The organism is Mycobacterium sp. E787, from assembly GCF_001668725.1.
In the GTDB taxonomy this organism is placed as follows: domain Bacteria; phylum Actinomycetota; class Actinomycetes; order Mycobacteriales; family Mycobacteriaceae; genus Mycobacterium.
The window spans coordinates 1-55,786 of the sequence record NZ_LZKL01000132.1; the positions used below are offsets into that span (position 1 = coordinate 1).

The window sequence follows — 55,786 nt, forward strand, 5'->3', positions numbered from 1 at the left end:
CCGCACCAACGCCCGCGGCGAAACCGAATGGATCCCGCCCCCGCACCTGGACCGCGGGCAGCCACGCACCAACAGCTTCCACCACCCCGAACGATTCCTCCGCGATGGGGACGACGACGAACCCGATTGACGTCAGGAGCCGGTCAACACGTCGGCGCCGTCGTCCGTGATGTGGACGGTGTCGCGGCGGAACACGGTCCCGATGCCCTCTTGCCACACGTAACCGCTGATCGCCAGCACCATTCCCGCCTCGAGCTGGTCGTCTTCGGCTGCGGCAGAAAGGGTTTCGGACACAACGGGCGGATCGAAGCCGAGTCCCAACCCGTGCGCCACGGGCATGGGCGGCAGCGGCTCGCCGGCTTCCTCGTAGGCGCCGAGCAACCCCGCCGCCGGCGCGCCGGGCCGACAGGCGGCGATCATCCTGTCGTACAGCGCATCCGAGCGATCGAAGAGCTCCCGGAGCGCGCCGTTAGACGCATCGCCCGCCGGCCAGGTCCTCGCGACCTCGGCGACATACCCGTCGGCCAGCGCGCCGGTGGCGAGCGCCACCAGATCGCCGGCGCGAACGTCGGTGTGGCAGCGTCGCCACGGGTGATCCCGTGAGGTGACCCACGCGACGTCCTGGGTGGCCGGCGTGCTCACCCCGCCGGCGGCCATGGCCTCCAGGGCGGCCCCGGCCAGTTCCTGCTCGGAGACCCCGGGACGGAGCTCGGCAACGGCGGCGGCCAGCCCGCGCGCCGCCACGCGAAGCGCCGGGCCCATCGCGCTGATCTCATCGGGCGTCTTGATGCGGCGCGCCGTCCGCAAGGCCGGCTCGCCGTCGACGAGTTCGGCGCCGGGGAAGGCCTCGGGCAGCAACGCCGCGAAAGTCGGTGTGATGGCGTCGGTTCCGACCCGGCGAGCCGTCGCCGCACCGTCGATGTTCTTGAGCACCTCGATCAGCGTCATCGGGTTCCAGGCCAGCGCATAGAGGTGATCGCGGCCGATCTCGTCGGGGACGCCCTCGTCGTCGGTGCTGTTCAGGTAGATCTCGCCGGTGGCGCGCACCATCACGCACATCGGGCCGAACGGCCGCGTCCCGGCGATCCACAGCTGCGGCGCCCCGGTGACGTAACGAATGTTGGCCTGCCGCCCGAGCACCAAGATGTCGAGGTCATACGCGTCCATCTGCGCCAGCGCGCGCTCCCGACGCCCCGTCCGCAAGGGCAGAGGGTCGGGCAGGACCTCAGTCGCCATAGGGGGAGTAGGGGTAGTCGGTGATCGGCGTGTAGCCGTCCTCGGTGATCACCACGATCTCCTCACTGCGGTAGCCGCCCGTGCCGTCCTCCCACACCACCGGCTCGAGCACGAGCACCATGCCGGGCGGGAAGACGAAGTTGTCGTCGAACTCCTCGCCGAGATCCGTTCCGATCATCGGGGCCTCGGCGGGGTAGGTGCCGATGCCGTGGCCGAGATAGAAGTGCGGCAGCCACGGCTTGCGTCCACCGTCGGCGGCGATCGCCGCCCGCGCCAGATCGCCGGACGTCACACCGGCTTTCGTGACGGCGAGCACCTCGTCGAGAATGGCTCGCCACCGGCGGAACTGGTCCTGCTGCCGCGGCGAAGGCCGGTCGCCGACCAGCCAGGTTCGCCCGAAGTCCGAGCAGTATCCGGCGTAGCTGATGCTGATGTCGGTCCACAGCACGTCGCCGGCGGCCAATTCGCGAGCGGTGGGGAGCAGGGGCAACGCGAGATCGCCGTGGGTCGTCCACACACCGGCTTCCCGCGAGCTGGGCATCACCTGCCAGATGGCCTCCAGCATGTTGGTGGTGGCGCCCAGCTCGAAGGCGCGCCGAACCAGCTTGGCCGAGAGGTCGATCTGCCGCACCCCCGGTGCCAACGCCTCCTGCACGTCGGCCATGGCCTGCTCGGTGATACGGCAGGCGCGGCGAAGGCAGGAAATCTCGTCGCGCGTCTTGACCAACTGCGCCGCGCCCACCACGATCGCCGCATCCGACGGCGGGCCGGACGGAAACAGGGTGCCGCCCGCCCGGCGCATCGCGCCCGTGAGTTCGTCGACGGCCACGCTCGCGTTCCGCGGGATCAGGTCGGCCAGCTCGCGGGCGCAATCCCGCACGCCCTGGTCGAATTCGAGATAGACCGGGCCGTGCAGGTGGCCATCCGGCAGTGGTGGGGCGGAGGTTTCGGGGAACGCCCCGCGCCCAAACGGCAGGAACAGGTGCGGGTGTTCGTCGTCGGCCAGCACCACCGCCACCGGGCGCTCCACGTGTGACAGGCCCGCGTCGAGTAGCGGCCAACTGGTGCCCGTCGCGTACCCGACGTACCCGTTCATCAGCAGGATGAGCGCGTCGACGCCGTGGTCCGTCATCGCGGCTCGCAGCCGTGCGCCGGTCTCGGCGCGCATGCGCGCGAAGTCCGGCACGTCGGGGATGTCGAAGACCGAGCCGCGGGCGGTGAGTGAGTTCGTCATCTAAACGCCCAGAAACCTCTTGATGTTGCCGCTGACGACAAGGGCGGCGTCGTCGGGCCCGACGCGTCGACCACCGCCGCCAGCGACCGCTCGGAGTAGCCGAAGGTGCTCTCGTTGTGTGGGTAATCCGACGACCACATCACCTTGTCGATCCCGATCTCCTCGAGCTGGCCGAGCCCCAGACCGTCGACCATGAACGACGCGCACATGTGCTGCTCCCAGTAGTAGCGGATGTCGTGCTCCGGGTGGCCCTTGAGCATGTGCCGGTAGGAGGCCAGCACGTGCTCGGCGTCCTGCAGAGCCGTTGGCACCCAGGCGATTCCGCCCTCGAACCAGCCGACCCGCAGCCCGGGATGCCGGTCGAGGATGCCGCCGCCGTCCTCGTACCAGATCCGCGGTGCGTAGTCCTTCAGGTCGTCCGGGAAGCGCTCGTAGAAGATGTCGTCGGCGACCGAGATGTGGTTGTCGGCCGAGAACACCTCCGTGCCCGCGGGCAGGCCCGTGACGGATTCCGCTGCGCGGCCGCGGCGGTGCTTGGGTGCGCCGATGACGCCCTCGGGGTACAGGGTGCGGGCTCGGCCTGACATCGTCATCCCTGCGCTCCGGTCGAGGGGTACACAACGCCGGTGAGCCGTTCGGACAGTTGCCACAGGCGCCGCATGTCCGCCTCACTACGGGCCAACCGCGGGACGCCCGCGAATGTGACTCCGCCGCCGGCGGTTTCGTAGAACCCGCGCGGCCCGTAGTACGCGCCGCCCCGGGCATCCGGCGACGCCGCCGCATAGAGCGCCGGCTTGATGCCCTCGTCGACGTCGAGCCACATGAAGGGCAGCAGGCGCCAGGTAAGCCGGGTGAGCCGGGCCTGCAGCGTCGGCCTGTCCCGGCCGTACGAGGCGCCGCTGAGCAGGTTCGTCTTGCTCAACCCGGGGTGCGCCGCGCTGGACGTGACGGCCCAGCCGCCTGCGCGACTGCGCCGATCCAGCTCGATTGCGAACATCAGTTGCGCCAGCTTTGCCATTCCGTAGGAGCGCATGGGTTTGTAGCCATGTTGCGCGTTGGGATCGGTGAAGTCGAGACCGCGCTGCGTCGCGGCGATGCTGCTGACGGTCACCACGCGCGCACCCCTCGCCGCGCGCAGCAGGGGCAGCAGGCGCCCGGTCAGCGCGAAGTGGCCCAGATGGTTTGTGCCGAACTGCAATTCGAAGCCGTCCCGGGTTTCCAGGCGCTGCGGCGGTGTCATGACGCCGGCGTTGTTGATCAGGATGTCGATCGGGCGGCCCTGCGCGGTCAGCTCGTCACCGAGCGCCGCCACGCTTTTCAGCGACGACAGGTCGAGATGCCTGATGGCCAGCTTGGCCGCCGGCGCCGCCCGGCGGATCTCGGCGATCGCGGCTTCGCCCTTCGTCCGGCAACGGACCGCCAGGACGACGTCGGCGCCCGCGGTCGCCAACCGTTTCGCCAAGCCAAGGCCGAGGCCGCTGTTGGCGCCGGTCACGACCGCGAACCGGCCCGACAGGTCCGGTACCTCGAGGGTCAGATCGGGCTTCACCATGTCACGGGAAGCTCGTAGAGCCCGTAGGCCAGCGAGTCGTGTTTGAACGGCAGCTCGGCCAGCGGGACCGCGAGCCGCAGCGTCGGGATGCGGCGCAGCAGGGTGGGCAGCACGATCTGCAGTTCCATCCGGGCCAGCTGCTGGCCCACGCACTGGTGGCGGCCGTAGCCGAAGCCGACGTGCGGGCCGTCCTCGCGCCGCAGGTCAAGCCGGTCCGGCTCGCGGAATTGGCGGGCGTCCCAGTTCGCCGGCGCGACGTCGAGGATGATGCCCTCGCCGGCCCGGATGGTCTCGCCGCCGACCTCGATGTCCTCCACGGCGATGCGGCGCTGCCCGGTCTGGATGATGCTCAGGTAGCGCATCAATTCCTCGACCGCGGTGGCGATCGTCTTCGGGTCGTCGGCGTCGCACAGCACCGCCCGCTGACCGGGGTGCTCCAGCAGCGCCGCCACGCTCAGGCTCAGCATGTTCGCGGTGGTTTCGTGCCCGGCGATCAGCACGCCGAGGGCCAGCTGGGTGGCCTCGCGCACGCTGAGCTCTTCGGCGTTGACCCGCTCCGCCAGATCGGACACCAAATCCTCCGAGGGATCTTCGATCTTGGCGCGGACCAACTTGGCGATGTATTTGGCCAACGAGGCGGCGCCCTGGGCCGTGTCCTCCTCGGTCGCGTAGCGGCCGGTGCCGCGCTGCGCCTGCTCCTGGAAGAAATCCGCGTCCTCGTACGGCACGCCCAGCAGTTGACTGATGACCAGCGAGGGGACGGGCAACGCCACGGTGCTCACGACGTCACCGGGGTCGGGGCCGGCCAGCAGGGCGTCGATGCGATCGTCGGCGATCTGCTGCACGGCCGGCCGCAGCCCTTCGACGCGCTTGAAGGTGAACGGCTTGGACAGCATCCGACGGAATCGGGTGTGCTCTTCGGCGTCGGACGTGAACACGGAGCGCGGCCTTTTATGAACAGTCGCCAGCATCCCCTCGTTCCAGTGCGGATAACCCGGCAGGCGGTCGTCGACGCTGGTGCGCGCGTCCGTGAACAGTGCCCGTATCGCGTCATAGCCGTGAATCAGCCAGGGCGTGCTGCCGTCCCAGATCCGGACCCTGCTGAGCTGCTTGTCGGCGTTGAGCTCCAACACCTTTGGCGGCGGGGCGAAGGGGCAACCCGGCGCCCGCGTCATCGGAAAGTCGGGAACATCGGTGGCCGTCGAGGTCTGGGTCATCGGACTCCCCGGTTTTCCTTTGCCGGGCCCACATGGACCGGCGCGCGCCACAGACCGACGATCGCGTCGATCAGTCCCTCGCCGGCAACGGGCCAGCTCGACCGCGACCGCGGCCCGTGCTCGGCCAGCGCGCCCTCGTGCTCGGCGCAGGTGTGCATCAGGAGGTTGCGGACCATCGCGATGCGCTCGAAACGCACCCGCTTGGGCAGCTCGGGAAGGCAGCGGGTGATGCCGTCGATCGTCTGCACCAGCCGCGGCGAAGTGAGCGCGTCCTTGGTGACGACGTGCCGATAGGTGGGGTCGGCCATCGCCTGTGCGGCGAACCGTGCATACCAGCTGGGGGTGCCCAGGGCGGCCAGGTGGTCGGTGAGGGGGCGCACCAGCGCACCCACCCAGTCCCGTAGCTCGGTCGAATCGCCCACGTCGGCCAGCATCTGCGCGCGCAGCTCCTCGATCGGCTCGCGGTGCTTGCTCTCGATCGCCCGGAGCAACTCGGTCCTCGTCCCGAAGTGGTAGCACGCCGCGGCGTTGTTACCCTGCCCCGCGGCCTCGCTGATCTGCCGGTTGGACACCGCGTACATGCCGCGCTCTGCGAACAGCACCTCGGCGGCGGACAGGATCGCCTCCCGGGTGCCCATCGACCTCACCGAGCGTGCCATCCGGTCGGCGTTCACCGCCTCAGTGAACACCGCGCCCCGAGTTAAATCAAGCAATTTATTTAATGTCGCCCGGCCTGACGCGCTTCCTTGCCCGCACTTCGTCCGCAGATTCACCGGGTCGCCACCGCGGCCGCGCCGAAACGGCTGGCGCGGAATAGGGTACGGATGTGAATCCGCTTCAGCGGGTGGCGCGCAACCCGACCGCCTACCGCTGGCTGGTGTTGCGCGGCCGACCGGTCGCCGAAGGAGCCGAGGCGTTGCTCCGGTTCGCCAGCAAGGGACGCCTCGGCGTCCTGGACCTGACCGGCCTGCCCAACGTGCAGGTCACCACCTCAGGGCGCAAGACGGGCCTGGCCCGCACGGCCACCGTGCAGTGCGTGCCCACCGGCGACGGGCTGATAGTCGTCGGCTCCAACTGGGGTCTTCCCCGCCACCCGTCCTGGTCGGCGAATCTCAAAGCGACAGAACGGGTCACGGTGCGCATGCGCGGTCACCGGTTCACCGCGACCGTGCGGTTGCTCACCGGGGAGGAGCGCGACGAGGCCTGGGCCACGGTGGTGCGGCACTGGCCGAACTATCAGATCGCGCAGGACCGCGCCGAGCGCCGCCGGTTTCGGCTCTTCCTTCTCACGCCGACGCCATAGCTGTTCAGCCGGCGAGGGCGGCGCGACACCCCATCAATCCGCCGACCTGTGCGGGCCCGTCGACCCGGGAACGATCCGGTGATGTCGCCGACGGCATGCGGAAGCGTGACAATGAACGCCATGACGCCGACCACGGCATCGTGGGGTAAACGCGATGACATGATCGTGCGCACACACCATCCCTACAACGCCGAACCTCCTCCCGCGGTTCTGGCCGGCAGCGACATCACCCCGATCGACGCGTTCTACGCCCGCAATCACGGGCGGTTTCCCGACATCGCGCCGCAGCAGTGGCGGCTGGCAGTCGACGGGCGGGTGGAAAGGCCGCTCGTCGTGACGTACGAACAGTTGATCAGCGAATTCGATCAACACGATCTGGTGGCCACGCTGGCATGCGCCGGCAACCGGCGCGACGAGTTGCTGAGGGTGCGGCCCATACCGGGGAAAGAGCCCTGGGCGCACGGGGCGATCTCCACCGCCCAGTGGCGCGGGGTCCGGCTGGCCGACGTCCTGGCGGCCGCGGGAGCGCATCGCGAAGACGGGCTGCACGTCGCCTTCCAGGCGTCGGACATCGCCGAGGAGGCGAGGCCCGTCCAGCCGTACGGCGGCTCCATTCCGCTGACCAAGGCCATGTCGCACGAAGTGCTGCTCGCCTGGCGGATGAATGCCGAACCCCTTCCGCGCGCCCACGGCGGACCGGTGCGGGTGGTGGTTCCCGGCTACATCGGTGCGCGCAGCGTCAAGTGGGTCTCCGCGATCACTGTGCGGCGCGGGCCTTCGGAGAACTACTTTCAGGCGCACGACTACCGCATCCTGCCGGCGGAGGCCGACACCGACAGCGTCGCCGCGGGGGAGGGCATTTCGCTGTCGTCCCTGGCGCTCAACTGCGACATTTTGGACCCGACCGACGGCGACCGGGTGCCGCGGGGCCGGCTGACCATCCGCGGTTACGGGATCGCCGGGGACGGCCGCCGCGTCGAGCGGGTCGACGTATCGCTCGACGAGGGACTCACCTGGCGGCAAGCCGTGCTGCACCCCGCAACCGGCAGATGGTCGTGGCGGCCGTGGTCGCTCGTCGCCGACGTCGCGCCGGGACCGTTGCACATCACCGCCCGCGCCTGGGACGAGACCGGTGCCGCGCAGCCGGAATGGCCCGCACCGCTGTGGAACCCGCGCGGGTACGGCAACAACGCGTGGGCGCGCGTCGCGTGCCGCGTGATCTGAGGCGGTCGCTAGGTGCCGTTGGACTTTTCGAGGTGCGCGATCTCGCCGCCCCACACCGATTGGGCACCCGCGTCGCCGGTGCGGTAGACCTGGACCATGGACGAAACGCTGACGGCCACAACGATTATCGCGACGATGACCCGGGTGGCCGTCCTGCGGTTGTCGGAGCGTCGTTCGATGAAGCGCAGCAAGACGAGCCCGACCGCCACGACCAGCAGCGCGGCGGCGAAGTAGACCATCGTGCCGCCGCGTTCGGCGTGTTCTTGCAGGATGGGGCTGGGCTTTTTCCTCAGGTCGTAGAGCCATTCGCCGGCGTTGATGGTGATGGGCGTTATCACCATCGTGGCAATGGCCAGCACCAGCGTCAGCCACAGCAGCTGTCCCCGTCGGGCGGCGGGCCACAAACCGCAGACAATGTCGAGCAGGGCGGTCAGCGGTACGAGCACCACTACGAGATGCAGCCACAGGGCGTGCGCCGGCAGGCCGTTTACGACGTTCATAAACCCCCTCGGATTGTCGTGGCAGCCACGGGGCTCAGCCGCCGAGCCCCTTCTTGACGGCCGCATCTTGCTTCTGCGCCACGTCGGTGACGAAGTCCTGTGGCGGAAGCGAGTCCACCGGGCCGTCGAACTCCAGCGTGACGAACGCCCGGCCCTCGGTGAACATCAAGACCAAGACGCCCTTGGAGTTGTCCGGCGAGTTCCCGGTCAGCGTCGTTCCGCCGGTCCCGACGTTGAACGGATCCGTTTTAGGGTTTTTGACGTTGCCGCCTTGTGCACCCTTTGCCGCGTTCAGCGCGTTCGTGGCGGCTGCCGGGTCCGGGAGCACCTGGATGGTGTCCTTGATGACGTGGCTGCCGTCGTCGGTCTTGAACGTGGTCGCGACGCCCGGCTGACCGTTGGGGTTGTTGGTCGGCGGGCTGCCGGTGAACTGGATCGGAGCGTCGATGTCCGTCGCCTGGATCAACAGGCCGGAGTACTCACCCGGCTGCCCCGGCGCCGGGGATTTCGCCGCCGGGCTGCTGCCATTCGTCGCCGCGCCGGACGAGCCGGGCTGCGACGTCTGTGACGTCGAAGTGGTCGGCTTGCCGCCGCAGCCGGCCAGCGCCACGGTCAGCGCCGTCGCCGCCGCGAGACCCGCGACAAACGTCCGAGAAACCCTCATGGCATCGCGCTCCTTCCAGGCTGACGCCGGCGACGCAGTCGACTCGTTTCCGAATCGCACAGTACATCGCCGGGCCTGGCCGAAGGCGCCGCCGGGCCGGGGGCGGCGACCGAACGGCTATTCCAGCTGATCGCGCAGGCAGCGCAGCGTGTTGGCAAGGATGCGAGAGACTTGCATCTGCGACACGCCGATGCGCTCGGCAATCTGGCTTTGGGTCATCGATTCGAAGAACCGCATATGCAGCACCTGGCGCTCGCGCTCGGGGAGCGCGCCCACCAGGGCCCGCACCGCCTCACGGTTGGTGATGTGCTCGATTTGCGGATCGATGGCGCCCACCGCGTCGGCCACCAGCCGGGATTTGCCCGAGCCGTCCGCGCCCAGGGGTGCGTCCAGGGAGTCGAGCCGGTAGGCGTCGCCTGCGACGAGGCATTCGACGATTTCCTCGCGCGGGACTTCGAGCACCTGGGACAGCTCCCCGGCGGTGGGGGCGCGACCCAGCTTTTGCGCCAAATCGCTTGTGGTCCTGCTGATTTGGACGTGCAGCTCGCGCAACCGCCGCGGCACCCGCATGCCCCAGCTGTAGTCGCGGAAGTAACGCCGAACTTCGCCCATCATCGTGGGCACGGCGAACCCGATGAAGCTGGGTCCTTTGTCCGGGTCGAACCGGTTGACGGCATTCATCAGGCCCAGGCGCGCGACCTGTATCAGGTCGTCGAGACCTTCGCCGCGGCGGGCGAAGTGGCTGGCCACATGGTCCGCCAGAGGCAGGCACCGCGCGACGATGCGCTCGCGCTGCCGGCAGTACTCGTGGGACTCGCCCGGCAATTGGCGCAGCACGATGAACATCTCGACAACGTCGTCGTAGGAATCGTCCGTGCTGGCTGATCTTGCTGGGCGGGGGGCGGTTGCGACGTCGGTCATCGGCTGAATCGCGTCGCGGCGACGCAACTCGCAGTGAAAAGCTGCGTGTACGAAGGGATTTTCATCTCGGCCCACTTCCTATGGGTCACGTGCAGCGGGGCATCGCAACTATGCGCACAGTCGCCTCCGCCGCACTTCTATCCGCGGGACGAGTCGATGATCAGCGCACGTGGCTACAACGGGAGGGGTAGACGGTGCCGAAATCGCCGGCGCCACGTCAAGCCCAACAGCCGTGCGGGCTGATGACCGCTTTGAGCTAAACGGCGACCTGTCCAAAACGGACTTCACTGTCGACTATACGCCCCCCGAAGACTCTGCGAGTTCGCGCGCATCACGGCGGCGAAGGCGAATGGTCGGTTTCTGCCGAGCGGGCCGACGAGTGGGCCGCGACCAGGTTGCCGCCGGTCCGGCGCGGTTCCTCGGTTTCGTGTCGCTGGGTACTGTTCGCCCCATGTCTGTGACCACCACGGCCGACGCCGATGGGTAGCCCGAACCTGCTGGCCGGCCGCGGTGTGGTGGTATCCGGCGGCAGCCGCGGCATCGGACGCGCCGTCACCGAACTGCTGTGCGAACTGGGAGCCGGTGTCGTCGTCAACGGCCGCGATGCCGAGGCGGTGGCAGAGACGGTCGCCGCGGTCAAGGACGCCGGGGGCCGCGTCCGCCCGGTCATCGGGGCCGCCAACGACGAGGGCGTGGCCGCCGCGCTCATCGGCGAATGCCTGAATTCCTTCGGCCGACTGGACGCCCTGGTCAATTGCGCCGGCATCGCCGAGCCCGCCGGCTCGTCGATCCTGAATGTCACGCCGGCGGAATTCGACGGCCTGATCGGCGCGCACCTCGGCACGGTGTTTCACACCTGCCGGGCCGCCGCGCCCGTCATGGCCGCCCAAGGGCACGGGACGATCATCAACACCGGCTCGGTGGCGTTTCTCGGTGACTACGGCGGAACCGGCTACCCCGCGGGCAAAGGCGCCGTCAACGGACTGACGATGGCCATCGCGGCGGAGCTGAAGCCGCATGGTGTGCGGGCCAACGTGGTGTGTCCCGGCGCGCGGACGCGCCTGTCGACCGGCTCCGAGTACGAAAAGCACATCGCCGATCTGCACCGGCGCGGACTGCTGGACGAGATGACGATGCGAGCCTCGTTGGACAGCGCTCCGGCCGCGTTCGTGGCCCCGCTCTACGCGTACCTCGCCAGCGACCTGTCGCGCGGCGTGACGGGCCAAATCTACGTCGCCGCGGGCGGATTCGTCGGCAGCTTCGACCGGCCGGCGCCGCGCGTGCTCGCGTACCGCGACCATCACGACGCCCAGCCGTGGTCGGTCGAGGAGCTGCACGGGATGCTCGGCTCGCCGGCGACCGCCTGAGCCGCGCATGGCGGCGTGAACCGACCGGCCGCCGCCTACGTATCCACTTAAGTGACGAGCGGCGGGGCCTTCGCGTCCGGCTACCGGGGTCCGGAGCCATCGGGGCGGGTTACGAAGAGGACGGCGACCGCACTGCGGGTCGTGGTCATCGGCGCCGGCGTCAGCGGCATCTCCGTCGCCCGGGGGCTGCTGCGCGACGGCCATGACGTCACGGTCTTCGATCGGCGCAACGACATCCGCCCGGGCGGCGGCGCCGTGACGATCTGGTCCAACGGCGACGCGGTGCTGCGCCAGCTGGGCGTCGACATGGACGGGGCCGGCCAACTGCTTTCCCGCGTGCGGGTGGTGACGTCGCGCGGGCGCCGGCTGGCGACCCTGGACGTGACCGCGATGGCGAACCGGCTGGGCGCACCCGTGCGGATGGTTCCCCGCCGCGTCCTGCTGGAACGGTTGTTGGAAGGCTTCCCGCTCGACCGCATCCGGAGCCGTGCGCGTGCCGTCGGCGTCGCCGCCACCCCCAGTGGTGCCGAAGTCGAGTTCGAAGACGGCGGCGTCGCGCGTGCCGACGTGGTGATCGGCGCCGATGGTCTGCATTCGGTGCTCCGCGACGCGGTCGGCGCGCCGGCCGCCGAACCGACCGGCTGGTGCAGCTGGCAGGGGCTCCTCGCGGTTCCCGAGCTCGCCGGCACGCGCGTGGCGACGATCGCCGTGGGCGCGCAGGGAAACGCCGGCGTCTGGCCGGCCGGCGGTCCGGAGGTGCAGTGGTGGTTCGACCTGCCATGGTCCTACGACTTCGTCAGGCCGCGGCACCCGCTCGAGGTGATTCGGTCCACTTTCGCCGGCTGGTCCGACGCCATCGACCTCGTCCTGGGCAAACTGAGCGACCACGACCTGCTGGATTCGCCGTACCCCCATTTTCGGCATCCCGTCGCCCCGGCCCGGGCCCCCGGTCCGCTCACGTTGCTCGGCGACGCCGCCCACACCATGCCCCCCACCCTCGCCCAGGGCACCAACCAGGCGCTGCTCGACACCATGGTGTTGTGCAAGGCGCTGTCGCGGGTCCGCGGCGATGCGAACGACGTTTCCAACGCGCTGCGCCGATACGAGACGACCCGCCGCCGCCGCGTCGCGGCGGTGTCGCGCGTGGCGTCAGTGCAGATAGCCCACAGCGAGAACGTGCTGCGGCCGGCGGCGTTGCTCCCGGACCGGCTACACACCTGGCTGCTCACCGCGTTCCTGCAGTTGACGAGTCACCGCCGGGTGTCGGCGGAGATCGATCGGAACCTCGCCGCCGCACCCCCCGTCACGTCGGGCCGCCGGTGAACGCGCCCGCCACGACCGATCTGAGCCCGGCGCGGGAGGCCGGCGGCCCGGTGCGCGTGCGCGCGGATCTCGACGCACCCTCGCGCTGGCGATGGCTCGTCAAGTGGTGCGTGCTGGCGGTGCCGCACTACCCGATATTGATACTTCTGTATTCGGTGTATCCGCTGCTGACGATCGCCGCCGGTGTCGCGATCCTGTGCACCGGGCGCTATCCGCGCCCACTCTTCGACTTCAACGTGGGGGTGCTGCGCTGGTCCTGGCGGGTGATGAACTACCGATTTCCGATGAACAGCACCGACAAGTACCCGCCGTTCGCGCTGGCGTCGCGTCCCGACTATCCCGGCGACCTGGTGGTCGACTACCCCGAGCGGCTGACGAACTCGGCGGTGCTGGTGAAGTGGTGGCTGCTCGGGCTGCCACAGATCCTGCTGTGCTGGGCGATGGAGCCACTGCTGCAGGTGCTTTGCGTGATCTCCGCGGCGTGGCTGCTGTGCACGGGATCCGTGCACCCCGGCATGTTCGACCTCTTGATGGGGATCGTTCGGTGGCGCTACCGGGTGGCGGTGTACGTATCGTTGATGTCCGACGAATACCCACCGTTCCGGCTGGATCAAGGTGGTCGATAACGCGCGAAAATCCTTTCTTCCCTTACGTATACCGGTTCGGTCAGCCGGTTTTCGACCGACTCTTCTACAATCGGTATCGCCGCGCGGCGATCGCACACGCGACCGGCCGGCTGCTGATGGTCGGTCTGGGGCCGGGGACGGACCTGAAGTTCGTGCCCCCCGCGGTGACGTCGGTCGCCGCCGTGGAGCCCGTGGCGGCCTTCCGGCGGATGGCGTCCCGCCTCGCCGACCGCCACGGCATCGCTGCCCAGATCGTCGAGGGGACGGGGGAGGCAATCCCGTTCCCGGACAACACTTTCGATTCGGTCCACATCGGGCTGGTGTTGTGCTCGGTCGGCGATGTGGCGGCCACGCTGGGTGAGATTCGGCGGGTGCTCGTCCCCGGGGGCAGGTTGGTGGTCCTCGAACACGTCCGCGGCGAGGGCGCCACGGGTCGGCTCCAGGACCTCGTCGCAGGGCCGTGGTCCTGGCTCGCCGCCGGCTGCCATCCGAACCGCCGCACCGTCGACGCGATCGCCGCGGCCGGCTTCGATACGACCGCGTTGCGCCGCATCCGGACCCCGGTGCCGTTCCCCTGCAAGCCGCATCTGCACGGATTCGCCACCGCTATGGATGGCAACGCCTGAATCGGCGTGATCGGTTGGGATGCGCTATCTCTCGCCGTCTCGGTCGATTGTGTGGCCGGCGGTCTTGTCACTCGCTCAACCGCATTGATCATTTGTTCGCGTCGGGGCTAGGCCGATTCGTCATCGGGTTATACGCTCGTTCAAGTAAGCCCGGTGAGCCACGCGGCGTCCGGGTCTTGCCCCTCACGGTGGTGGCCCATCGAGCGATCTCACCTGACGCGGGTCAGGTGATCAGTTCGCAGCGCGGGTGATCGGGGCAGGAAATGTCATTTGTCATGGCGGCGCCGGATTTGGTGGCGACGGCGGCCAGGGATCTGGAGAACATCAAGTCGATGCTCAGCGAAGCCAAGTCGGCCGCGTCGGGCCCGACGACGGCATTACTGCATGCTGCCGAGGACGAGGTGTCGACGGCCATCGCGGCGTTGTTCGGCACGCACGGCAAGGCATTTCAGGCGCTGAGCGCGCAGGCGGCGGCGTTTCATGAGGAGTTCGTGCAAACGTTGAACTCCGCTGCGGGCGCGTACGCGAGCACCGAGGCCGCCAGCGTCGCTCCGTTGCACACCATGCCAGCCGGGCTGTTGGCGTCGGCCGCGAGCACCGGCCTCGCCGATATCGCCGGACCGTACCAAACGCTGTTCGCCAACACGGCCGCCAATCTGCAGACACTCGCAAGTGCCATAGCCGCTAACCCGGCGCCCTTCTTGCACCAGTTCATCCTCAACCAAGTCCGCTACGCGCAGGAGATTGCCGCGGGCGTCCAATACGTGTTGCAGAATCTGCCCGCCGTGTTGGCGAGCGTGCCGGCCAACATTCAGGCGCTGCTGGCCTTCAATCCGCTGCCGGTCATCCAGCAGTTCATTGCCCACCAGCTGACCTACGCCCAGATCGTCGCGACATCCCTGCAGAACGCGGCCCGCGACTTCGTAGTCGGCCTGGAGCAATTACCGGCGGCCTTCCAATCCGCCGTCCGGGCCCTCATGGCCGGGAACCTCGGTGGCGCGGTGCACGACATTGCGCAGGGCTTCCTCGGTCTGTTCTTCACCGGCTTCGATATCACCGAGACCGGCGATCCCCTGGTCGCCCCGGGGCTCACCCTCACCGTTACCCCGACGGGCACACTGGGAGACCTGTTACCCATCCTCGCCATTCCCGGGATGATGGCCCAGAACCTCACCAATCTGCTGCCGGCCGGCTCCATCCCGGCGCAGGTCTCGCAGAACTTCACCAACGTGATCGATACGCTCACGGACACGTCTATCAACGCAACCGCGCTACTCGGGCTCGGGACGTCCGGTCTCAGTGCCACCCTCACGAGCGACATCGGGCTGCCGGCGGCGCTTCTCATCGACGCTGTGGGCGCGCCCGTCAACGCATTCGACGCGATGTCTGCCAGCGCATCGCAGTTCGCCGGCGAGCTGCAAACAGGCAATCTCACCGGCGCGATCGCCACACTCATCGACGCTCCGGCCGTCGTCACCAACGGCTTCCTCAACGGAGAGACGACCCTACCGCTGTCAATCCCCTTGCCGGACTTCACCACAAACCTCGGCCCACTGCCCTTCGGGGGCACCCTATCGTTGACGAACGGCAACGCCGACATCAACATTCCGCTCGATGGCCTTCTCGTACCGCAAACCCCGATAACCGGGTCGGTCACCGGAACCGCGACGGGCACTGGTCTTGCGGGTATTGCTGCCGCGGCCCTCGTCAACACCCAACTCCCGCTGAACGTTGACGTTCTGGGCACGCCGACCAGCGGGCTCATCACCGCGCTCCTTGTCTACGCTCCCGAGCAACTCGCGCTGGCGATCACACCTGCCGGGTAGTCCGTTGAACTTTCCGGGTGCCCATCTCGTGTAGCCGTACACGGGGCGTGTCGGCGGTGCTGACGCCGCCGGCAATCGTCGCGGACCGTCGAGGAATGGACTGTCGTGATGAACTTTTCGGTGTTGGCGCCCGAGATCAACTCGGCGCGGATGTTCGCTGGCGCGGGTTCGGCCCCGATGTTGGGCGCGGCCGCCGCTTGGGACGCGCTGGCCTCCGAGTTGGGGTCCGCGGCGTCGTCGTTCTCGTCGGTCACGTCGGGCCTGACGGGCCAGGCGTGGCAGGGTCCGGCCTCGGAGGCGATGGCGGCCGCGGCGGCCCCGTATGCGGGCTGGTTGAGCGCGGCGGCGTCCGGGGCGACCGGGGCCGCCGGCCAGGCCCGCGCGGTGGCCGGTGCCTTCGAAGCCGCACGGGCGGCGACGGTGCACCCGCTACAGGTGGCGGCCAACCGAAATGGGTTGGTGCAGTTGGTGTTGTCTAACCTGTTCGGGCAGAACGCTCCGGCGATCGCTGCGGTCGAGGCCGAGTACGAGCAGATGTGGGCCCAGGACGTGGCCGCCATGGCCGGCTATCACGCCGGCGCCTCCGCCGCGGCCGCGCAACTGCCCGAGTGGCAGCAAGCGGTGCACGGCTTGGCGAGCCGGCTCGCCACGGCGCTGGGCCTCGGCCCGGTGACCAACCCCGTGCCCGGCGACCCCGACTTCATGAGCCAGACGACCGGGTTCGGCGGATTGGTGTCGAACACTTCCGTCGCCGACCCCGACGACAACAACTTCGTCGCGACCAACATCACCAGCCCGTTGTTCACGGCCGCGGTGACCTCCGGCGCCGAGCCGACGCTGGGACTGGGGGCGCCCGGGCAGACGATCTTGACGTTCCAGAGTCCGGTCGCTCCGTTCTTGAACAGTTCGATCGCCCTGCCCGTGACGGATCCGTTGGCCCCGCTGTTCACCGCGCTGCTTCCGCTCGGCTTCTGAGTTCCGGCGCGGGTGACCATTCCGCCTATTCCGCGCTCACGGCCTCGATGATGTTGAGGCGGGCCGCGCGCCGGCCCGGCGGCAGCGAGCCGAGCAGGCTGAGCGTCAGGGCGCCGAGGCAGAAGCCGACCGCCGTCCAGCCCGGGTGAAACGCGACCCGGAAATTCATCATGTCCCCGCTGACCAGGCTGAACAGCCACTGGTCGGCAAACCCGAACATCAGCCCCGACACGCCACCGATGACGCCGATGCCCATCGCCTCGGCCAGCACCATGGCCAGCGTGAACCGACGACTGGCGCCCATCGCCCGCAACACACCGATTTCGCGACGCCGTTCCAGCACGGACAGGGTCAGGGTGTTCAGCAACGCCACCGCGGCCACGCACGCGACGATGATCCACACGGCATTCGCGATGAACATGCTCTGGCGCATCGGGGCCTGTAGGCCGGCCAGCTTGGTGCGACCGTCGTAGACGTAGTTCGGCGCCGGCACCACGCCCCGGACCTCCGCCAGCAGGCGCCGGGTGTCCGCGCCCGGCGCCGCGGCGATTTCGAGCGTCGTCGCCACCGGGCGGTCGAACCAGGCGCGCATCTGATCGAGGCCCATCCCGATCGTGCCGATGACCGTGGAGAAGTAGGGGACGAGGGCCAGCACCCGCGCCGCACGCGCTCCGTGCGGTGTTTGCATCCGCAACTGGCCGCCGACCCGAACGTGCAGGGTCGCGCCCAGGTTCTGCGAGAGCACCACGCCCCGGCCGGCGAGCACGTCGTCGCGAGCACGCTCGTCGAGCGCGCGGTACAGCGGATCGGCCGTTCCAGCGGCGAACCCGTCGAGCATGACGCGGGTGCCGCCCACCTCGGCGAAGCCGAGCGCGCCCTCGGTGACGCGACGTACGCCGGGCAACGCCGTGACCGTCTCCGAAATGCCTTGTGGCAGAGCGTCGGTGGGAAACCCGTCGGGGGCGTTGGCGCTCACCCACACCGGAACCTCGGCGACCGGGGCGAAGATGCCCCGCGCGGACCGGATCATGTCGGCATTGGTGCCGGTGATCGTGACGGTGGTGACCACGGCGATGAGCACCGTCATCACGGTCGCCCACACCCGTCGCGGCGCGCGCTCGATGGTGGCGGCCGCGAGCGCACCGACGGAGCCGAAGGCCCGGGCCACGCCGGCGGTGGCGCTGACAACTGGCACGGTGAGCGCGAAGCCGAGCGCTATCTCGGCGGCGAACACCGCGGAGACGGCGGCAAAGGTGGGGGCGCCACGCTCGTTGAGCACCACCGCGATGGACACACCGAAGACCGCGATCGCCGCCACCCCGCTGGTGATCCGCAGCCACCGCGTCACGCGGTCGGCGGCCGAAACCCCCACGGGCGCCAACGCCTCGATGGGGGCGACCTTGTACACCTGCCGCGCCGCCATCGCCGACGCCACCACGCTGGTGAGCGCCGTCACCGCGACGGCCGCCGGGATGGCGTAGCCCGGCAGCCAGTACTCGATGCGGGCTTCCAGCCCCTGGGTCATGGCCGGAGGCAGTCGGCCAATCGCGATGTGGCCCAGCGCTATTCCGATGGCCGACCCCAGGGCCCCGCCGACGACCCCGAGTATCGCCGCCTCCGCGAGCATGTCGCGGACGATGGTGGCGCGCCGGGCGCCCAGGGCACGCAGCAGCGAGATGGCGGGGCGGCGCTGGCTGATCGCCATCGTCATGGTGGTGTAGATCAAAAACGCGCCGACCATCAGCGCAACCATGGCGCCCATCAGGGCCATGTAGTTCATCAGCTTGACACCGTCGCCGGCACGCGTAGCCCGCATGCCGGGGTCGGCGACGATGGCCCGGCCGTTCACCGCGCGGGTGACGGCCGCGCGCACCTGGGCGAGGTCGGCGCCGGGCTCGGTGGTGATCAGGATCGAGTCGAGCTGGCCCTGCCGCCCGGTGACGTTCTGCGCCAGGGCAAGTGGAGCGAGGACGTAGTGCCCGCCGTTGAGGGCCGCGGCCTGCCTGCCGGTGAGCACCTCGCCGACCGTCACCGGGGCCGAACCAAGCGTGAACGTGTCACCCTTGGCGTGACCGACGCCGGGACCCACCCGGACCGCGTTCGGCGACAGCCGCCCCGGCGCGCCGTCGTCGACCCCGCCTTTCAACGCGTCCTTCAGGGCTCCGCCCAGCGCGGCGAGGCGGTCGTCGGCACCGAACAGCAGGACCGGCCCCGACGGTGTCGACGCCGTCGTCCGGATCATCGGCGCCGCGGTCGCCACGCCGGGAACGGCGGCCACGTCGGCGGTGACCGTGTCGGGAAACCCGGAGTCGGTGATGCCCGACACTTCCAGTGAGGCGACGCCCGCGATCCCGTCGGCGAGCCGATTGACCGATCCGGTGATCGAGCCGAAGATGCCGAAAACCGCGACCAGGTACATGGCCGACACGGCCATCACGGCGATCGACGCGATCGTGCGCCGGCGGTGCACGGCAAGCTCGCGCAGGCTGAACAGGCGCAGCCGGCTCGCCGCGGCGCCGATCACGGAACCCGGTGTCACACCGGGACCGCCAGCCGCTCATCGGAACTGATCCGGCCGTCCTGCAGCATGATCACGCGATCGGTCGCGTCTGCCGCCTCCGCGTTGTGGGTCACCATCACTACCAGCCGGCGGCGGCCCGGATCGTGCGCGACCTCGCCGAGCAGCGCCAGGATCGACGCCCCCGTTGTGGAGTCGAGGTTCCCGGTCGGTTCGTCGGCGAGGATCAGGGGTGGATCCATCATCAATGCGCGCGCCACGGCGACCCGCTGCATCTGGCCGCCCGACAGCTCGGCGGGCCGGTGCTCGGTCCGGTTGCCCAGCCCCACGCGGCCCAGCAGCCGAATGGCGTCCGGTTTGGCCCTGCCCAGCCGGACGCCGTCGAGCAGCTTCGGGACCGCGACGTTCTCCCACGCCGACAGCGTCGGCAGCAGGTTGAAGAACTGGAAGACGAAGCCGACCCGGCGGTGGCGGAACGCCGACTGCTGCTCATCGCTGAGGCGGCCGATCTCGTCGCCGTCGAATTCGATGGACCCCGAATCGGGCGAGTCGAGGGCACCGAGCAGATGCAGCAGGGTGCTCTTGCCCGCCCCCGAAGGCCCGACGACCGAGACGAAGTGCCCGCCGTCGAGGCGCAGCCCGATCTCGTCGAGCGCGCGCACGGACTGACCGCCGACCCGGTACTCGCGCACGACGTCGCGAAGCTCGATGGTCAGCGGTCGGTGCGTCGTAGCACCGCAGGTGTCGATCCGTCCGGACATGATCCTCCCGCGCGTCGCACTCGTCAGCGCACGCACCGCCCCACACAGACCGTGCCCCCGAGGCGCTGGTATCGGAGATAACGAGGCCGCGCCCCGATCGGTTCACTCCGCTTGCGTCTCGTGGGCGGCGATGGCCGAAAGGGATGTTTAACTTTCGCGGCGTCCGGGGAAATCCGACGGTTCCTGAGGGGCGCGCGCCGCACCCGGGGGCTTATTGCGGCCTGTTTCGGAGCGGGCCGGTGATACCACGCCACGGTCATCAACAATTAACGCGTAAAGATTTGTTAAGCAGTGGATGTCCGCATTTTCGCTACCTAAACTCTGTGGGGTTAGGCGGGGATTTACAGGTCACTAGTCGGGCGGGCGGCTATGGAACGACTCAGCGGACTTGACGCATTCTTTCTCTATTTGGAGACGCCGACGCAGCCGTTGAACGTGTGTTGCATTTTGGAGTTGGACACGTCCACGATGCCGGGCGGCTACACCTACGGGCGCTTCCGCGCCGCGGTGGCCAAACGCGTGGCCGCGATGCCGGAATTTCGCATGAAGCTCGCCGATACGCAGCTGAACCTGGATCACCCGGTGTGGGTGGATGACGAGGACTTCCGCCTGCGACGACACTTTCGGCGCATCGGGGTGCCGGCGCCCGGGGGGCGCCGCGAGCTGGCCGACATCTGTGGCTATATCGCCGGGCTTCCGCTTGATCGCGATCACCCGCTGTGGGAGATGTGGGTGCTGGAAGGCGGTGCCCGCACGGGCGCGGTGGCGGTGATGCTCAAGGTCCACCATGCGGTGGTCGACGGGGTCGCCGGCGCGAATCTGCTGGCCCAGCTGTGCACCCTGGAGCCCGACGCGCCGCCACCACAGCCGGCGTGCGGCGCCGGCCGCGGTAATTCGCTGCAGATTGCCGCGAGCGGACTGATGGGTTTCGCATTGCGGCCATTGCGGCTCGCGACCGTGGTGCCGGCGACAATGCTGACCCTGGCGCAAACGATGCTTCGCGCGCGCGACGGCCGCACCATGGCCGCCCCGTTCACGGCACCCCCGACGCCGTTCAATGGCGCCGTGAGCCGGCACCGCAACATCGCCTTCACCCAGCTGGACATGCGCGACGTCAAGCGCGTCAAGGACCGGTTCGGCGTGACGGTCAACGACGTGGTCGTGACCCTCTGCGCGGGGGTGCTGCGGCGGTTCCTGCTCGAGCGCGGCGAGCTGCCCGACCAGCCGCTGGTGGCCACCGTGCCGGTGTCGGTGCACGAGAAGTGCGACCGACCCGGCCGCAACCAGACCACGTGGATGTTTTGCCGGGTGCCGAGCCAGATCGGCGATCCGGCCGAACGCATCCGTGCCACCGCGGCGGGTAATGCCGCCGCGAAAGACCACACCGCGGCCATCGGGCCGACGCTGCTGCACGACTGGACCCAGTTCGGCGGACCAACCATGTTCGGTGCGGCCATGCGGATCCTCCCGCACATCCCGATATCGCACAGCCCCGCGTACAACCTGATCCTGTCGAATGTGCCCGGCCCGCAGAACCAGTTGTATTTCCTGGGCTGCCACGTGGACAGCATGTATCCGATGGGCCCGATCATCGGCAGCGCGGGCCTGAACATCACCGTCATGTCGCTCAACGGGGACCTGGGGATCGGCATCATCGCCTGTCCCGACCTGCTGCCCGACCTGTGGGGCATCGCCGATGCATTTCCCGACGCGCTCAAGGAACTGCTGGAATGCGGAGAGCATCAGCCGGCGGGTAGCTGCCCGAGCTAGTTCTCGCGAGGTCAAGCCACCCGGCGATCGCCCGTCGGCAAGCTACGCTGGCCTTCCGAACCTCAGGAGGGCTGGTGGCCGATGCAACCTAACCCGCTCGACCCGGTGGCCAGCGAACGGCTGTCACACGCAGGCAAGGTCTTCACCTCCGACCTGTCGATCAACGAATTCGCCTTGCTGCACGGGGCCGGTTTCGAACCGATCGAACTCGTGATGGGCGTATCGGTCTATCACGTCGGCTACCAATTCACCGGCATCAGGCAGCAATCCGAGCTGCCCGTGCTCACCGAGGCGACCTACCGCGCGCGGTGGAACGCGATGTCACGGATGCAGGCCGAGGCCGATTCGCTCGGCGCCGACGGAGTGGTCGGCGTCCGCCTCGAATGGCGCCATCAGGGGGAGGGTGAGCACCTCGAGTTCATCGCGGTCGGTACCGCCGTGCGGTACACGCCGAAGCCGGGTGCGTACCGACGCCCCAACGGCCAGGCGTTCACCAGCCATTTGTCCGGCCAGGACATGACGACGCTGCTGCGGTCCGGGTACGCCCCGGTCGCCTTCGTGATGGGCAACTGCGTGTTTCACGTTGCCGTGCAAGGGTTTATGGCGATGATGAAGCAGGCGGGACGCAATACCGAGATGCCGCAATGGACGCAGGGCAGCTACCAGGCGCGGGAGTTGGCGATGTCGCGCATGCAGAGCGAGGCCGAGCGCGACGGCGGAAACGGCGTCGTCGGCGTGCATTTCGCGATCTCGAACTATGCCTGGGGGCATCACACGGTGGAGTTCTACGTCGCGGGAACGGCCGTGCGCCGCGGCGGCGAGGCGCAAACCCTGACGCCGTCGTTCGTCCTGCCGATGAGCGATTGATGACAGGCTTCGACCACGAGCGGGTCAGTCACGCTATCGCGTCGGCCCTGGCCGGCCCCGGAGGCGTCGCCCTCGTCGTTAAGGTGTTCTCCGGTGTTCCCGGGGTGATCGTCGTCCCGGCGCGGCGGGGCTTTTTCCGCTCGCAGCCGGAGCGCGTCCAGATCGGCGACTGGCGGTACGAGCTGAGCGCCGACGGCCGGCTCGGCGCCGCCCATGTGGTGAACGGCGTCGTCCTCGCCGAGGAGGTGCTCGCCGCCGGCGCCGTCGGTCCGCATATCGCCCGCGCGCTCGGGCAGCTGGTCACCGGCTACGGTCCGACGATCATTCCCAACATCGACGCGGCGCTCGAAGCCCTGGAGACCGGTTCCGGGACCCGCTTCTGACGTCAGTCGGCCGGTTGCTGCTGGTCGAGCGCCACCACCCACCTGCTGAACCGCCACGCGCCGTCCCGCTTGACCGCGGTGAACTCGTAGCGGCCGGTCAGGTCGGGGGTGGGCGGGCCGCCGTCTTTGACCGCGAAGACCTGGACATAGCAGTGCCCGGTGGCCTCGCTGTCGCTTTGGCCGGAGAACCAGAACGAGTTCAGCGCGTGGCGCCGCTGGTTGTTCTCGGCCTTGAATCCCGCCTTCCTCACCGCGAGCAGGCTCATCACCGTATCGATGTCCGCCGACAGCGGGCTGCCCTCGTGCAGCAGCACGAGCTCCGGTGCGTCGGTGAACAGCGCCCGAAAGTCGTCGAGCCGGTTCTCGTCGTAGGTGTAGGCGTAGGCGCCGAACAGGTTGATGACGGCCAGCCTGTCGGCGACGTCGAAGGCCGCGCTCCCGACATCCCCGAAGTCCATCGGCATCGACCTCCGTCCCGGGCGCTTACAGGCGACTCGCGGCGAAATCGGCCGCCTGATCCACCATCCCGGCGTCGACGTATTGCCGGTGCGCGGCCGGGAAGCCCGACCCCGAACAGACGGGATCGTTGGGGACGCACAGGTCGATCGTCTTGGGTGCATACAGCGGGCCGACCGTGACCGGGGGCTCGTTGATGATGCTCATGAACTGGCCCGACGGCTTGCCGAAAAGGGCGACCGCGGCGACGTGGTTGGCGACGTCGGGGGGCATCGGCTCGGGTGGCTGCGCCAGATTTGCGCCGTCGGGCACCCTGTTCGCGGTGACGAAACCCATCACGGCGGCGCCCTGGGAGTATCCGCCCAACACCATTTTGGTCCGAGGACAGCTCGCCGCCATGGACTCGACGTGGTGGCCGGCGTCGGTGATGCCGTCGATGGCGGTGGGGAAGTCCGTGGTGGCCGGGTAGTTGACCGGGTACACACCGAGCGATTTGCCGCCCACCCGCGAGCGCAGCGTGTCGACGAAGTGCTGGCCGACGCCGCCGACGCCGGGAGGCTCGCTGGTTCCCCGGGCGAATACCACCTCGACGTCGGGGCACGGCTCGGCCGATGCGGACGGAATGGGCGCGATCGCCGACACCCAAATAGGCGCCGCCGCAGCGCAAATGAGGTTGAGGAGGGCAGGCAGCTTCACGCCGAAAATTTTGGCACACGGCGATGGCGGACGCTCGGTGAGCGTCCGGCCCGACTCGACCCGCCCTTCGACCGGGCAAAATCCCAGCTCAGGCGATGACGGTGGCGTCGACGCCCGCTCCATCGCGCTACTTGTCGGTGCCCGGAGTCGAGGGCCGACCCGCGTTCCGCCCGTGCACCAACGAAGTGGCCGAACGCAACACCCCCCGAAACGCGTAGGCGGCCGCCACCACCGACAGCAGAATGAGCAGGATGAACATCGGTAGCCAATTGCCCCGGCTGTGGTCGACTTCCCACCAGACGATGGTGAACAACACCACGCAGAGCAAGAGCACCACATCTCGCCAATTGCCCCGGTAAGTCAGTGCGGCCTGCCGTAACGCGCGATTCCGGTCGGCGACGTCGACCAGGTCATCGATGCGGTCGTCGATCGTGCGCTGCAGCGCGGCGCGTCTGCCGGTGGCCTCCGGGGGGAGGCGATCCAGCAAATCCATGTCCTGCTTGATCAGCCCTCGGTAGTCCGGGCCCCTGAACTGCCCGGCCGCAACGGCCAGCATCAGGCCACCGAAAACCGGCGCACTGTTGAGTGCGACTTGTCCCAAACCCACCACGTCCGTCCTCCATGTGCTATCCGTCCTGTGGTCCGTTGAGAATCGCCGAACGGGCGGAACGGATCAACCGCCCGCGGTCGACGGGCGCAGCGGTCAGGACGCTTTCGGGGGGCGCCCCCGCGCCGGGATCGCGGGCGTGCCCTGCAACGAGTCCATCGCCCGCACCAATTGCGGGTAGGCGATCGCGGGGCCGATCCAGCGGGTGAGATAACGCCGGAGGTCGTCGCCGCCGCGGGGCGGCCGGCCGGGATCCGCGAGAAACGAGTGCAGCACCCGCAGGCAGAACTCGTTCAGCTCGTCCAGGCCGGCCTCATCGAAACCGTAACGCTCCCAATCGATGTCGTAGCGATGCAGCATCGAGCGTCCGAACGCCAGCGCGGTGTCCGAGATGATCGAGACGCCCTGGCCGTCGCGGTGGCGGCGATTCAGGACGAATTCGACCTGATTGTCCGACGCCAGTTGTTCGATCGCGAACGCCATGCCCTCGGTCATCGCGAGGACCGGGTCGGTCACACCGCCGAGATGGCTCGCCAACCGGTCCAGGAAGCCGTCGGCCGACCGCATCGCGGTTGCCACCAGCAGCGCCTGGGTGCCGGGGAAGTACCGATAGACGGTCTGCCGGGTCACACCGAGGGCCCGCGCGACATCGGCGATCCGCGTCGCCGGGCCACGTTCGTCGATGATCTGCTCGGCGGCGTCCAGGATGCGCTCGATCGCCTCCTCGTCGGAGGCCGGCGTGTTCCCCGCCCACCCGTGGCTGCGCATGCTTATCCCGTCATCCCCATCGCTGGATCATAACGTCCATCGGCCGCTCCACGGATTCGCTTGAGCCACAACCCGTTACGTGGCAGCCGCGCCCAGGATGAGGGTGACGGCCTCGTCCAGCTGGCCGGCGATCTCCCGGTAGCTGACGAACCGCGCCGTCATCAGCGCGCCGGCGAACGTCATCTGCAAAGCCGACTTCACGGCGCGAGGCCACCCCGGACCCAGCGCGGCCCCGATCCGCCTCGACACCTCGGCCCCGATCTCCTCGCGCAGCGGCCTGACCGCGGGATCGTCGGCCATCAGCGCGGCCCCGCAGGCCGTCATCAGCTCCGGCTCGTCGGCGACCATCAGCGCCATGTCGCGCAACGTCGCGCTGACCCGCGCCGGGGTCGCGTCGTTGACGTCGGTGTGCAGCGGCAGGTCGCGCAGAAAGCGGAGGTACACCGCGGCCACCAGCGCGCTCTTCGACGGAAAGTAGGTGTATGCGCTGGCCGGGGAAACCCCGGCGCGGTTGGCGACCGCCCGCATCGTCAGGTTCGCGTACGACGACTCGCGCAGTTCCTCCAGGCCGGCGTCGAGGACCTTGCGGATCGTCTGAGCGGGCCGACGGTCGGAGCGGCGGGGTGTGGTGGCAACCGCTTCCCTGGACACCGGTCCAGTGTAGAAACGGCGTGGGCGTCCTGGTCCACTGGTCGCGCCCCGCAGCGCCCGGCTACGCCGCGCTTGCGAGCGCTCTAGGGTGGCGCCTATGGCCGAGGCCGACCGGCGCCGCTGGGACGACAAGTACGCCGCTCAGGGGCCGCCGCCGGTGGGCGCGGTGGACCCGCCCGGCCTCCTGGTGCGGCACGCGGCGGCGTTTCCGACGGCCGGTCCCGCCCTCGACCTGGCCTGCGGGCGGGGGTTCGGCGCGGTGTGGCTGGCCCGGCGCGGCCTGCAGGTGTGGGGGTACGACGTTTCCCCGGTCGCGATCGACCAGGCCCGCGAGGTGGCCCGGGGCGCCGGCGTCGGAGGCCGCTGCCACTTCGAGGTGTTCGACCTCGATGACGGTCTGCCGGCCGGGCCGCCGGTCGCCGTGATCCTCTGCCACAGGTTCCGGGACCCCCGCCTCGACCGGGCGATCGTCGAGCGCCTGGCGCCGGGCGGGCTGCTGGCGATCGCGGCGCTCAGCGAAGTGGGCGCCGCGCCGGGGCCGTTCCGCGCCGCCGCAGGCGAACTGCCCGCCGCGTTCGCCGAACTCGAGCAGGTGGCCACCGGCGAGGGCCACGGTCAGGCGTGGCTGCTGGCCCGCCGCTGAGGGGGGCGCCTTCGAGACTGCGTCCAGATCACCCTTTGCCCGCAAAATCGCGATCTGAGCGCAGGCTCGGCGCCCTCGTCGCGGGCTCGAGAAGCGGTAGTGTCACCGAGATGGAGCGGCGCGTGCTCGAGGCGATCATCTATGAACGCGAACCGCCGATTGCGCGGATCATCCTGAACCGGGTCGACAAGGCCAACACCAAGGACGCCGTCTTGGTCACCGAGGTCGACGATTGCCTGCACGAGGCCGACCGCGACCGCGAGATCAAGGTCGTCATCCTCAAGGCCAACGGCAAGGGCTTCTGCGGCGGGCACGTCGCGCGCTGGGGCCCGGACGAGAACCCGTACCCGGACTTCGGAAACACCTTCGAAGACCTGTACAAGGGGACCGCCGACCTGTTCCTGTGGCCCACCCTCTACCTGTGGGAATTCCCCAAGCCGACGATTTCGCAGATCCACGGCTACTGCATGGGCGGCGGCATCTATCTGGGTCTGTTGACCGACTTCTGTGTGGCATCCGACGACGCGTATTTCCAGATGCCCCTTGCCCAGAGCCTCGGGGAACCCGGCGGGCACACCATGATCGAACCCTGGTTGCTGATGAACTGGCACCGCACCATGGACTGGCTGCTGCTGGCGCCGACGTTGTCCGCCCAGGAGGCGCTGGACTGGGGTCTGCTGAACAGGGTTGTGCCGCGCGAAGATCTGGAAGACACCGTCGAGGACATGGCGCGCAGGATCGCCCAAATCCCGTTGACCACGCTGATGGCGGTGAAGAACAACGTCAAGCGCGCCTGGGAATTGATGGGCATGCGGGTGCACCTGCAGGTCAGCCACATCCTGACCAACATGGTGGGCGCCGCCACCGACGTCCAGGCGCGGCGGGCCGAGCTCATGCAGTCGGGAATGAAGCCGCGCGATTTCGTCGGCCGCGACGAAAGTTCCTAGCGCGAGGCCTGACGGCTCCTCTCCCCGGCGATTTTTCGCCCGGCGGCGTGCCGCGCGGCGACGTAGCCGAACACCATCGAGCTGGCGATGCTCGCGCCCGCGCCCGGATAGGTGCGACCCATCACCGTCGCCGTGGTGTTGCCGGTGGCGTACAGGCCGTCGATCACCAGGTCCTGCTCGTCCAGGACCTGCGCGTGCTCGTTGGTGACGACGCCCCCGCACGTCCCGACGTCCGCCGGAAGCACCCGGGTGGCGTAGTAGGGCGCCCGGTCGAGGGGGCCGATGGCGGCGTTCGGCCGGTAGCCGGGATCGCCGAGGCAGTCGTTGTAGGCCGACTGACCGCGCCCGAAGTCGGGGTCCAGACCCTTGGCGGCGAACCGGTTGAACCGCTGGATCGTCCGCGCCAATTCGTCCGCGGGAAGGGCGATCTGGGCGGCGAGCTCGGCGACGGTGTCGCCGCGTTTGACCGCGCCGCTCTCGATGAGCTCCGGTGGCAGGTTCTGGTTGCGCTTGAACGGGTTGGTGCTGGTGACGTATCTGCGGACATAGCCCTCGTCGAAGATCATCCAGCAGGGCACCGCCTTGTTCGCATACATCGCCTTGCCGACCTCGACGTAGGAGTTCGACTCGTTGCAGAATCGGCGGCCGGTCGAGTCGACGTAGATCGCGCCGGGACGCTGGCGGCCCGACCCGAGCGAGGCGGCCACCGCCCCGCCGTTGGCGATGAAAACCGAAGGCAGCCACCAGGCCTCGTCCAGCAGATCGGTCCTGGCGCCGAGCCGCATCGCGGCCTGGAGCACCTCGCCGGTGTCGCCGGCGTTGGCGATCGACCACTTCGCCTCGTTGGGCTGATCGCCGCTGTACTCCCGGCGCATCTCGGCGTTGTGGCCGAAGCCGCCCGCCGCCAGCAGCACGCCTCGCCGGGCCTCCACGTTCTGCGAGACGCCACCGCGGGAGACGCGGGCGCCGACGACCCGGCCGTCGTCGACGATGAGATCTTCCATCGCCGCGTCCGTCCACAGCGGCGGCTGCCCACTGGAATCACTGCTGAGTTCGATGAGCGCCTTGAGCATCTGGGCGATCAGCGACGCCCCGTTGGTGAGGATCTGCCGACGACGCACGCGCGCGGCCGCGGTGCGCAGGAACACCCGCGCCGCGACGGCGAACGCGCGCGGCGAGCGGTTGTAGTACTGAACCGATCGCAGTTCGTTGGTCAGGACCACGAAGCCGTAATTCTTGGCCAGCGGCGGCTGCACCTTGTCGCACCAGCTGCCCAGCTCCGCGGCGTCGAAGGGGATGCCCTCGATGGCCCGGCCGGCTTCGTTGCCGCCCTTGTGGTTCGGGTAGTAGTCGCTCCATCCGGCGCAACGGACCAGCCGGACGCCCTTGCGCACGAGGAAATTCACCATTTCGTAGCCCGCGGTCAGGAACATCTCGCGGCGCGCGGGCGAGGACGGCGCGCCGATGTCGCCGACCACGTCGGCCAGGTAGGCCAGGCCGTCCTCGTGCGAGTCCGCGATGCCCTCGGCCCGCATCAAGGGGTTGTTGGGCAGCCAGACGATGCCGCCCGACAGGCCCGTCGACCCACCGACCAGCGCCTGCTTCTCGATGATCAGCGGTTCGAGCCCGCAGTCGAGCGCGGCCAGCCCGGCCACCATGCCGCCGCCGCCGCTGCCCGCGATCAGCAGGTCGACCGAGCGGTCCCACCGGGGGGTCATCGCGCCCCCACCCCGAATCCCAGCTCGGCCACGGGCACGTCGATGGTGGTGTTGGTCTTCTGGATCGCCGGCACCAGCGCGCCGTACGGCAGGCCGGCCAGGAAGCCGTCGATGACGCGTTCGAAGTTCGAGATCAGCCCCTCGATCCGGTCCGACAGTCGCATGTATTCAAACCCCTTGGAGTGCAGGCCTTTTTGCTGCCTGGGCAGGTTGGAGAAGTCCTGGGCGGGGATGGGCGGCCAGCGCGGGTCGTCGGGCGCCATCGGCTCTGGCGGGGTGGGTTTGTCGGTGATCTGGTCCGGCGGGATGCGGGTGAGCGACCAGATCTCGAACAGCGTCTCCTCCGGGCCCAGCGGGCGGATCCGGTAGGACGAGGCGCTGCTGTACTGGGGCAGCAGAAAGTAATGCGGGAAACAGAAGTTGATCGCTTCGGTGATCCCCCGCCGCGCCAGCTCGTTGAGGTCGGGCATGTCGCAACCCCGGGCGCGATGCCAATGGACGATGGCGTCGTTGAGGGTGCGGCGCCAGACGGCCATCGCCTCGGCCGGATCGGACGGCAGCTCCATGTCCTGCAGGCCCTCGGCGATGCGGACGTCGTTCTCGTGGGTCATGCCGGCCATGCCCTCGCCCAGCGTGCGCATGAAGTAGAGGTTGGTCTGGGCCAGGCCCGGTGGTTTCGACGTCGGGGGCATTGCCGACGGCAGCAGTTGCGGGTGGGTCTGGGGGACGTGGTAGCCCTCCATGAACGCCGCCGTGGCCAGCTTCCAGTTCACCGGCAGACGGCACGACTGCCACCACTCGACGCGCAGCGATTCGACCTTCCATGCGTCATAGATCGACGCGAACGGCTCGATGCAGTCGCGCAGTTCAGGCGCGCCGTCGTCGAGGTTGATCCACGCGCACCCGCCCCAGAGCTCGCACCTGACCGGGACGAGCTGCAGGTCGTCCGGGCGCAGGTTGTCCTCGGCGAACTCCTCGGGCCGCAGCACGAATGTGTTGCGGCCGTCGATGCCCCAGCACCAGCCGTGGAACGGGCAGACGAACGTGCGCCGATTCCCGTTGCCCTCCACCAGCTTTACCCCGCGATGACGGCATGCGTTGTGGTAGGCGCGCACGGTGTGGGTGTCGATCCGCACGACGACGATCGATTCGTCGAGGATCTCGTACTCGACGAAGTCGCCGACTTTCGGGATCTCCTCGAGGCGGCAGGCCATCTGCCACACGCGTGGCCAGAGCAGCTCCGCCTCCAGTTCGTAGAACTCCGCGTCGTAGTACCGCTGCTTGGGGATCCGGTCGGGCGTCTGAACCGCCCACGGCACCGGCAGGGGCGTCCAATCGACACCGGTTGTCTCCGAACCCGTCTCTACAGCCATCGCACTGTCCCTCGTGTCAGCTCATACGATCCGTGAGGCCCGCCCCTGCCAGTAACGCTCACGAATGCGCCGTTTGTAAAGCTTGCCGTTGGGGTCGCGGGGCAATTCGGGCTCGAATTCGACTGTGCGCGGGCACTTGTAGCCGGCCAGGTGCGCCCGGCAGTACGCGATGAGCTCGGCCTCCAGCTCCGGGCCGGGCGCCACGCCGTCGGCCGGTTGCACCACGGCCTTGACCTCCTCGCCGAACTCGTCGTTGGGCACGCCGAACACGGCCGCGTCGACGAGCTTGGGGTGCATGACCAGCAGGTTCTCCGCCTCCTGCGGGTAGATGTTGACCCCGCCCGAGACGATCATGAACGTCGACCGGTCGGTGAGGTAGAGATATCCGTCCTCGTCGACGTAGCCCATGTCGCCCAGCGACCGCCAGCCGCGGTCGTTGGACACCGATGCCGTCTTGGCCGGGTCCTTGAAGTACTCGAAATCGGGACCGCCCTCGAAGAACAGCTCGCCGGACCGGCCCGCGGGGAGTTCGACCCCGTCGTCGGAGAGCACGTGAACCGGGTGCAGCGGCTTGCCGACCGAACCGGGATGGGCGAGCCATTCCTCGGGCCCGATCGTGGTGCCCGCGAATCCCTCTGTGCCGCCGTAATACTCGTGGATGATGGGACCGAACCACTGCATCATCCGGTGCTTGACGTCCACCGGGCACGGGGCGGCCGCATGCAGCACGCACCGCAGGCTGGAGACGTCGTACTTCCGCCGGAGGGCCTCGGGCAGCTTGAGCATCCGCACGAACATCGTCGGGACGAACTGGGCGTGCGTGACGCGATGCGTCTCGATCAGCCGCAGCACGGCCTCGGCATCGAACTTGCGCATCAGGATCGCGGCGGCGCCGACGCGATGCACCGCCATGGTGTAGTTCACCCCCGCCGCGTGATAGAGCGGCGCGGGGGAGAGGTACACGCTGGACGCGTCCATCCCGTACTTGTGGATCAGCGCCATCTCCAGGACCGCCTGGGCCCACGACCCGTTGCCGTCGGCGGGCAGCGCCCGGCGGACGGCCTTGGGCCGCCCGGTGGTGCCCGACGAATAGAGCATCTCCGAGCCGTCCGACGGCGGCGGGGGTTCGCCCGCGATTGTCAGGGCGTCCCCATACGAACGCCAGCCGGGCAGCTCGCCCCCGACCGCGACGTGGACCGCGACGCCGGCGTTGGCCGTGAGGACGTGTGCGGCCAGGTCGGCCCCCCACGCCTCCGAGCCGTCGACGAAGACCGCCTTCGCGTCGGAGTCGTCGATGACGTAGGCGACCTCGTCGGGCGTGAAGTGGGTGTTGACCGCGGTGTAATACAGCCCGGAAAGCTGGCAGCCCCAGGTGATTTCGAAGAACTCCGGCCGGTTCGGCAGCACCAGCGCCACGCCATCGCCGCGCCGCAACCCGGCGTCGTGCAGCAGGGCGGCGACGCGCAGGCTCCGCTCGTGCAGCGCCTTGTACGAGATGGTGTCGCCGTCCCCGATCGCGAGAGCCACCGAGTCGGGGGCCGTCGCAGCGTGGTCGGCGATGTTCACTGGCGGACCGGCCTAACTGGTTGCGGCGCCGTCGGTCTGTGAAGCCGCCGCCGCCTGGCGCCGGGCCTGTTCGGAGGGCAGCACCTTGTCCTTGAAGACCGTCTGGATCAGCTCCTGCACGTCCTTGCTGATCGACGCGAGCGCGACCAGGTCGTTGGAGCTCTGCCAGTGCACCCGCATGCCCATCAGCTCCCAGGCGCGCTTGAGATTGGCCTTGGTCGCCAGCAGCGTGGTCATCGGCGCCTGGGCGATGTGGCGCGCGATGGCGTCGGCGCGCGCCTCCAGTTGGTCGCGCGGAACCACCTCGTTGACCAGCCCGACCTCCAGCGCCTTCTTCGCGTCGATGACCTCGGCGAGGTACAGGTAGTAGGCGGCGCGGCGCCAGTTCATGAAGACCCAGGGCTCGATGGAGCATTCGCCGGACGGCATGCCGAAGCCCTGCAGCGGCGGGTAGGAGAAGTAGGCGTCCTCGGCCGCGATGACGATGTCGGTCGTCAGCCCGTAGTGGGTGCCCCCGCCGACGCAGTAGCCGTGCACGGCCGCGATGGTCGGCTTGGAGAACTCCCAGAGGTTCAGGATCGGCTTGACGAACAGGTCGGTCTGCGGCTTCCACGGGGTGCCCATCACCTTCGCGCCCTCGACGAACGCCGGATAGTCGACCGCGTTGTTGCCGATGGCGTGCCCGGAGCAGAAGCCCTTGCCGTTGGCCTTGAGGATCAGCACCTTGATGTCGTAGTCGCGGTCCGCGTCGAGCAGCGCGGCGTCGACTTCCTCGGCCAGTTTCTGGTCCTGGGCGTTCGCCTTCTCGGGCCAGTTGAGGATGACGCGGGCGATCGGGCCTTCCTTTTCGTAGACGATCCTCTCGCGGGTCTCGTTGAGATCCATGCAGGCTCACCTTTCGCTATCTCGAATTATGCAGTGATGACGCCGATTTCGGCGCCGATGTCGTACGTCGTCCCCACCTGTCCGGTCCATTGCACGACGCCGGAAGCGCCGGCCTCGATTTCCTGTTCCACCTTCTCGGTGGCGATCACATAGATCGGTGTGCCCTCCTCGACGCGCTCACCCGCCTCCACGAGCAGGCCGGTGAGCTCGGCCTCCGAGACGGCCACCGACACACGGGGGATGCGGATGATGAAGTCAGCCATGCACTTTGGCCCTCCCCGCGCTCTCGAAAGTGCGCTGGGCGGCCGCAACGATGCGCGGCGGCGACGGGTACATCTGTGCCTCGAGCGCGGCCGCGGCCGGGTTGGGGACGAACCTGGCGCCCACCCGTTCGATCGGTGCTGCCAGCTCGCCGAACAGTTCGGCCTGCAGGATCGCGGCGATTTCCGCTCCCGGGCCTGCGAATTGGACCGCGTCGTGCGCGATCACGACCCTGGCTGTGCGGCGCGCCGATTCGACGATGGTCTCGACGTCGAGGGGCACCAGGGTGCGCAGATCCACGACCTCGGCGCTGACGTCCTGTTCGGCCAGCGTGTCCGCCGCCGCGAGCGCGTCGTGCACGGGGCGGCCGTACGCGATCAGCGTCACGTCGGTGCCGGGCCGCTTGATGTCGGCCCGTCCCAAGGGGATTGAGAATCCGGGTTCGGCGGGGACGGGCCCTTTCTTGCCCTGCAGCCGGATCGTCTCGATGAACAGGCAGGGGTCCGGATCGAAGATCGCCGCCGTCAGAAGGCCTTTGCCGTCGCGCGGGGTGGACGGCACGATGACCTTCATCCCCGGGATGTGCATGAACCAGGCCTCCAGGCTCTGCGAGTGCGTGGCCCCGGTGGCCAGCCCGGCGTAGACCTGGGTGCGGATCGTGATCGGTGCGGTCGTGCGGCCCGCGGTCATGAACCGCAGCTTGGCGGCGTTGTTGATCAGCTGGTCGGCGGCGATGCCGATGAAATCCATGATCATGATCTCGGCCACGGGCAGCATCCCGTCGATCGCCGCACCGATCGCGGCGCCGACGATCGCGGCCTCCGAGATCGGGGTGTCCAAGACCCGGTCGTGGCCGTACTTGGTGGACAACCCCGCCGTGGGCCCCGAGGCGCCGGGATCGGCGATGTCCTCACCGAGCAGGAACACCCGCTCGTCGGCCGCCAGCGCCTCATCGAGCGCGAGGTTCAGCGCCTCGCGCATCGTCATCTCTTTGTCTTGCGTCATGCCGGAAACCCGATCGGGGTTGCGTACACGTCGCGGTCGAGTTCCTCGGTCGACGGGGTCTCCGCGGCCATGACCGCCGTCAGGGCGTCCTCCACCCTGGCGAGCGCGTGGGCGTCGATGCGGTCGAGTTCGTCGGGGCCGCAGATTCCGGCCTGCCCGAGATGGTCGCGAAACCGGGGCACCGGGTCGGCCGCCATGGCCGCGGCCAGTTGCTCCTTGGGGATGTAGGGCATCCGGTCTCCGAAGTAGTGGCCGCGGAAGCGGAACGTCACGCACTCGATGAACGTGGGGCCCCGGCCGGTGCGGGCGCGGCGCAGGGCGTCGTCGAGCGCGGATTTCACCGCCAGCGGGTCGTTGCCGTCGACGCGGACGCCCGGCATGCCGTAGCCGGCCGCCCGCCCCGCCACGTGCTCGAGCTTCATCGTGTCCGACGTCGGCGTCATCTCGGCGAACAGGTTGTTCTGGCAGACAAAGACCAGCGGCAGGTCCCACAGCGCGGCCATATTGGCCGCCTCGTGGAACGAGCCGGTGTTCGTCGCGCCGTCGCCGAAGCTGACCACCGTGACGCGGTCGAGGCCCTTGCGCTTGGCGGCCATCGCCAGCCCGACGGCCACCGGCGGTCCGGCCCCGACGATCCCGGTCGAGAGCATGACGCCCTTGTCGGGCTTGGCGATGTGCATGGTGCCGCCCTTGCCCCGGCTCGCGCCGACGGTGCGCCCCATCATCTCGCCGTAGATCTCCTCGAGCGGGACGCCCTTGCCGATCAGGTCGTGCAGCCCACGGTAGGTCGTGACCAGTTGGTCGTCGGGCCGCAGCGCCACTCCCATCGCGGCGGCGATCGCCTCCTGCCCACGCGACGGCCAATACACGCACATGAATTCGCCGGTGCCGATGCCCTTGGACAGCCGGTCGTCGGCGGCCTTCATCAGGATCATCAATTCGTAGAGGCGACGTTCGACGTGCGTTGCGGCCTGACCGTCGCTCACCTACACCCTCCAGTCATTGTGCACCCCAACACGATTGGCGACGGCGTCGTCAGCCGCCCGACCACGGCTTGACCTTGAGGAAGCCGCCCCCGTCGACGCGCAGCTGCTGGCCGGTGATGTAGCGCGCCGCGTCGGACGCCAGGAACAGCACCGCCTCGCTGATGTCCTCGGGCTCGACGTACGGGATGGGCATCGCCTGGACCACCGGGAAGACCGGTTCGGCGTCCTCGCGCGTCGGCTCCTTCAGGTCGGGGCGGAACGCGCGGTACATCGGTGCGCTGTGCAGCATGTCGGTGTTGACATTGGTCGGATGCACCGCGTTCATCCGGATGGAGAACTTGGCCAGCGCCAGCGCGAAGTCGTTGACGTAGTGCGCGGCAGCGAGTTTCGCGAACGCGTAGCCGGCTCCGCCAGGGCCGCCATCGATTCCCGTGGTGTTCATCGACGACATGAACGCCGCGTTCGACCCGATCACGATGATCGACGCGCCGGCGCGCAGGTGCTTCAGGCTGGTGTGCACCAGGTTCAGCACGCCGACCAGGTCGACATCGACCGCATCGGCGAACGCCTGCGGCGGCAGGCCCGCGGTGAGCGGGCAGATGCCGGCGTTGGCCACCACGATGTCGAGGTGGCCGAACTCGGCCACGCCCTGATCGATCGCGGCGGCCAGGGCCGCCCGGTCGCGGACGTCGGCGATCGCCGTGAACGCGCGCTGCCCCTCCTTCTCCACCAGTCGCGCCGTCTCGTCGAGATCCTCGGGACGCGCCAGCGGGTACTCGTTCGTCTCGATGTCCGCACACAGGTCCACCGCGATGATGTCGGCGCCCTCCGCGGCCAGCAGCCGCGCATGGGAACGGCCCTGGCCGCGCGCCGCCCCGCTGATCACGGCCACCTTGCCCGTCACCCTGCCCATATCCGTCCTTTGCCCCTACACCGGCGACCCGCGTTGGGGGCCAACGCTATTCGGCGCCGCAGAGCCGGGAATGTGCGTACTCACCGCATCGCGGAGGGGGAGCGATCCAATGGTCGGCTCCATCACGTGTCTTCCACGGAAACTGCGCGTGGCCGCAGCCGGGCTCTCGATATCCCTTAGAGTAGCTAGAATACTTAAAATAGCAAGAAAGACGACCTAGGGGGTTGCCTTGTCGGGCGTGCTGAGCGGTGTCCGGGTGGTCGAGTTGGCGTCGTGGACCTACGTGCCATCGGCCGGCGCCGCCCTCTCCGACTGGGGCGCCGACGTGATCAAGGTGGAGGGCGTCGCCGCGGGGGACCCCGGGCGCGCGCTGGTCGTCGGCGGCTTCACCCGCGAAGCCGCCCGCCCCGACGCCGACTTCATCCTCGAGCTGGGCAACCGGGGCAAGCGCAGCATCGCCATCGACATCAAGTCGGAGATGGGGCGCGAGCTGTTCGGTCGCCTGCTGGCCAGTGCGGATGTGTTCCTGACCAATTGGCTGCCCGGCGCACTGGAGCGGGCACGGCTGACCGTCGACGACGTCCGCGGGTTCAACCCGAAGATCATCATCGCCCGCGGCACCGGGCTGGGGGTCCGGGGACCCGACCGGGATCGCGGCGGATTCGACGCCGCCACCTATCTGGCGCGCGGTGGGGTGGCCTACACGCTCACACCGTTCGGCACCGACACGCCCGCCGTCCAGGGGCCGGCGTTCGGTGACCTGCAGGGCGGCGCAACGCTGGCCGGGGGCGTGTGCGCGGCGTTGTTTCACCGGGAACGGACCGGCGAACCGACGATCGTGGACTCGTCGTTGCTGGCACAGGCGATGTGGGCGATCGCTCCGTCGATCTCGGCGGCCGACTTCTTCGATATCGACGGCATTCCCGGTGCGCCGCCCGGGCTGGCCATCAACCCCTTGGTCAATCGGTACAAGACCAAGGACGGCCGGTGGATTCAGCTGGTGTTCTTACAGCCCGACAAGTTCTGGGCCGGCTTCTGCGAGCGCATGGGGTTTCCGGAGTTGGCCACCGACGAGCGGTTTGTGCCCTCGAGCAACCTGATCGCCAACGCCGCCGCGGCGACCGAGCTGGTGGCGAATGCCTTTGCCCGGCATGACCTTACGCACTGGCAGGAGGTCCTCGCGGACGAACCCGGCGTGTGGGGTGCCCTCGCGACGCCGCGCGAGACCCTCAACGACCCGCAGGTCGAACCGAACGGGTACGTGGTGACCAACGTCGACGACCATGGCGAGAAGTACCGCATCGTCGCGGCGCCCGTTCAGTTCGACGAAACCCCGCCGGCGCCCGCCCGCGCCCCGGAGCACGGGCAGCACACCGAGGAAATTCTGCTGGAGCTCGGCGTCGACTGGGACGACATCGCCAAAGCGAAGGATCGCCGGGCGATCCTGTGAGCGGCGCCCGGATCAGCCGGCCACCGCGGCCCTGCGGGCGGCGATCTTGGCGCGTACCGCGTTCATGTCGAGCGATTTCACCTGGCTGATCAGGTCTTCCAGCACGGCGGGAGGCATCGCACCCGGTTGGCTGTAGACCAGGACGCCGTCACGGAACGCCATGATGGTCGGGACTGACCGGATGCCCAGCGCGGCGGCCAGCTCCGGGTCGGCCTGGGTGTCGACCTTGGCGTGCACGACGTCCGGGTGAGCCTGCGCCGAACGGTCGTAAACCGGCGCGAAGGCCTGACAGGGGCGGCAGTACGCGGCCCAAAAATCAACCAGCACAAGCGAGTTGTCGATGATGGTCGATTCGAACGTCTCGTGGGTGAGGGCGGTGGTTGCCATGGTGGTTCCTTCCGGTTCGACTGCTTACCTGTGACAACTTATACCCTATGGGGTATATTCCACAGTAGCTCAGTTGATACCCCGGCGGGTACCGTGTGCGGTAACGACAAATGAGACGGAGGATCCAGTGATTGGTGATCAGGACAGCGTCGGCGCGGTGCTCAACCGGCTGCGGCGGGCACAGGGCCAGCTTGCCGGGGTGATCTCGATGATCGAGCAGGGCCGCGACTGCAAGGACGTCGTCACCCAGCTCGCGGCGGTTTCGCGCGCTCTCGACCGTGCCGGATTCAAGATCGTCGCGACCGGATTGAAGGAATGTGTCACGGGTACCACGGCGGACGGCGCAACGCCGCTGAGCGAGGCCGAGCTGGAGAAGCTGTTCCTGGCGCTCGCCTGAGCGGGCGGCGACGGCAACAAACGGAAGGAAGCCATGATGAATCTCGCCATTGCGACACCGCTGCAGACCACCTTCGAGGACGCGGTCGCCAAGACCCGCGAGGCGCTCGCGGAGCAGGGCTTCGGCGTGCTCACCGAGATCGACGTGAAGGCCACGCTGAAGGCCAAACTAGGCCATGACATGGAGGACTACCTCATCCTCGGCGCGTGCAACCCGCCGCTGGCGCACCGGGCCCTGGACGCGCGGCGCCAGATCGGCCTGCTGCTGCCGTGCAATGTCGTCGTCCGGGCCGACCCCGACCACGCCGGCACGGTGCTCGTCGAGGCCATGAATCCGGGGCTGCTGGTCGAGGTCACCGGCGAGCCGGAACTGCGTCCGGTCGCCGAGGAGGTCACCGACAGGCTCAAGGCGGCCATCGACTCCCTCCAGCCCGCGGTTCACCACTGAGCGGGGCCGGGCGATGTCGGATCACCAGCATCACCACGAAATACTGCAGGACCTGCTGCCGCAGCACCGCGCGCTTCGCAAACAGATCCCCGAGGTCTATCAGGGGTTCGCGGCACTGAGCGGCGCCGCCCTGACCGATGGGGCGCTGAGCCGCAAGGTCAAGGAGCTCATGGCGCTGGCGATCGGGGTCGTCGAGGGTTGCGATGGCTGCATCGCCTCGCACGCGCAGGGCGCCGCGCGCGCCGGCGCCACCCGGGAGGAAGCCGCCGAGGCCATCGGCGTCACCTTCCTCATGCACGGCGGTCCGGCCACCATTTACGGCGCGCGCGCCTACACGGCTTTCTGCGAATTCGCCGACGCCGAGGCCGCCAAGTCGTCATAGCCGCGGCGCCGCTGCCGAAGGACCCGATGTACGGGGACCAAAGTCATTGGCTGCCAAGGATGTGCTGACCTTTGCCGTCCCGCGTCGTAGGTTTGTCCCCGGAGCATGTGATGACCGGATTCCTGCGCAACAGCGACGCCTTCACCTGGGCGATGGAGAGTGATCCACGGCTGCGATCAACCGTCGTCAGCGTCGTGCTGCTGGATCGTTCGCCGGACTGGGACGAGGTGCGCGAGCGGTTCGACCTGATCAGCCGCAAACTCCCCATGTTTCGGCAACGGGTGGTGCCGTCGAGGCCGCCGGCGCCGCCGCACTGGGAATACGCCCCGGACTTCGATCTCGACTACCACATCCGGCGCTTCGCCGCCCCGGGGACCGGCACGCTAGACGACGTGCTCGAGATGGCCCGGTTGGCCGAGATGCAGGACTTCGACCGGGCGCGGCCGCTCTGGGAGACGACCCTGATCGACGGCCTGGGCGACGGTGGCGCGGCGATGATCTGCAAGTTCCATCACGCCCTCACCGACGGCATCGGCGGCGTGCAGATCGCGATGCACCTGTTCAACCTTTCCGAGGAGCAATGTCGGCGCGAACCCTTGCCGCCCGAGCCGGACCCGTCCCGGCCGTCGTGGCTCGCCGGCTACCGGGACAGCTGGCGCTATGACGCCGGGATGCTGGCGAGCGCCCTCGCGGGAGCGGCCAAGGCGACCCCGCGACTCCTCTACGGCGGCGTTCGCCGGCCCGTCGCGACGGCCCGGTCGGCGGCGGCCACGGCCGCGTCGGTTTATCGGACGGTCCGGCCGATAGGCCGCACCGGTTCGCCCCTGCTCACCGACCGCGGCCTGATCCGCCGATTGATGGTGCATCAGGTGCCGATGCAGCAACTGCGCGAGGCGGCACACCGCTCCGGCGGCGCGCTGAACGACGCGTTCGTCGCCGGGGTGGCCGGCGGGTTGCGCCGCTACCACGAAAAGCACGACGTCGCGATCGGCGACCTGCACCTCACGATGCCGATCAGCTTGCGGACGGAGGCGGACGGCATGGGCGGGAACCGGATCACGCTGATGCGGTTCGACGTTCCCGCGGGTGAGGTCGAGCCGACGGCACGAATCCGGGCGATCCACGAGCGCGCCGGCGCCGTACGCACCGAACGATCCCTGCCCTACACGCAGTTGATTGCCGGCGCCCTCAACCTGATGCCGCGCTGGTACATCGGTTCTGTGCTGCGGCACGTCGATTTCCTCGCCAGCGATGTGCCCGGGGTGCCCGTGCCGGTCTTTCTGGGCGGCGCGCCGGTGCGCGCGCAGTACGCGTTCGGCCCGACGATCGGCGCGGCGGTCAACGTCACGCTGCTCACCTACGTCGATACGTGCGCCCTGGGCATCGACATCGATACCGCCGCCATTCCGGACCACGACATCTTTCATCAGGCTCTGGTCGCCGGATTCGACGAAGTGTTGGCGCTCGCAGCCTGATTCACGCGCGATCCCGAAACGGTCACAAGGGCGTATCGATACCTGCGCCGGTCTGGCACAACTTGTTCAATCGGCAAATCATTGCACAGGGCGCCTTTTGAGAATCACTGGCGCGACGATGCGTACCGCACGGATTCTCTTCCGCTGCAGCGTGGCGGATTGCGTTCGGTCGCAACAGGAGGTATCGACATTATGATGGCGAACTGGGTTCCCGCCCAGACTTCGTACGGCCCGAATTCCGGCCGCATCCTTGACACCGCGCGAGGCATCCTGATCGGCCTTCGCCGCTGCCCCTCGCATGTGGCCTTCGACGAATTGCACAGTGCCGCAGTGCGTCACAAGGTTCCGGTGTTCGCCATGGCGTGGGCGCTGGTTCACCTGGCGGGCGAAGGGGAGAAGACGCCCAGCTTCGTCGACGCGCAGTCGGCGGCGCGTCGCGAATGGGGTTCGCTGTTCGCCGGGTCGAAAGCGGCGGCCCGCTGACGGGAGGTTAGGAGCTTGGCGCGGCCGGGGTCCTGGGGGGTACCGCGGCCGTCGCCAGCATGCACTCGGCGGCACACCCGAAACGGGTTGCCGGCGTGCCTAGTTGGCGTCTTCCCCCGACGGCCGGCTCAACGCGCCCCAGACCGGCGACCCGGCCGCGGCGCGCAACGCGTCGACGATGCGCCCCTCCTTCTCGCGAAAGCGTTCGGTGGGAGCGGGAACCGAGATCGCCACCACGTTCTCGCCCATGGCTCGTCGTGCGATCGCGGCGGCCGAAATCCCGTGCGTGTGTTCGTCGCGGTCGAAAGCGATGCCGGTGCGCCGGATCTCGGCGATCTCGGCGCGCAGCGACCCGGCGACGTCGGGGGAGAATTTGGCCAATGCGGCCTCCGCGTCGGCGTCATCGAGCGCCGCCAGGGCCGCCTTGCCGTTGGCGGTCGAATCGAGCGGGAACCGGACGCCGACGGCCGAGACCGCCCGAAGGCGGTGTGACGATTCGATCTGGTCGACGAACCACATGCGCCCGCCCCGCAGTATCGACAGGTCCGCGGTCTCGCCGTCGGTTGCCTCCGCCACCCGCTCGATCGTCGCGCGGAACAGGGTGGCGATCTGCGCCCCGTCGGCCCCGCCAAACCCGAGCAGGCGCTCGCCGAGCGCAAAGCGGCCCTGCGCGTCGACGTTGGCCATCCCGACCTCCACCAGGCCCAGCAGCAGGCGGCGAGCCGTCGACTTGGCCAGCCCGAGCCGCTCCCCGAGGTCGACCAGGCGGAGCCGTCCCGGCTCGGCGGCGATCTCGTCGAGCGCGGCGGCGGCGCGGCGTAACACCTGGATGCCCTCGTCGCGACCAGCCGGCGAATTTTCCCCCGTGGACGGCACGATGCCACTATAGTGTTCCGCATCGCGGACCGACAAGAACCGGAATGTGGATCAAAGGAGCTCCAGATGGGCGCGCTACCGGCCGGGCGGCATTATTTCCGTGGCGACGACGGCTACGAGCCCGCCCGCCGAGCCACGGTGTGGCACCAAAAGGTGCCCGACCGGTACCCGGAGCTGATCGTCGCGGCCCGCGACGCCGACGACATCATCGCCGGCCTGCGCTATGCCAAGGCCAACGGGCACAAGGTCAACGTCGTCTCCGGTGGGCACAGCTTCGCGGCCAGCCATCTCCGCGACGGCTCGGTGCTGCTCGACGTCGGCCGCCTGGATCACGCCACGATCGACGCCGAGAAAATGACCGCAGTCGTCGGGCCGGGCAAGGGCGGCAGCCTGCTGATGGCCGACCTGGAGGCGCAGAACCTGTTCTTTCCGGGCGGCCACTGCAAGGGCGTCTGCCTCGGCGGTTACCTGCTGCAGGGCGGATACGGCTGGAACAGCCGCGTCTACGGCCCGGCGTGCGAGAGCGTCGTCGGGCTCGACGTCGTCACCGCCGACGGACAACAGATCCACTGCGACGCCGACAATCATCCCGAACTCTACTTTGCCGCCCGCGGGGCCGGGCCCGGCTTTTTCGGCGTGGTCACGTCGTTCCACCTCAAGCTGTACCCGCGCCCGGCCGCCTGCGGCACCAGCGTCTACGTCTACCCGTGGGACGTCGCCGACGAGGTCTACACCTGGGCCCGCGGCATCAGCGCCGAAGTGGACCGCCGCGTCGAGATGCAGGCCATCGCGACCCGCAGCCTCCCCGAGATGGGCATCGACAGCCCCGGCATCGCGTTCGCCTCGCCGGCGTTCGCCGACTCCGAAGAGGAAGCCCGAGAGGCCCTCGCGATATTCGAGACCTGCCCGGTGGCGGATCGGGCGGTGCTGAAAGTTCCTTACCTGCCGAGCGATCTGCCCACCTGGTATGCCGCCGTGATGACCCACTACCTCGACGATTACCGCTACACCGCGGACAACATGTGGACCTCGGCGTCGGCGGGCGAGTTGCTGCCGGGCATCCACAAGATCCTCGACACCATGCCGCCGGCTCCCTCCCACTTCCTGTGGCTGAACTGGGGCCCGTCGCCGGCCCGGCAGGACATGGCCTACAGCATCGAGGACGAGATCTACCTGGCCCTGTACGGGTCGTGGAAGGACGCCGCCGACGACGACAAGTACGGCGACTGGGCCGGATCCAACATGGCGGCGATGTCCGATCTGGCCACCGGAATTCAGCTCGCCGACGAGAACCTCGGCCAACGACCGGCGAGGTTCGCCACCGACGCGGCCATGGCGCGGCTCGACGAAGCGCGCGCCACCTATGACCCTGACGGCCTCTTCAACGCGTGGATGGGACGACTGTAGATGACCGGCGACCTCTACCTCGGCTACCGCAACGACGACGCGAACACGCCCTTCGGCAAGTTCTTCCGACCCGAAATGGCCCCGCTGCCAACGCATGTCGTCGAGGCGCTACAGCATGGCCCGCAAGGGGGGATGGCCTTGTCGGCGTTCGAGGACGCGGCCGAGGTCGCCGGGGAGGGCTACCAGCAGACCGAGAACGGCTACGGCGTCCTCGAAGACGGCAGCTATCAGGTGTCGGTGCGCACCGAGATGCCCGGAGTCACCCCGGCGATGTGGTGCTGGTGGTTCGGTTGGCACGGCTGCGACACCCGCCGCTACAAGCTGTGGCATCCGCGCGCGCACCTGTCGGCCGCCTGGAAGGACGGCGACGACGTTGCGGCCGGCGATCGTCGGGGCGCCCGGCGCTACATCGGTCGCTGGTCGATGATCACCGAGTACATCGGCTCCACGATGCTCAATGGCGCAATCCAATTCGTCGCCCCTACCGAGCTGGGCTGCCCACCCGACGGCGACGATGCGGTAGCGATTTGTGCCCGCTTGGGCGCCGCGGACGCACCGGTGGATGTCGGGTGGTTCATCCATCACATCAGATCTACGCCCGGCGGCGCGGAGATGCGGTCGCGGTTCTGGATGGGCGGACCGCACATCGCCGTCCGCAACGCCCCGGACATCGCGTCCAGCGCGGTGCGGCCCATCGCGTCACGGCTCTTCGGCGACCCGGTGGCCAGCGGCCGCAATCTGCTGGTGCACTGCGCCCAGGAGATGAACCACCTCGCCGGATTCCTGCCCGAGCTCTACGAACGCTTCGGCGACGAGTAGCTTGTCTCGCCGGGTGCGCGAAAGCGCAACGGGCTGCGCGTTTCTCGAGTGGCGACCGCTTCTTCGCGGCTATGCGGGCCCGGCCGGCGGATGCGGGGTACCGAGGACGACGAACGCCTCGACCACTGTCGCCTGCTCGAAACCCTCGACTTCCACCCGCCACTCGTAGATCCCCGGCTCCAGCGGGATGCCGCCCGGAATGTTGAGCGTGAGCGGCATGCGAACCGACGTGCCGTGGATCGCTCCCGGCGGCCGCCCGGCCTCAGCCGAGGCTTCAAAGGAGATCCGTTGGGCTCCCTGGGTTCCCCTGACCACCACAGGTTCACCGTCGGTGGTCAACAGCTGGCACGACAGCTTGTGCGGTTTGTTGGTCTCGTCCCAGTCGATGTCCAGGAACATCACCAAAGCGAAAGGGGGAGTAGGCGTTTGGCACTGCCGCCAGCCGAGCCCGAGGGCATGGACCTTCCCGGATTGGGCGTCGGCCTGGGCCGCGTCGGCGAGAAACAGGCTGATTTTCATGCGTCGGCCGGACCCACGGTCGCCCTCGCGGTTCTCACCGCGAGATCCTGCCCTGCCATCGCCGCCGCCTCACCGGATCCAGGTGCCCTACCCATTGTCGGGAGGATCATACCTTCGCGTGGATCAGCGACGGCGGCCGCGCATCAGCCGGGCCGTCCGGCGCGGCTGTCTTCTCGCTACGCGCCGCTGGGCTTCGGCGCGGGGCTCTCGTCCTCGGTTTGGGAGAGTTTTTCGGGGCAATAGGCCGACGCCGCTATTGCCGCGAACTTGGCGGCGCCCGGGCCCTGGAAGCCAGGATTCTTGTCCTGCAGGGCTTTGACGATTTCCTCGCCCGTCATCCCGTCGTCGGCCGACTTGCACACTTGCTTGCCGGCGGTGATCGCGCGGTCGGCGTTGAGGTACGTCAGCCCGGCTTGGCTGAGGGCGTTGAGGAAGGCTTGATCTTTGGGGGTCGGGTCGTCGGCGTAGGCAGGGGCGGCCGTCCCGATCACCACGGCGGCGCCGGCCATCAACAGCACGAGTTTCATAGTTCCGTGATTGTTCCAAATCGGCGATGAGCGTGCATCCTTCGTGGCCGAACGGCACCTAAACGGAGCCGGACCGAACGGTGAACTCCCGGTGATCCGAACCGCCCTGTCCACCAACGCCGATCACTTCCCGGGAGGCAGCTGCCGGGGGCCGTCGGGACCGCGCAACTCGCCCGGGCCCTCCCGCTGGGTCAGCTCGCCCGTGCGGTCGCCCTCGGCGGACCCCAGCGTCGGGCGCCCGGCGTCTCCCGCGGCCACCGCCCGCACCGACGAGCGTTGCCGGCGGCTTCCCACCCCATGACGGGCCCCGGCACCGCCGTGCTCGCGCGACGACGGGATCCGGTCCGTCGCGGAGCCCTGCGCGCCCGGCCGCGCGTGCCCGCCGCTCTGGGTGCTTTCGGAGTCGAACGTCACCTTGTGGGTGCGCCTGAGCGAGAAGGTGATCTCCTCGACCTCTTCGAACACCTGACGCGCCGTGCGCAGCGGCTGCGTCGTGTTGTCGATCACGCGCGCGACGAACGGGGGCACCAGCGGGCGAATCCAGCGAGCCGCGGCCCTGGTCGCATCGGGGATGAACGGAATCAGGGGTGTCGCCCGCTCCCCGTGCGGTTCGTGGAGTTCGACCTCGACGTCCGGCTCGAACGGCACGGGCACGTTCTCGACGACCGCTCCGGCGACCGCTTCCTCGACGGCGGGAGGCCCGGGGGTGGGTGGGGCGATGGCCAGGCTGGCCGCCTCCGCTTCCGCGGCGATCGGCAGGTACATGTCGTCCTCCGCCGGCCCGGACGCCCGGTGCGACGCGAAACGCACCGGGGCATCGAGGGCTTCCATCACCCGCCGGCGCTGGTGTTCGCGGTCGATCTCGGTCTGAGCCTCGACGGCAAGCCGGGCCTGCGTGAGTTGGTGCTCGGCCCACATGATTTCGGCCTCGCGGCGGACCTGCGCCCGCTTGATCGCGATCGCGGTGTCGGCCTCCAGCTCGGCGCGCTCCTGGTCCGCCCGCGCCGTGGCGTGACGGTCGTGGGTCGTCTCGCCGCGCCACAGCCGCAGGATCAGTGGCAGCAGGCAAAGGAGCGCGAAGAAAGCGATCGTCACCAGCCGCAGCGCCAACGCGCCCGCGCTGGCGGACGTCAGGTCGTTCAGGGCCACCCAGCGCGCGCCCAGGCCACGGCCGGCGTCGGCGACCACCTGATGCCGGGCCTGGGCCAACGCCAGCTCGTCGCGGGAGATCCTGGCGTCCAACTCGGGTGCCCGGCCGTCACGTGCCGCCAGCGCGTTGTCCAGCTCGTGCTGCGCGTCGGCGAGAAGCTCGTTCGCCGTTCGGGTTTCGGGCCCGGACCCGGGAACGCCGGTGATCCGGGTCTGCGGGCAGGCCGGCGTCGGGTTGTATTCGCAGCGCGCCACGACGAGGGCCTGGTCCTGATGCTCGCGGGCGCGCTCGACGGCCCGGTCCAGCGCACCGCGTGCGTCCTTGGCCTGTTCCAGCGCCGCCGACGCCTGCGCGACGGCCGGCGCCACGTCGGCGCCGCGCAACGCCCGTTCGTCGAGGCGGTGGTCGATCGAGCTGGCAAAGAGGACGAGCGCGGCGAGCTCGCCGACGACGCCGCCCAGCGCCACCGCGACGGCCGCCCGTCCCGCGATGCCGGGCCGGCGGCGGTCGGGGCCGCCGGCGGTCGCGCGCATGACCGCGGCCACCAGCAGGCCGAAGACCAGCGTCAGCGGCACGACGGCGACCATGGGCCACCGTGCCGCCTCGCTCACCGCCAGTCCGGCGACCAGCCACGCCAGCAGGGCGCCGAGCAGCACGACGGCGCCCGCCACCGCGTGGGTGGACCGTTCGTGGCGCTCACCGAGTTCGCGCCAGTGCCCGCCGCCCAGCCAGGTCAGGGGTCCCTCTATCCGCGACACGAACGAGCGTGGCTGCGCGATTGGCTCGGTATTTTTCTGGGCGCACATCAGCTCCAAACACCTCCAAGTCAGTCCAGCGTCCCAGGCCGGCGGCCGACACACCGAATCGAAGCGCCACGTGTGTGGTCAGCTTCACAGCGCGCGTGGTGGTTGCGGATCACATCCTCGTGATACCGATCGGCCCCGCCCGGTCCTGCTCCCGGGCCGCCTCCGCCGCGAAATTGCTGCGACGCGAGCGGATACAGCGGCCGTTCCGGCAGGGGACGTGAGACGGTATAAGCCTATGCAAAATCGCGATTATGTCACCTACGAAGAGTTCGGCCGCAGATTCTTCGAGGTCGCGGTCACCCCCGAGCGTGTCGCCGCAGCGTTCGCCGACATTGCCGGCAACGAGTTCGCCATGGAGCCGATCGCTCAGGGCCCGGGCGGCATCGCCAAGGTGAGCGCCAACGTCAAGATCCAGGACCCCAAGGTGACCCGCCGGCTGGGCGACGACATCACGTTCGTCATCCACATCCCGCTGTCGATCGATCTGCTGCTGGACCTGCGGCTGGACAAACAGCGGTTCGTGGTCTCCGGCGACATCGGGCTGCGCGCCACGGCGCGCGCCGCCGAGCCCCTGCTACTGATCGTCGACGTCGCCAAGCCGCGGCCGTCCGACATCACCGTCAATGTGTCGTCGAGGTCCTTCCGCGGCGAGGTGCTGCGCATCCTGGCCGGCGTCGACGGCGAGATCCGTCGCTTCATCGCCGCGTACGTCGCCGAGGAAATCGACTCGCCGCAATCCCAGGCCGCGCAGGTCATCGATGTGGCTCACCAGCTGGAGGAGGCCTGGCCCTAGCAGCGGGTCGCCACCCTGAGGCTGTCGGCCCGCGGTCGCGTTTACCTCTTCGTCGGAGCCGGGTATGCGGTGGCTACAGCGACCGTCTCACGAGGAGCGAAGACTTGGCACGAGTAGATGTTTCGATGGCATCCGATGTGGAACCCGAGACGGCCTGGAAGCTCGCCTCCGACCTGCGTCGATTCGATGAGTGGCTGACGATTTTCGGCGGCTGGCGCGGGCCGGTTCCCTCGACCATCGAGAAGGGCACCTGCGTGTCGTCGTGCATCAAGGTCAAGGGCTTCCGCAACATCATCCACTGGGAAGTCACCTGTTATGACGCACCGGAATCGATTGAGCTGCAAGGCCGCGGCCGGGGTGGGATCCGGATCGCCGTCGGGGTGACCATTTCCGACGACCATCCCGGATCGAAGTTTCACCTCACCGCGGACCTGAGGGGCGGGGTGCTCAGCGGGCCCGTCGGGGGGTTGGTCGCCAGGGTGGTGCGATCCGACATCCGCACTTCGGTCAACAACCTGGCGTCCATGCAGTAAGCGACGATTACGGGGTCGGCCGGCGCGTCCCCCAGCCCCTTTCGGCGTCGCGAAACCGCCTGCCGTCCATGACAAGCCAGGCCAGGCCGGCCCCGAAGGCCAGCAACCCGGTGATCGCGGCGGCCGCGCCGGCACCGGCCTGGCCGAGGGCGAAATTCGTCACGCAGACCGCGGACGCCACCACGGCGATCCCGACGACGACGAGCCCCGGCGAGCGCTCCGCGTTTCCGCGGGCGCGCGTGCTGTGCTTCATGAGCGTCCCCCTCAGATGTCGCGTTTCGTTGAACCGCTTGTGTGCGGCTACCCGAAACACCATCTGGGAAAACGACTTCGGGCGGCGACTACAGCGTCTGGTGCCGCCCGAAGTACTTGTGGTCCTCGCTGTAGCCGCCGTAACCGCTGCCGATGTCGCGGTAGTCGGCGACGAACTCGATTCCCTTGATCCACTTCACCAGCTTGAAGCCGTGCTGCAACTCGTTGCGCAGCCGCAGCGGCTTGCCGTGCATGTAGGGGAGCGGCTGGTCGTTCATGTTGTAGGCCAGCATCGTCATGTGGTGGTCCATCTGGCCGATGTGGTGGGCGTTGTAGTAGATCCCCCCGGTCGCGCCGAGGCCCATCGAATAGAACACCGCCCATTTCGCCTCGGGCAGCGGTTTGACGATGTCCATGATCGCCTTCATCTGCACGCCGCCCCACTTGGCCACGCCGGACCACGCCTGGATGCAGAAATGCTGGCTGATCTGCTCGTGGTAGGGCAGCGCCTTCAGGTCGTCGAGCGAGAATTCCATCGGGTGCTCAACCAGGCCGTAGACCTTCAGCCGCCAGTCGCGAAAGTCGTTGGCGTCCAACTCTTTGTATTCGACGGTCTCCGGCAGGCGGCCGTTGCGCCAATGGTGGGGCGAGATGTCCTTCTCCGTGAAGGCGCCGGGCTTGGGGTCGAGCTGTTCGAGCATGCGCTGGAACGGGCCGACGAGCGCGTACCCGACCCGCTGGACCACCCGGGGATGGCGAATGGTGAACGGCGTCGCCCACACCCACGCGACGGCCGTCACCACCATCGCCGCGACGAAGATCCCGAACCCCAGCCAGCTGTCGTCGTCGCGGGAGGCGAACATGTGGTTGAGGTTTCGCAGCGCACCGGTCGTCAAGACCATCGTCACGTGGACCAGGATGAAGAACAAAAAGTACACCAGCACAACGAAATGCAGCGAGCGCGCGTGCTGAATGCTCAGCCGCTTGCTGAGCCAGTGGACGCGCTGTGACAGTGCCGGCGACATGCCGAGGCCGGTGATCAACGCCGCCGGGGCGGCGATGAAGACGGTAGTGAAGTACGCCAGCAGCTGCAGGCCGTTGTAGGCGACCCACCCGTCGTCGGTCGGCCAGTCCAGCGACAGGTACTGAATCGCCACCGAAACGGCGTTGGGGAAGACGTCCCAGCTGGTGGGGACGATGTGCCGCCACTGGCCGGTGGCGAACAACAGCACGTAGAAGACCGCCCCGTTGAGCAGCCACAAAACGTCGATGCCGAGGTGCCACCACCGGGCCAGCCCGATGGAATGCCGGAATCCGGGCAACCCGAATTGCGGTGGCAGCGCGACGGTGTCGGCGTTGGCGGTCCACAACTCGTCATCCGGGACCGGTGGGCCCACGCGCAGCCACTCGTCCTTGCCGGGGGTGGCGTTGCGGCTGAAGTAGAGCCGGGGATGGTCGCAAAGGATCTGGATCCCCGTTCTGATGATGAACATCATCATGAACAAGTTGAAGAAGTGGGTCCAGCCGATCCACGCCGGCAGGCCCGGGCTGACGCCCGAATGGGTGTCGGTGCCGGGGTGACGCTGGATGAAGGCCTGCACCGCCGGCATGTTGTGCAGGCCTTTGCCGATCGCCACCCCGACGACCAGCAGGGCAAAGCCGATCGGGATGAGCCAGAGCAGGTTGAACCACTTGTCGCGCCCGACGCGCAGCTTGGGGGCCGTCGCCCGCCTGGTGAGGTCGAAGCCGCCGCCGTAGGCCTCCACGTCGATGGTGTCCTCGGCCGTGTGTATCTCGTTGCGGTAGTCCGGGACATCCTTCAGCGGCGTGCCCGTGGCCAGGGTCGACACGGCGCCGTCCACTGCCGCCCGCCCCCCGGCCGACTCGACACGCGCGTCGCGGTGTTCGGTGTTCGTCACGCGGCCGAAAATACCCCAAACGGGGTTGGATAAATTGGACTCGATCGGAAAGAAGGGCGCCCCCGCGGGACGCTCAGGGGGTACGGCCGCCGGCAATAGTTGCCGACGGGCAAAATCCGCGTCGGCATGGATGACGATCGCCGCAGCTGCCGATTCAAACCGCGAATTTTTGCCGCAAACTCGGTTTCTTGGTGGTGACTGTGAGTTTGGGCATAAGGTTCTGGACGCCGGCTAGGCCGGCTCGCGCGGGAGCAGTTTCCGGACCGGGCGGGTCTCAATAGCGTTGATGGTCAGGGCCCGGCGGCCGATCCGCCAGCCGGCGTCGGTCAGCCGGTAGTCGTCGTCGTAGCGCAGGTGCCACACCACGTCGACCACCTCATCCCCGCGCGGGCTCCAGTGGTGCGCGACGCAAGCGACGCGCCCGGTGGCGGCGCCGGGGCCTGCGCCCTCGTCATAGACCTCGCCGATGATCGCGTGCTCGGTGCGGGTCACGGCCGCGACGGCGGCGACCGCGGCCGCGACGGCCTGCCGGCCCCGGTGGGAGTGGACGGGCTGCAGCGCGGCTGGCGGGTCGGGCAGTAGCAGCTCGCCCGTCTGGGTGAAAAGCTCTACGACGCAATCGAATCGGCGGTCGTCGACGTTGGCCGCATAGCGGTGCACCATGTCGCTCAGCGCCGTCCGATCGCCGCTGGAAAGGGTCATGACGAGGTCAGGGCGTCAGGGACAGTCGTTGGGCGCACGCGGACAGGACGTCCTTGGCCTCTTCGATGTCGGCGGTCGGCGGCATCGCCAACACGATCCGGTCGGCGCCCTGATCGACGAGGCCGCCCGCGCGTTCGGCGTCGATCTTGGTGACCGCGTGGCCCAGCGAGACTTCCAGGGCGTCCGGATCGCGGCCCGCGGCGGACGCCTCGTCGCGCATCAGCGCGAGCAACGACGCGAGTTGCGGGCCCGCCACACCCAGCGGTTGGAAGCCGTCTCCCGAGCGGCCCGCGCGGCGGGCCGCCGCCCGGCTGTGTCCGCCGATGTGGATGGGAAGCCGTTCGCGTGCAACCGGTTTCGGATAACACATGACGTCGTCGAAATCGAAGAACTCGCCGTGATGGCCGGCCCCCTGCGGTCGGTCGGCCCACAGCGCCCGCAGCACGGCCAGCTGCTCGTCGACCCGCCGGCCCCGGCTGTCGAACTCCGCGCCGCAGGCGGCGAGCTCCTCGGAGAGCCAGCCCACGCCGACGCACAGCCGCAGCCGTCCACCCGAAAGCGCGTCGACCGTCGCCGCACGCTTGGCGAGCACCACCGGATGGTGGTTGGGCAGCACCAGGACACCGGTGGCCAGCCCCAGGCGGCTGGTGTGGCCGGCCAGGAAGGCCAGCAGGTCGAGCGGGTCGGGAATCGGGCAGTCGGCGGACAGGCCGACGCGCCCGGAGCTGTCGTAGGGGTAGACGCTGTCGTAGCGGGTGAGCAGGACGGTGTGCTCGACCACCACGATCGATTCGAACCCGCAGCGCTCCAGGTGGCCCGCGAAGCTCACCATCCACTCGGGATCCGCGGTGACACCGTCGGCGACCGGGGCCACCACCCCTACCCTGACCGAAGCGCTCATGGGCCGAAGCTAACAGGCCGGTTACGCCCGGGGCGCGATCGCCTCGCGGACGGCCTCGGCCAGCGCGGCGGCCCGCCGATCGGTGAAAACGTCCTCGAGCGTGACCGGCCGGCCGTCGGGTCCCGTCAGCGGAACCCGCCAGTTGGGGTATTCGTCGGTGGTGCCCGGCTGGTTCTGGGTGCGGCGGTCGCCGACGGCGTCGGTCAGCGCCACCCCCAGCAGGCGCGACGGCGTCCGGCCCAGGTATCGGTACAGCGCGAGCACCACGCGCTCCGGGTCGTCCTGAACGTCCGGGCCGTCGTCCAGCAACCCGACCCGGCGCAGCTCGGCCATCCACCCCGCCAGGTCGGCCCGGTCGGATTCGAGCTCGGCCTCCACCGGCCGGGTGAGCAACCCCAGGGACTCCCGCAGCCGCACGTGCTCGCCGGCCAGGTAACCGGCCGTCGGCGGCAGATCGTGGGTGGTGACCGAAGACAGGCAGTACTCGCGCCAGCGCTCGGCGGGCAGTGGGCCGCCGGTTCCGTCGCGGTCCAATTCGAACCAGAGGATCGACGTGCCCAGCACGCCGCGCAACAACAGGTAGTCGCGGACCCAGGGCTCCACGGTGCCGAGGTCTTCGCCGACGACGAGCGCCCCGGCCCGGTGCGCCTCCAGCGCGACGATGCCGATCATCGCCTCGTGGTCGTAGCGCACGTAGGTGCCCCGGGTCGGCGGCGCGCCCCGCGGGATCCACCACAGCCGGAACAGCCCGATGATGTGGTCGATGCGGACACCGCCGGCGTGCCGCAGCTGCGCCCGGATGAGCGCCCGAAAAGGCCGGTACTCGCGCTCGTCCAGGCGGTCCGGACGCCACGGCGGCTGCGACCAGTCCTGGCCGAGCTGGTTGAACTCGTCCGGCGGCGCGCCCGCCGTCACACCCGGCGCCATCGCGTCCTGCAGGGCCCACGCATCGGCGCCGTCGGGGTGCACGCCCACGGCGAGGTCATGCATGACGCCCAACGCCATCCCGGCCCGGATCGCCTGCGACTGCGCCGCGGCGAGCTGGTCGTCGAGTTGCCATTGCAGCCAGCGGTGGAAATCGACTGTGTCCGAATTCCTTTCGGCGAAACCCGCGACACCGGCGGCGTCGGGATGCCGCAGCGAGTCCGGCCAGCGATGCCAGTCGCCGCCGTATTCCTCGGCCAGTGCGCACCAGGTGGCGAAGTCGTCGAGCGCACGACCCTCCCGCTCGCGGAATGCGGCATAGGCCAGCTCGCGGCCCGCCGACCGCGGTACCTCGTGCAGCAGCGTGAGCGCCGCGCGTTTGGCGGCCCAGGCGCCGTCGCGGTCGATGGCGTCGAGCCGGCCGGCCCGCCGTTGCACGTCCGACCGCAGCCGGCGCACCCGGCCGCGCTTGGTGAGCTCGGCGTACTCCGGGATCGCCTCGACGCGGAGATAGATCGGGTTGACGAACCGGCGCGACGTCGGCAGGTACGGCGACGGCTCCATCCGGCCCGTCACCCCCGAAAACCCGGCCGCGTGCAGCGGGTTGACGAGCACGTAGTCGGCGCCGTGGCACGAGGCCGACCAGACGGCGAGGTCGGTCAGGTCGGTGAGATCGCCGACGCCCCACGACTGCCGGGAGCGCACGCTGTAGAGCTGGGTGGCCAGGCCCCACGCGCGCCGGACCCCGAGCTGTTCGGGCAGGCCGAGCCAGTCGGGCGTGACGATCAGCGCGGTGCTGGTCTCGGCGGCGCCGGACCGCAGATGAATCCGGTGGTAGCCCAGCGGCAGGTCGGCGGGCAGGACGAAGCTGGCCTCGCCGATCCAGCGCCCGTCCAGATCGAACGGCGGCGTGAAGTTGTCGACCTGCTGCACCCCGCCGCGCACCGTGCCGTCCTCGAGCTGCAGCCACACCTCGGCCGGGTCGCCGTGCGTGACATGGGCCCAGAACCGGATCTGCTCCCCGGTGCGCCCGACGATGGTCGCCGGCATCCGGCGCTGCCAATACGACCGACGGTGCGCGGTCAGGGCCGCGTTGCGCTCCTGTTCGGTGCCGGCCGCGACCCCGAGCGCGGCGAGCACCGCCACCAGCGTCTCCTCGGGCACGGGCACCGCGCGACCCGTCCAGTCCTCGTACTCGGTCGCGATACCGAACCGGCGGGCGAGTTCGACCAGCGAGGGCGCGAGCTCCGTCATGCCGCTCATCTTGCTGCAGAACCCCGCGGCCCGGCTCGGTCAGCGGGCTTTTGCCCGAAGTGACCGTTCGCCAGGACTTGTCGGCCATCCCCGGTTAACATGCGCAGTGAAGACCTGAGGAATGCAGCCGGGGGATGAGTGGGGAACAGCAAAGAGTGCCGGCAGCGGCGACTCAGCGAGATGTAAATAGAAGGTGAAGCGCAGGGCAACGCGTGGCGGGGCCCGCGCCGGTCCCTTACGGTTGTCACGGTTGTACGAAGCAATTAGCGCGACGGATGTTTTCGAAGGACAATATCCAGGGCGTTCAAGCAGACCGGATGGTGAAATAGCGTGGCCGAAGAGAGTCGCGGGCAGCGAGGGTCGGGTTACGGCCTGGGGTTGTCGACCCGCACCCAGGTGACGGGCTATCAATTCCTGGCCCGTCGAACCGCGATGGCGCTGACCCGTTGGCGGGTCCGCATGGAGATCGAGCCGGGACGGCGTCAGAACCTGGCCATCGTGGCCTCGATCTCCGCGGCGCTGGTGATCTGCCTGGGCGCGCTGCTGTGGTCCTTCATCAGCCCGTCCGGTCAGATCAACGAGTCGCCGATCATCGCCGACCGTGACTCCGGGGCGCTCTACGTCCGCGTCGGCGACAAGTTGTACCCGGCGCTCAACCTGGCCTCGGCCCGGCTGATCACCGGGCGCCCGGACAACCCGCACCTGGTTCGGTCGAGCCAGATCGCGAACCTGCCGCGCGGGCCCCTGGTGGGCATCCCGGGCGCACCGTCGAATTTCGCGCCCAAGACGCCGACCGCGTCGTCGTGGCTGGTCTGCGACACCGTGGCCGGGTCCACGGGGACGGGCGCGCCGTCGGGGGTCACCGTGACGGTGATCGACGGCACCCCGGACCTCAGCGGCCACCGCCAGGTGCTGAACGGGTCGGACGCCGTGGTGCTGCGCTACGGCGACGAGGCTTGGGTGGTCCGGCAGGGCCGCCGGTCGAAGATCGACCCGACGAACCGCTCGGTCCTGC

56 protein-coding genes and 2 pseudogenes (1 of these 58 cut by a window edge) are annotated in these 55,786 nt (G+C 69.0%); 24 read left to right on the top strand and 34 right to left on the bottom strand.

Annotation, left to right across the window (positions count from 1 at the left end):
* Positions 1-132: 132 nt before the first annotated feature.
* The 6 genes and pseudogenes from A5705_RS26460 to A5705_RS26485 all read right to left on the bottom strand — a co-directional run bounded on the left by A5705_RS26460 (position 133) and on the right by A5705_RS26485 (position 5,928).
* Positions 133-1,236 (bottom strand): Xaa-Pro peptidase family protein, encoded by a 1,104-nt coding sequence (locus tag A5705_RS26460; protein WP_068281117.1) that lies wholly within the window; start codon positions 1,234-1,236, stop codon positions 133-135.
* On the bottom strand, positions 1,226-2,470 hold the full coding sequence (locus tag A5705_RS26465) for a Xaa-Pro peptidase family protein (RefSeq protein ID WP_068281119.1): 1,245 nt from the start codon (positions 2,468-2,470) through the stop codon (positions 1,226-1,228). The genes A5705_RS26460 and A5705_RS26465 overlap by 11 nt, the downstream gene beginning before the upstream one ends.
* A pseudogene (locus tag A5705_RS26470) lies at positions 2,471-3,057 on the bottom strand (amidohydrolase family protein).
* A 2-nt stretch (positions 3,058-3,059) separates the two neighbouring features.
* A complete protein-coding gene (locus A5705_RS26475) occupies positions 3,060-4,022 on the bottom strand; it encodes an SDR family oxidoreductase (protein WP_068281121.1) in 963 nt (320 codons plus the stop codon).
* Positions 4,016-5,239, bottom strand: a complete 1,224-nt coding sequence (locus A5705_RS26480; RefSeq protein ID WP_068281123.1) for a cytochrome P450 — start codon at positions 5,237-5,239, stop codon at positions 4,016-4,018. The genes A5705_RS26475 and A5705_RS26480 overlap by 7 nt, the downstream gene beginning before the upstream one ends.
* Complete coding sequence (locus A5705_RS26485; protein WP_068281125.1) at positions 5,236-5,928, bottom strand: TetR family transcriptional regulator; 693 nt, start codon at positions 5,926-5,928, stop codon at positions 5,236-5,238. The genes A5705_RS26480 and A5705_RS26485 overlap by 4 nt, the downstream gene beginning before the upstream one ends.
* Before the next feature lie 137 nt (positions 5,929-6,065).
* Here A5705_RS26485 and A5705_RS26490 point away from each other — a divergent pair, with 137 nt between their 5' ends.
* Complete coding sequence (locus A5705_RS26490) at positions 6,066-6,542, top strand: nitroreductase family deazaflavin-dependent oxidoreductase (RefSeq protein ID WP_067879096.1); 477 nt, start codon at positions 6,066-6,068, stop codon at positions 6,540-6,542.
* 120 nt (positions 6,543-6,662) lie between these two features.
* Entirely contained in the window at positions 6,663-7,766 is a 1,104-nt protein-coding gene (locus A5705_RS26495; RefSeq protein ID WP_067879257.1) for a sulfite oxidase, read from the top strand.
* Between the two features lie 8 nt (positions 7,767-7,774).
* Here the strand turns inward: A5705_RS26495 and A5705_RS26500 are convergent, their stop codons facing one another.
* The 3 genes from A5705_RS26500 to A5705_RS26510 form a co-directional block, all read right to left on the bottom strand.
* Positions 7,775-8,266 (bottom strand): DUF2231 domain-containing protein, encoded by a 492-nt coding sequence (locus A5705_RS26500; protein ID WP_067879099.1) that lies wholly within the window; start codon positions 8,264-8,266, stop codon positions 7,775-7,777.
* 34 nt (positions 8,267-8,300) lie between these two features.
* A complete protein-coding gene (locus tag A5705_RS26505) occupies positions 8,301-8,930 on the bottom strand; it encodes a hypothetical protein (RefSeq protein ID WP_067879103.1) in 630 nt (209 codons plus the stop codon).
* Positions 8,931-9,047: 117 nt separating this feature from the next.
* Entirely contained in the window at positions 9,048-9,851 is an 804-nt protein-coding gene (locus tag A5705_RS26510) for a SigB/SigF/SigG family RNA polymerase sigma factor (protein ID WP_067879106.1), read from the bottom strand.
* Between the two features lie 479 nt (positions 9,852-10,330).
* Here A5705_RS26510 and A5705_RS26515 point away from each other — a divergent pair, with 479 nt between their 5' ends.
* From A5705_RS26515 to A5705_RS28820, 6 genes and pseudogenes are all read left to right on the top strand, one after another.
* Entirely contained in the window at positions 10,331-11,218 is an 888-nt protein-coding gene (locus A5705_RS26515) for an SDR family NAD(P)-dependent oxidoreductase (protein ID WP_067879110.1), read from the top strand.
* A 132-nt stretch (positions 11,219-11,350) separates the two neighbouring features.
* A complete protein-coding gene (locus A5705_RS26520; protein WP_067879260.1) occupies positions 11,351-12,541 on the top strand; it encodes an NAD(P)/FAD-dependent oxidoreductase in 1,191 nt (396 codons plus the stop codon).
* 56 nt (positions 12,542-12,597) lie between these two features.
* Positions 12,598-13,167 carry a DUF4389 domain-containing protein gene (locus tag A5705_RS26525; RefSeq protein WP_067879266.1) on the top strand — a complete coding sequence of 190 codons (570 nt, stop codon included), beginning with the start codon at positions 12,598-12,600 and terminating at the stop codon, positions 13,165-13,167.
* Positions 13,164-13,793 (top strand): class I SAM-dependent methyltransferase, encoded by a 630-nt coding sequence (locus tag A5705_RS26530; RefSeq protein ID WP_067879263.1) that lies wholly within the window; start codon positions 13,164-13,166, stop codon positions 13,791-13,793. Before A5705_RS26525 ends, A5705_RS26530 begins: the two co-directional genes overlap by 4 nt.
* 263 nt (positions 13,794-14,056) lie before the next feature.
* Positions 14,057-15,619: a PE domain-containing protein gene (locus A5705_RS26535; RefSeq protein ID WP_067879113.1), complete on the top strand. Its 1,563-nt coding sequence runs from the start codon at positions 14,057-14,059 to the stop codon at positions 15,617-15,619.
* 108 nt (positions 15,620-15,727) lie between these two features.
* Positions 15,728-16,289: pseudogene (locus A5705_RS28820) on the top strand (PPE family protein); the annotation flags it as partial.
* 330 nt (positions 16,290-16,619) lie between these two features.
* Here the strand turns inward: A5705_RS28820 and A5705_RS26545 are convergent.
* Positions 16,620-19,133, bottom strand: a complete 2,514-nt coding sequence (locus tag A5705_RS26545; RefSeq protein ID WP_067879116.1) for an FtsX-like permease family protein — start codon at positions 19,131-19,133, stop codon at positions 16,620-16,622.
* Positions 19,130-19,828, bottom strand: a complete 699-nt coding sequence (locus A5705_RS26550) for an ABC transporter ATP-binding protein (RefSeq protein ID WP_067879269.1) — start codon at positions 19,826-19,828, stop codon at positions 19,130-19,132. The genes A5705_RS26545 and A5705_RS26550 overlap by 4 nt, the downstream gene beginning before the upstream one ends.
* A gap of 414 nt (positions 19,829-20,242) precedes the next feature.
* Here A5705_RS26550 and A5705_RS26555 point away from each other — a divergent pair, with 414 nt between their 5' ends.
* From A5705_RS26555 to A5705_RS26565, 3 genes are all read left to right on the top strand, one after another.
* The gene (locus A5705_RS26555) at positions 20,243-21,643 is read left to right on the top strand and encodes a wax ester/triacylglycerol synthase family O-acyltransferase (RefSeq protein ID WP_067879120.1); all 1,401 of its coding nucleotides are present in this window, start codon (positions 20,243-20,245) and stop codon (positions 21,641-21,643) included.
* 81 nt (positions 21,644-21,724) lie between these two features.
* Complete coding sequence (locus tag A5705_RS26560; protein WP_067879123.1) at positions 21,725-22,510, top strand: heavy metal-binding domain-containing protein; 786 nt, start codon at positions 21,725-21,727, stop codon at positions 22,508-22,510.
* Complete coding sequence (locus A5705_RS26565; protein ID WP_067879128.1) at positions 22,510-22,893, top strand: DUF5073 family protein; 384 nt, start codon at positions 22,510-22,512, stop codon at positions 22,891-22,893. Before A5705_RS26560 ends, A5705_RS26565 begins: the two co-directional genes overlap by 1 nt.
* A gap of 2 nt (positions 22,894-22,895) precedes the next feature.
* On the opposite strand, the gene A5705_RS26570 is transcribed toward A5705_RS26565, so the two are convergent.
* From A5705_RS26570 to A5705_RS26590, 5 genes are all read right to left on the bottom strand, one after another.
* Positions 22,896-23,351: a nuclear transport factor 2 family protein gene (locus tag A5705_RS26570; protein ID WP_197521337.1), complete on the bottom strand. Its 456-nt coding sequence runs from the start codon at positions 23,349-23,351 to the stop codon at positions 22,896-22,898.
* Between the two features lie 25 nt (positions 23,352-23,376).
* Positions 23,377-24,018 (bottom strand): cutinase family protein, encoded by a 642-nt coding sequence (locus A5705_RS26575; protein ID WP_067881686.1) that lies wholly within the window; start codon positions 24,016-24,018, stop codon positions 23,377-23,379.
* Between the two features lie 154 nt (positions 24,019-24,172).
* Positions 24,173-24,601 (bottom strand): hypothetical protein, encoded by a 429-nt coding sequence (locus tag A5705_RS26580; protein ID WP_197517007.1) that lies wholly within the window; start codon positions 24,599-24,601, stop codon positions 24,173-24,175.
* 147 nt (positions 24,602-24,748) lie between these two features.
* Positions 24,749-25,420: a TetR/AcrR family transcriptional regulator gene (locus A5705_RS26585; RefSeq protein ID WP_068281128.1), complete on the bottom strand. Its 672-nt coding sequence runs from the start codon at positions 25,418-25,420 to the stop codon at positions 24,749-24,751.
* A gap of 75 nt (positions 25,421-25,495) precedes the next feature.
* On the bottom strand, positions 25,496-26,071 hold the full coding sequence (locus A5705_RS26590) for a TetR/AcrR family transcriptional regulator (protein WP_068281131.1): 576 nt from the start codon (positions 26,069-26,071) through the stop codon (positions 25,496-25,498).
* A 97-nt stretch (positions 26,072-26,168) separates the two neighbouring features.
* On the opposite strand from A5705_RS26590, the gene A5705_RS26595 reads away from it, so the two are divergent.
* On the top strand, positions 26,169-26,714 hold the full coding sequence (locus A5705_RS26595; RefSeq protein WP_068281133.1) for a bifunctional 2-polyprenyl-6-hydroxyphenol methylase/3-demethylubiquinol 3-O-methyltransferase UbiG: 546 nt from the start codon (positions 26,169-26,171) through the stop codon (positions 26,712-26,714).
* Positions 26,715-26,824: 110 nt separating this feature from the next.
* Positions 26,825-27,661 (top strand): enoyl-CoA hydratase-related protein, encoded by an 837-nt coding sequence (locus A5705_RS26600; RefSeq protein ID WP_067881588.1) that lies wholly within the window; start codon positions 26,825-26,827, stop codon positions 27,659-27,661.
* Here A5705_RS26600 and A5705_RS26605 read toward each other — a convergent pair.
* The 8 genes from A5705_RS26605 to A5705_RS26640 all read right to left on the bottom strand — a co-directional run bounded on the left by A5705_RS26605 (position 27,658) and on the right by A5705_RS26640 (position 36,368).
* Positions 27,658-29,379 (bottom strand): FAD-binding protein, encoded by a 1,722-nt coding sequence (locus A5705_RS26605; RefSeq protein ID WP_067881591.1) that lies wholly within the window; start codon positions 29,377-29,379, stop codon positions 27,658-27,660. The genes A5705_RS26600 and A5705_RS26605 overlap by 4 nt on opposite strands.
* Positions 29,376-30,752 carry an SRPBCC family protein gene (locus A5705_RS26610; RefSeq protein ID WP_068281135.1) on the bottom strand — a complete coding sequence of 459 codons (1,377 nt, stop codon included), beginning with the start codon at positions 30,750-30,752 and terminating at the stop codon, positions 29,376-29,378. The genes A5705_RS26605 and A5705_RS26610 overlap by 4 nt, the downstream gene beginning before the upstream one ends.
* 21 nt (positions 30,753-30,773) lie before the next feature.
* Positions 30,774-32,318 (bottom strand): acyl-CoA synthetase, encoded by a 1,545-nt coding sequence (locus A5705_RS26615; protein WP_068281138.1) that lies wholly within the window; start codon positions 32,316-32,318, stop codon positions 30,774-30,776.
* 12 nt (positions 32,319-32,330) lie between these two features.
* Positions 32,331-33,203, bottom strand: coding sequence for an enoyl-CoA hydratase-related protein (locus A5705_RS26620; RefSeq protein ID WP_067881599.1), 873 nt, complete (start codon positions 33,201-33,203; stop codon positions 32,331-32,333).
* 26 nt (positions 33,204-33,229) lie between these two features.
* Entirely contained in the window at positions 33,230-33,466 is a 237-nt protein-coding gene (locus A5705_RS26625) for a biotin/lipoyl-containing protein (RefSeq protein WP_067881602.1), read from the bottom strand.
* Entirely contained in the window at positions 33,459-34,469 is a 1,011-nt protein-coding gene (locus tag A5705_RS26630; protein ID WP_068281139.1) for an alpha-ketoacid dehydrogenase subunit beta, read from the bottom strand. The genes A5705_RS26625 and A5705_RS26630 overlap by 8 nt, the downstream gene beginning before the upstream one ends.
* A complete protein-coding gene (locus tag A5705_RS26635; protein ID WP_082956714.1) occupies positions 34,466-35,404 on the bottom strand; it encodes a thiamine pyrophosphate-dependent dehydrogenase E1 component subunit alpha in 939 nt (312 codons plus the stop codon). Before A5705_RS26635 ends, A5705_RS26630 begins: the two co-directional genes overlap by 4 nt.
* 100 nt (positions 35,405-35,504) lie before the next feature.
* Entirely contained in the window at positions 35,505-36,368 is an 864-nt protein-coding gene (locus tag A5705_RS26640; RefSeq protein WP_067881611.1) for a mycofactocin-coupled SDR family oxidoreductase, read from the bottom strand.
* A 229-nt stretch (positions 36,369-36,597) separates the two neighbouring features.
* Here A5705_RS26640 and A5705_RS26645 point away from each other — a divergent pair, with 229 nt between their 5' ends.
* Positions 36,598-37,818, top strand: coding sequence for a CaiB/BaiF CoA-transferase family protein (locus A5705_RS26645; protein ID WP_067881614.1), 1,221 nt, complete (start codon positions 36,598-36,600; stop codon positions 37,816-37,818).
* A gap of 12 nt (positions 37,819-37,830) precedes the next feature.
* On the opposite strand, the gene A5705_RS26650 is transcribed toward A5705_RS26645, so the two are convergent.
* Complete coding sequence (locus tag A5705_RS26650; protein WP_067881617.1) at positions 37,831-38,205, bottom strand: co-chaperone YbbN; 375 nt, start codon at positions 38,203-38,205, stop codon at positions 37,831-37,833.
* A 127-nt stretch (positions 38,206-38,332) separates the two neighbouring features.
* Here A5705_RS26650 and A5705_RS26655 point away from each other — a divergent pair, with 127 nt between their 5' ends.
* From A5705_RS26655 to A5705_RS26675, 5 genes are all read left to right on the top strand, one after another.
* Positions 38,333-38,602, top strand: a complete 270-nt coding sequence (locus tag A5705_RS26655; RefSeq protein WP_067881621.1) for a metal-sensitive transcriptional regulator — start codon at positions 38,333-38,335, stop codon at positions 38,600-38,602.
* 36 nt (positions 38,603-38,638) lie between these two features.
* The gene (locus A5705_RS26660) at positions 38,639-39,049 is read left to right on the top strand and encodes a DUF302 domain-containing protein (protein WP_067881688.1); all 411 of its coding nucleotides are present in this window, start codon (positions 38,639-38,641) and stop codon (positions 39,047-39,049) included.
* A gap of 13 nt (positions 39,050-39,062) precedes the next feature.
* Complete coding sequence (locus A5705_RS26665; protein ID WP_067881624.1) at positions 39,063-39,431, top strand: carboxymuconolactone decarboxylase family protein; 369 nt, start codon at positions 39,063-39,065, stop codon at positions 39,429-39,431.
* A 110-nt stretch (positions 39,432-39,541) separates the two neighbouring features.
* Positions 39,542-40,906 carry a wax ester/triacylglycerol synthase domain-containing protein gene (locus A5705_RS26670; RefSeq protein WP_067881627.1) on the top strand — a complete coding sequence of 455 codons (1,365 nt, stop codon included), beginning with the start codon at positions 39,542-39,544 and terminating at the stop codon, positions 40,904-40,906.
* 192 nt (positions 40,907-41,098) lie between these two features.
* Positions 41,099-41,389: an ANTAR domain-containing protein gene (locus tag A5705_RS26675; protein ID WP_067881630.1), complete on the top strand. Its 291-nt coding sequence runs from the start codon at positions 41,099-41,101 to the stop codon at positions 41,387-41,389.
* Positions 41,390-41,488: 99 nt separating this feature from the next.
* On the opposite strand, the gene A5705_RS26680 is transcribed toward A5705_RS26675, so the two are convergent.
* Positions 41,489-42,265 (bottom strand): IclR family transcriptional regulator, encoded by a 777-nt coding sequence (locus A5705_RS26680; protein WP_067881691.1) that lies wholly within the window; start codon positions 42,263-42,265, stop codon positions 41,489-41,491.
* Between the two features lie 66 nt (positions 42,266-42,331).
* Here A5705_RS26680 and A5705_RS26685 point away from each other — a divergent pair, with 66 nt between their 5' ends.
* Both A5705_RS26685 and A5705_RS26690 read left to right on the top strand, forming a co-directional pair.
* A complete protein-coding gene (locus A5705_RS26685; RefSeq protein WP_067881632.1) occupies positions 42,332-43,672 on the top strand; it encodes an FAD-binding oxidoreductase in 1,341 nt (446 codons plus the stop codon).
* Positions 43,673-44,491, top strand: coding sequence for a DAPG hydrolase family protein (locus A5705_RS26690; RefSeq protein WP_067881635.1), 819 nt, complete (start codon positions 43,673-43,675; stop codon positions 44,489-44,491).
* Positions 44,492-44,560: 69 nt separating this feature from the next.
* Here the strand turns inward: A5705_RS26690 and A5705_RS26695 are convergent, their stop codons facing one another.
* The 3 genes from A5705_RS26695 to A5705_RS26705 all read right to left on the bottom strand — a co-directional run bounded on the left by A5705_RS26695 (position 44,561) and on the right by A5705_RS26705 (position 47,493).
* Positions 44,561-45,010 (bottom strand): hypothetical protein, encoded by a 450-nt coding sequence (locus A5705_RS26695; protein ID WP_067881639.1) that lies wholly within the window; start codon positions 45,008-45,010, stop codon positions 44,561-44,563.
* Positions 45,011-45,186: 176 nt separating this feature from the next.
* Entirely contained in the window at positions 45,187-45,537 is a 351-nt protein-coding gene (locus A5705_RS26700) for a DUF732 domain-containing protein (protein WP_067881642.1), read from the bottom strand.
* 123 nt (positions 45,538-45,660) lie between these two features.
* Positions 45,661-47,493, bottom strand: a complete 1,833-nt coding sequence (locus A5705_RS26705) for a DUF4407 domain-containing protein (RefSeq protein ID WP_068281153.1) — start codon at positions 47,491-47,493, stop codon at positions 45,661-45,663.
* 235 nt (positions 47,494-47,728) lie between these two features.
* On the opposite strand from A5705_RS26705, the gene A5705_RS26710 reads away from it, so the two are divergent.
* Positions 47,729-48,286 carry a hypothetical protein gene (locus A5705_RS26710; protein ID WP_067881645.1) on the top strand — a complete coding sequence of 186 codons (558 nt, stop codon included), beginning with the start codon at positions 47,729-47,731 and terminating at the stop codon, positions 48,284-48,286.
* A gap of 104 nt (positions 48,287-48,390) precedes the next feature.
* Positions 48,391-48,819: an SRPBCC family protein gene (locus tag A5705_RS26715; protein WP_197521338.1), complete on the top strand. Its 429-nt coding sequence runs from the start codon at positions 48,391-48,393 to the stop codon at positions 48,817-48,819.
* A 7-nt stretch (positions 48,820-48,826) separates the two neighbouring features.
* Here the strand turns inward: A5705_RS26715 and A5705_RS26720 are convergent, their stop codons facing one another.
* From A5705_RS26720 to malQ, 5 genes are all read right to left on the bottom strand, one after another.
* Positions 48,827-49,072 carry a hypothetical protein gene (locus A5705_RS26720; RefSeq protein ID WP_068281145.1) on the bottom strand — a complete coding sequence of 82 codons (246 nt, stop codon included), beginning with the start codon at positions 49,070-49,072 and terminating at the stop codon, positions 48,827-48,829.
* An 88-nt stretch (positions 49,073-49,160) separates the two neighbouring features.
* Positions 49,161-50,933 (bottom strand): molybdopterin-dependent oxidoreductase, encoded by a 1,773-nt coding sequence (locus A5705_RS26725; protein WP_068281155.1) that lies wholly within the window; start codon positions 50,931-50,933, stop codon positions 49,161-49,163.
* Positions 50,934-51,221: 288 nt separating this feature from the next.
* A complete protein-coding gene (locus A5705_RS26730; protein ID WP_068281148.1) occupies positions 51,222-51,692 on the bottom strand; it encodes a nuclear transport factor 2 family protein in 471 nt (156 codons plus the stop codon).
* Positions 51,693-51,699: 7 nt separating this feature from the next.
* Complete coding sequence (locus A5705_RS26735; RefSeq protein ID WP_068281149.1) at positions 51,700-52,593, bottom strand: LLM class F420-dependent oxidoreductase; 894 nt, start codon at positions 52,591-52,593, stop codon at positions 51,700-51,702.
* Positions 52,594-52,614: 21 nt separating this feature from the next.
* Positions 52,615-54,771, bottom strand: coding sequence for a 4-alpha-glucanotransferase (malQ, locus tag A5705_RS26740; protein ID WP_067881699.1), 2,157 nt, complete (start codon positions 54,769-54,771; stop codon positions 52,615-52,617).
* 330 nt (positions 54,772-55,101) lie between these two features.
* Between malQ and eccB the strand changes: the two genes are divergently transcribed.
* Positions 55,102-55,786, top strand: partial view of a type VII secretion protein EccB gene (eccB, locus tag A5705_RS26745; RefSeq protein ID WP_067881659.1) — the start only. Its footprint extends 839 nt past the window's final position; only the first 685 of its 1,524 coding nucleotides appear in the window; the start codon lies at positions 55,102-55,104; the stop codon falls past the right edge of the window.

What these genes read in the sequence shown, in the direction of transcription:
- A5705_RS26705 (WP_068281153.1), bottom strand. Translation starts at nt 47,493, where the DNA reads ATGTGCGCCCAGAAAAATACCGAGCCAATCGCGCAGCCACGCTCGTTC.
- A5705_RS26580 (WP_197517007.1), bottom strand. Translation starts at nt 24,601, where the DNA reads ATGCTGGCCGTTGCGGCCGGGCAGTTCAGGGGCCCGGACTACCGAGGG.
- A5705_RS26605 (WP_067881591.1), bottom strand. Translation starts at nt 29,379, where the DNA reads ATGACCCCCCGGTGGGACCGCTCGGTCGACCTGCTGATCGCGGGCAGC.
- A5705_RS26685 (WP_067881632.1), top strand. Translation starts at nt 42,332, where the DNA reads ATGGGCGCGCTACCGGCCGGGCGGCATTATTTCCGTGGCGACGACGGC.
- A5705_RS26620 (WP_067881599.1), bottom strand. Translation starts at nt 33,203, where the DNA reads ATGGATCTCAACGAGACCCGCGAGAGGATCGTCTACGAAAAGGAAGGC.
- A5705_RS26560 (WP_067879123.1), top strand. Translation starts at nt 21,725, where the DNA reads ATGCAACCTAACCCGCTCGACCCGGTGGCCAGCGAACGGCTGTCACAC.
- A5705_RS26565 (WP_067879128.1), top strand. Translation starts at nt 22,510, where the DNA reads ATGACAGGCTTCGACCACGAGCGGGTCAGTCACGCTATCGCGTCGGCC.
- malQ (WP_067881699.1), bottom strand. Translation starts at nt 54,771, where the DNA reads ATGACGGAGCTCGCGCCCTCGCTGGTCGAACTCGCCCGCCGGTTCGGT.
- A5705_RS26700 (WP_067881642.1), bottom strand. Translation starts at nt 45,537, where the DNA reads ATGAAACTCGTGCTGTTGATGGCCGGCGCCGCCGTGGTGATCGGGACG.
- A5705_RS26510 (WP_067879106.1), bottom strand. Translation starts at nt 9,851, where the DNA reads ATGACCGACGTCGCAACCGCCCCCCGCCCAGCAAGATCAGCCAGCACG.
- A5705_RS26720 (WP_068281145.1), bottom strand. Translation starts at nt 49,072, where the DNA reads ATGAAGCACAGCACGCGCGCCCGCGGAAACGCGGAGCGCTCGCCGGGG.
- A5705_RS26650 (WP_067881617.1), bottom strand. Translation starts at nt 38,205, where the DNA reads ATGGCAACCACCGCCCTCACCCACGAGACGTTCGAATCGACCATCATC.
- A5705_RS26585 (WP_068281128.1), bottom strand. Translation starts at nt 25,420, where the DNA reads ATGCGCAGCCACGGGTGGGCGGGGAACACGCCGGCCTCCGACGAGGAG.
- A5705_RS26695 (WP_067881639.1), bottom strand. Translation starts at nt 45,010, where the DNA reads ATGAAAATCAGCCTGTTTCTCGCCGACGCGGCCCAGGCCGACGCCCAA.
- A5705_RS26735 (WP_068281149.1), bottom strand. Translation starts at nt 52,593, where the DNA reads ATGAGCGCTTCGGTCAGGGTAGGGGTGGTGGCCCCGGTCGCCGACGGT.
- A5705_RS26465 (WP_068281119.1), bottom strand. Translation starts at nt 2,470, where the DNA reads ATGACGAACTCACTCACCGCCCGCGGCTCGGTCTTCGACATCCCCGAC.
- A5705_RS26675 (WP_067881630.1), top strand. Translation starts at nt 41,099, where the DNA reads ATGATGGCGAACTGGGTTCCCGCCCAGACTTCGTACGGCCCGAATTCC.
- A5705_RS26460 (WP_068281117.1), bottom strand. Translation starts at nt 1,236, where the DNA reads ATGGCGACTGAGGTCCTGCCCGACCCTCTGCCCTTGCGGACGGGGCGT.
- A5705_RS26475 (WP_068281121.1), bottom strand. Translation starts at nt 4,022, where the DNA reads ATGGTGAAGCCCGATCTGACCCTCGAGGTACCGGACCTGTCGGGCCGG.
- A5705_RS26640 (WP_067881611.1), bottom strand. Translation starts at nt 36,368, where the DNA reads ATGGGCAGGGTGACGGGCAAGGTGGCCGTGATCAGCGGGGCGGCGCGC.
- A5705_RS26600 (WP_067881588.1), top strand. Translation starts at nt 26,825, where the DNA reads ATGGAGCGGCGCGTGCTCGAGGCGATCATCTATGAACGCGAACCGCCG.
- A5705_RS26495 (WP_067879257.1), top strand. Translation starts at nt 6,663, where the DNA reads ATGACGCCGACCACGGCATCGTGGGGTAAACGCGATGACATGATCGTG.
- A5705_RS26610 (WP_068281135.1), bottom strand. Translation starts at nt 30,752, where the DNA reads ATGGCTGTAGAGACGGGTTCGGAGACAACCGGTGTCGATTGGACGCCC.
- A5705_RS26595 (WP_068281133.1), top strand. Translation starts at nt 26,169, where the DNA reads ATGGCCGAGGCCGACCGGCGCCGCTGGGACGACAAGTACGCCGCTCAG.
- A5705_RS26480 (WP_068281123.1), bottom strand. Translation starts at nt 5,239, where the DNA reads ATGACCCAGACCTCGACGGCCACCGATGTTCCCGACTTTCCGATGACG.
- A5705_RS26670 (WP_067881627.1), top strand. Translation starts at nt 39,542, where the DNA reads ATGACCGGATTCCTGCGCAACAGCGACGCCTTCACCTGGGCGATGGAG.
- A5705_RS26625 (WP_067881602.1), bottom strand. Translation starts at nt 33,466, where the DNA reads ATGGCTGACTTCATCATCCGCATCCCCCGTGTGTCGGTGGCCGTCTCG.
- A5705_RS26535 (WP_067879113.1), top strand. Translation starts at nt 14,057, where the DNA reads ATGTCATTTGTCATGGCGGCGCCGGATTTGGTGGCGACGGCGGCCAGG.
- A5705_RS26555 (WP_067879120.1), top strand. Translation starts at nt 20,243, where the DNA reads ATGGAACGACTCAGCGGACTTGACGCATTCTTTCTCTATTTGGAGACG.
- A5705_RS26570 (WP_197521337.1), bottom strand. Translation starts at nt 23,351, where the DNA reads ATGGACTTCGGGGATGTCGGGAGCGCGGCCTTCGACGTCGCCGACAGG.
- A5705_RS26660 (WP_067881688.1), top strand. Translation starts at nt 38,639, where the DNA reads ATGAATCTCGCCATTGCGACACCGCTGCAGACCACCTTCGAGGACGCG.
- A5705_RS26635 (WP_082956714.1), bottom strand. Translation starts at nt 35,404, where the DNA reads ATGATCCTGATGAAGGCCGCCGACGACCGGCTGTCCAAGGGCATCGGC.
- A5705_RS26710 (WP_067881645.1), top strand. Translation starts at nt 47,729, where the DNA reads ATGCAAAATCGCGATTATGTCACCTACGAAGAGTTCGGCCGCAGATTC.
- A5705_RS26505 (WP_067879103.1), bottom strand. Translation starts at nt 8,930, where the DNA reads ATGAGGGTTTCTCGGACGTTTGTCGCGGGTCTCGCGGCGGCGACGGCG.
- A5705_RS26665 (WP_067881624.1), top strand. Translation starts at nt 39,063, where the DNA reads ATGTCGGATCACCAGCATCACCACGAAATACTGCAGGACCTGCTGCCG.
- A5705_RS26515 (WP_067879110.1), top strand. Translation starts at nt 10,331, where the DNA reads ATGGGTAGCCCGAACCTGCTGGCCGGCCGCGGTGTGGTGGTATCCGGC.
- A5705_RS26630 (WP_068281139.1), bottom strand. Translation starts at nt 34,469, where the DNA reads ATGACGCAAGACAAAGAGATGACGATGCGCGAGGCGCTGAACCTCGCG.
- A5705_RS26730 (WP_068281148.1), bottom strand. Translation starts at nt 51,692, where the DNA reads ATGACCCTTTCCAGCGGCGATCGGACGGCGCTGAGCGACATGGTGCAC.
- A5705_RS26690 (WP_067881635.1), top strand. Translation starts at nt 43,673, where the DNA reads ATGACCGGCGACCTCTACCTCGGCTACCGCAACGACGACGCGAACACG.
- A5705_RS26500 (WP_067879099.1), bottom strand. Translation starts at nt 8,266, where the DNA reads ATGAACGTCGTAAACGGCCTGCCGGCGCACGCCCTGTGGCTGCATCTC.